This window comes from Rhodanobacter sp. AS-Z3 (assembly GCF_029224025.1).
In the GTDB taxonomy this organism is placed as follows: Bacteria; Pseudomonadota; Gammaproteobacteria; order Xanthomonadales; family Rhodanobacteraceae; genus Rhodanobacter.
On the sequence record NZ_CP119392.1, the window covers coordinates 1604888 to 1661342 of the forward strand.

The 56455-nt window shown below is 61.8% G+C and carries 59 protein-coding genes and 5 tRNA genes (1 of these 64 only partly in view); 60 read left to right on the plus strand and 4 right to left on the minus strand.

Annotated elements, in window-relative coordinates:
• Nucleotides 1-2 precede the first annotated feature (2 nt).
• The 56 genes from PY254_RS06850 (at nt 3) to PY254_RS07125 (ending at nt 44724) form a co-directional block, all read left to right on the plus strand.
• A complete protein-coding gene (locus PY254_RS06850) occupies nt 3-1685 on the plus strand; it encodes a tetratricopeptide repeat protein (protein WP_281015175.1) in 1683 nt (560 codons plus the stop codon).
• Complete coding sequence (gene lolB / locus PY254_RS06855; protein WP_281014729.1) at nt 1682-2293, plus strand: lipoprotein insertase outer membrane protein LolB; 612 nt, start codon at nt 1682-1684, stop codon at nt 2291-2293. The genes PY254_RS06850 and lolB overlap by 4 nt, the downstream gene beginning before the upstream one ends.
• Nucleotides 2294-2363: 70 nt before the next feature.
• The gene (ispE, locus tag PY254_RS06860; RefSeq protein ID WP_281014730.1) at nt 2364-3758 is read left to right on the plus strand and encodes a 4-(cytidine 5'-diphospho)-2-C-methyl-D-erythritol kinase; all 1395 of its coding nucleotides are present in this window, start codon (nt 2364-2366) and stop codon (nt 3756-3758) included.
• Between the two features lie 45 nt (nt 3759-3803).
• Nucleotides 3804-3880, plus strand: a tRNA-Gln gene (locus PY254_RS06865).
• A gap of 62 nt (nt 3881-3942) precedes the next feature.
• On the plus strand, nt 3943-4884 hold the full coding sequence (locus PY254_RS06870; protein ID WP_281015176.1) for a ribose-phosphate diphosphokinase: 942 nt from the start codon (nt 3943-3945) through the stop codon (nt 4882-4884).
• A 109-nt stretch (nt 4885-4993) separates the two neighbouring features.
• Complete coding sequence (locus PY254_RS06875; RefSeq protein ID WP_281014731.1) at nt 4994-5689, plus strand: 50S ribosomal protein L25/general stress protein Ctc; 696 nt, start codon at nt 4994-4996, stop codon at nt 5687-5689.
• Nucleotides 5690-5740: 51 nt separating this feature from the next.
• Nucleotides 5741-6358: an aminoacyl-tRNA hydrolase gene (gene pth, locus PY254_RS06880; protein WP_281014732.1), complete on the plus strand. Its 618-nt coding sequence runs from the start codon at nt 5741-5743 to the stop codon at nt 6356-6358.
• A 103-nt stretch (nt 6359-6461) separates the two neighbouring features.
• Nucleotides 6462-7550, plus strand: coding sequence for a redox-regulated ATPase YchF (ychF, locus tag PY254_RS06885; RefSeq protein WP_281014733.1), 1089 nt, complete (start codon nt 6462-6464; stop codon nt 7548-7550).
• Between the two features lie 162 nt (nt 7551-7712).
• Nucleotides 7713-8201: an acyl-CoA thioesterase gene (locus tag PY254_RS06890; RefSeq protein ID WP_281014734.1), complete on the plus strand. Its 489-nt coding sequence runs from the start codon at nt 7713-7715 to the stop codon at nt 8199-8201.
• Nucleotides 8202-8295: 94 nt separating this feature from the next.
• Nucleotides 8296-8381: transfer RNA gene (locus tag PY254_RS06895), tRNA-Tyr, on the plus strand.
• An 18-nt stretch (nt 8382-8399) separates the two neighbouring features.
• Nucleotides 8400-8473, plus strand: a tRNA-Gly gene (locus PY254_RS06900).
• Nucleotides 8474-8593: 120 nt separating this feature from the next.
• Nucleotides 8594-8669 (plus strand) — tRNA-Thr (locus tag PY254_RS06905).
• Nucleotides 8670-8743: 74 nt separating this feature from the next.
• Nucleotides 8744-9934 carry an elongation factor Tu gene (gene tuf / locus PY254_RS06910; RefSeq protein WP_281014735.1) on the plus strand — a complete coding sequence of 397 codons (1191 nt, stop codon included), beginning with the start codon at nt 8744-8746 and terminating at the stop codon, nt 9932-9934.
• Between the two features lie 135 nt (nt 9935-10069).
• Nucleotides 10070-10145 (plus strand) — tRNA-Trp (locus PY254_RS06915).
• Between the two features lie 81 nt (nt 10146-10226).
• A complete protein-coding gene (gene secE / locus PY254_RS06920) occupies nt 10227-10616 on the plus strand; it encodes a preprotein translocase subunit SecE (RefSeq protein ID WP_281014736.1) in 390 nt (129 codons plus the stop codon).
• A 13-nt stretch (nt 10617-10629) separates the two neighbouring features.
• Nucleotides 10630-11190: a transcription termination/antitermination protein NusG gene (gene nusG, locus PY254_RS06925; protein ID WP_099654282.1), complete on the plus strand. Its 561-nt coding sequence runs from the start codon at nt 10630-10632 to the stop codon at nt 11188-11190.
• A 222-nt stretch (nt 11191-11412) separates the two neighbouring features.
• Nucleotides 11413-11841 carry a 50S ribosomal protein L11 gene (gene rplK, locus PY254_RS06930; RefSeq protein WP_281014737.1) on the plus strand — a complete coding sequence of 143 codons (429 nt, stop codon included), beginning with the start codon at nt 11413-11415 and terminating at the stop codon, nt 11839-11841.
• Between the two features lie 3 nt (nt 11842-11844).
• On the plus strand, nt 11845-12552 hold the full coding sequence (gene rplA, locus PY254_RS06935) for a 50S ribosomal protein L1 (protein ID WP_281014738.1): 708 nt from the start codon (nt 11845-11847) through the stop codon (nt 12550-12552).
• A gap of 350 nt (nt 12553-12902) precedes the next feature.
• Nucleotides 12903-13436 carry a 50S ribosomal protein L10 gene (rplJ, locus tag PY254_RS06940; protein WP_281014739.1) on the plus strand — a complete coding sequence of 178 codons (534 nt, stop codon included), beginning with the start codon at nt 12903-12905 and terminating at the stop codon, nt 13434-13436.
• Nucleotides 13437-13480: 44 nt separating this feature from the next.
• Nucleotides 13481-13849, plus strand: a complete 369-nt coding sequence (gene rplL / locus PY254_RS06945) for a 50S ribosomal protein L7/L12 (RefSeq protein ID WP_281014740.1) — start codon at nt 13481-13483, stop codon at nt 13847-13849.
• A 236-nt stretch (nt 13850-14085) separates the two neighbouring features.
• Nucleotides 14086-18252, plus strand: a complete 4167-nt coding sequence (gene rpoB, locus PY254_RS06950) for a DNA-directed RNA polymerase subunit beta (protein ID WP_281015177.1) — start codon at nt 14086-14088, stop codon at nt 18250-18252.
• 122 nt (nt 18253-18374) lie between these two features.
• Entirely contained in the window at nt 18375-22589 is a 4215-nt protein-coding gene (gene rpoC / locus PY254_RS06955; protein WP_281014741.1) for a DNA-directed RNA polymerase subunit beta', read from the plus strand.
• Nucleotides 22590-22766: 177 nt separating this feature from the next.
• A complete protein-coding gene (rpsL, locus tag PY254_RS06960) occupies nt 22767-23141 on the plus strand; it encodes a 30S ribosomal protein S12 (protein ID WP_007810190.1) in 375 nt (124 codons plus the stop codon).
• A 69-nt stretch (nt 23142-23210) separates the two neighbouring features.
• A complete protein-coding gene (gene rpsG / locus PY254_RS06965; protein ID WP_007514548.1) occupies nt 23211-23678 on the plus strand; it encodes a 30S ribosomal protein S7 in 468 nt (155 codons plus the stop codon).
• A 172-nt stretch (nt 23679-23850) separates the two neighbouring features.
• Complete coding sequence (gene fusA, locus PY254_RS06970) at nt 23851-25980, plus strand: elongation factor G (RefSeq protein WP_281014742.1); 2130 nt, start codon at nt 23851-23853, stop codon at nt 25978-25980.
• Nucleotides 25981-26100: 120 nt separating this feature from the next.
• Entirely contained in the window at nt 26101-27291 is a 1191-nt protein-coding gene (gene tuf / locus PY254_RS06975; protein WP_281014743.1) for an elongation factor Tu, read from the plus strand.
• 443 nt (nt 27292-27734) lie between these two features.
• Entirely contained in the window at nt 27735-28046 is a 312-nt protein-coding gene (gene rpsJ, locus PY254_RS06980) for a 30S ribosomal protein S10 (protein WP_007082173.1), read from the plus strand.
• A 20-nt stretch (nt 28047-28066) separates the two neighbouring features.
• Nucleotides 28067-28708 (plus strand): 50S ribosomal protein L3, encoded by a 642-nt coding sequence (gene rplC / locus PY254_RS06985; RefSeq protein WP_281014744.1) that lies wholly within the window; start codon nt 28067-28069, stop codon nt 28706-28708.
• Between the two features lie 11 nt (nt 28709-28719).
• A complete protein-coding gene (gene rplD / locus PY254_RS06990) occupies nt 28720-29322 on the plus strand; it encodes a 50S ribosomal protein L4 (RefSeq protein ID WP_281014745.1) in 603 nt (200 codons plus the stop codon).
• On the plus strand, nt 29319-29612 hold the full coding sequence (gene rplW, locus PY254_RS06995) for a 50S ribosomal protein L23 (RefSeq protein ID WP_281014746.1): 294 nt from the start codon (nt 29319-29321) through the stop codon (nt 29610-29612). Before rplD ends, rplW begins: the two co-directional genes overlap by 4 nt.
• A 17-nt stretch (nt 29613-29629) precedes the next feature.
• Entirely contained in the window at nt 29630-30454 is an 825-nt protein-coding gene (gene rplB / locus PY254_RS07000; RefSeq protein WP_281014747.1) for a 50S ribosomal protein L2, read from the plus strand.
• 12 nt (nt 30455-30466) lie between these two features.
• Nucleotides 30467-30739, plus strand: coding sequence for a 30S ribosomal protein S19 (gene rpsS / locus PY254_RS07005; RefSeq protein ID WP_056386835.1), 273 nt, complete (start codon nt 30467-30469; stop codon nt 30737-30739).
• The gene (rplV, locus tag PY254_RS07010; protein WP_281014748.1) at nt 30739-31074 is read left to right on the plus strand and encodes a 50S ribosomal protein L22; all 336 of its coding nucleotides are present in this window, start codon (nt 30739-30741) and stop codon (nt 31072-31074) included. Before rpsS ends, rplV begins: the two co-directional genes overlap by 1 nt.
• 15 nt (nt 31075-31089) lie before the next feature.
• The gene (gene rpsC / locus PY254_RS07015) at nt 31090-31842 is read left to right on the plus strand and encodes a 30S ribosomal protein S3 (RefSeq protein WP_281014749.1); all 753 of its coding nucleotides are present in this window, start codon (nt 31090-31092) and stop codon (nt 31840-31842) included.
• Nucleotides 31843-31853: 11 nt separating this feature from the next.
• Nucleotides 31854-32267: a 50S ribosomal protein L16 gene (gene rplP, locus PY254_RS07020; RefSeq protein ID WP_056386829.1), complete on the plus strand. Its 414-nt coding sequence runs from the start codon at nt 31854-31856 to the stop codon at nt 32265-32267.
• Nucleotides 32267-32452, plus strand: coding sequence for a 50S ribosomal protein L29 (gene rpmC / locus PY254_RS07025; protein WP_007808194.1), 186 nt, complete (start codon nt 32267-32269; stop codon nt 32450-32452). Before rplP ends, rpmC begins: the two co-directional genes overlap by 1 nt.
• Nucleotides 32453-32464: 12 nt before the next feature.
• Nucleotides 32465-32725, plus strand: coding sequence for a 30S ribosomal protein S17 (gene rpsQ, locus PY254_RS07030; RefSeq protein ID WP_281014750.1), 261 nt, complete (start codon nt 32465-32467; stop codon nt 32723-32725).
• A 14-nt stretch (nt 32726-32739) separates the two neighbouring features.
• Nucleotides 32740-33108, plus strand: coding sequence for a 50S ribosomal protein L14 (gene rplN / locus PY254_RS07035; RefSeq protein ID WP_007513359.1), 369 nt, complete (start codon nt 32740-32742; stop codon nt 33106-33108).
• Nucleotides 33109-33121: 13 nt separating this feature from the next.
• Nucleotides 33122-33436 carry a 50S ribosomal protein L24 gene (rplX, locus tag PY254_RS07040; RefSeq protein WP_179479286.1) on the plus strand — a complete coding sequence of 105 codons (315 nt, stop codon included), beginning with the start codon at nt 33122-33124 and terminating at the stop codon, nt 33434-33436.
• 9 nt (nt 33437-33445) lie between these two features.
• Entirely contained in the window at nt 33446-33988 is a 543-nt protein-coding gene (rplE, locus tag PY254_RS07045) for a 50S ribosomal protein L5 (RefSeq protein WP_281015178.1), read from the plus strand.
• Nucleotides 33989-34000: 12 nt separating this feature from the next.
• Nucleotides 34001-34306, plus strand: coding sequence for a 30S ribosomal protein S14 (gene rpsN / locus PY254_RS07050; protein WP_281014751.1), 306 nt, complete (start codon nt 34001-34003; stop codon nt 34304-34306).
• Nucleotides 34307-34535: 229 nt separating this feature from the next.
• On the plus strand, nt 34536-34931 hold the full coding sequence (gene rpsH / locus PY254_RS07055) for a 30S ribosomal protein S8 (protein WP_281014752.1): 396 nt from the start codon (nt 34536-34538) through the stop codon (nt 34929-34931).
• Nucleotides 34932-34942: 11 nt separating this feature from the next.
• Entirely contained in the window at nt 34943-35470 is a 528-nt protein-coding gene (gene rplF, locus PY254_RS07060; protein WP_281014753.1) for a 50S ribosomal protein L6, read from the plus strand.
• Nucleotides 35471-35567: 97 nt separating this feature from the next.
• Nucleotides 35568-35921: a 50S ribosomal protein L18 gene (gene rplR, locus PY254_RS07065; protein WP_281014754.1), complete on the plus strand. Its 354-nt coding sequence runs from the start codon at nt 35568-35570 to the stop codon at nt 35919-35921.
• 104 nt (nt 35922-36025) lie between these two features.
• Nucleotides 36026-36535: a 30S ribosomal protein S5 gene (gene rpsE, locus PY254_RS07070; RefSeq protein WP_007808187.1), complete on the plus strand. Its 510-nt coding sequence runs from the start codon at nt 36026-36028 to the stop codon at nt 36533-36535.
• Nucleotides 36528-36728, plus strand: coding sequence for a 50S ribosomal protein L30 (rpmD, locus tag PY254_RS07075; protein ID WP_281014755.1), 201 nt, complete (start codon nt 36528-36530; stop codon nt 36726-36728). Before rpsE ends, rpmD begins: the two co-directional genes overlap by 8 nt.
• A gap of 5 nt (nt 36729-36733) precedes the next feature.
• Nucleotides 36734-37165: a 50S ribosomal protein L15 gene (gene rplO / locus PY254_RS07080; protein WP_345781830.1), complete on the plus strand. Its 432-nt coding sequence runs from the start codon at nt 36734-36736 to the stop codon at nt 37163-37165.
• A gap of 5 nt (nt 37166-37170) precedes the next feature.
• Nucleotides 37171-38493 carry a preprotein translocase subunit SecY gene (gene secY / locus PY254_RS07085; RefSeq protein ID WP_281014756.1) on the plus strand — a complete coding sequence of 441 codons (1323 nt, stop codon included), beginning with the start codon at nt 37171-37173 and terminating at the stop codon, nt 38491-38493.
• A gap of 136 nt (nt 38494-38629) precedes the next feature.
• The gene (gene rpsM / locus PY254_RS07090; RefSeq protein WP_056764196.1) at nt 38630-38986 is read left to right on the plus strand and encodes a 30S ribosomal protein S13; all 357 of its coding nucleotides are present in this window, start codon (nt 38630-38632) and stop codon (nt 38984-38986) included.
• A gap of 12 nt (nt 38987-38998) precedes the next feature.
• Nucleotides 38999-39385, plus strand: coding sequence for a 30S ribosomal protein S11 (rpsK, locus tag PY254_RS07095; RefSeq protein ID WP_007513384.1), 387 nt, complete (start codon nt 38999-39001; stop codon nt 39383-39385).
• Between the two features lie 10 nt (nt 39386-39395).
• A complete protein-coding gene (rpsD, locus tag PY254_RS07100) occupies nt 39396-40022 on the plus strand; it encodes a 30S ribosomal protein S4 (protein ID WP_281014757.1) in 627 nt (208 codons plus the stop codon).
• A 15-nt stretch (nt 40023-40037) separates the two neighbouring features.
• Nucleotides 40038-41036, plus strand: a complete 999-nt coding sequence (gene rpoA / locus PY254_RS07105; protein WP_281014758.1) for a DNA-directed RNA polymerase subunit alpha — start codon at nt 40038-40040, stop codon at nt 41034-41036.
• 316 nt (nt 41037-41352) lie between these two features.
• Entirely contained in the window at nt 41353-41736 is a 384-nt protein-coding gene (rplQ, locus tag PY254_RS07110; RefSeq protein ID WP_281014759.1) for a 50S ribosomal protein L17, read from the plus strand.
• Between the two features lie 170 nt (nt 41737-41906).
• On the plus strand, nt 41907-42410 hold the full coding sequence (locus PY254_RS07115; protein WP_281014760.1) for a disulfide bond formation protein B: 504 nt from the start codon (nt 41907-41909) through the stop codon (nt 42408-42410).
• Between the two features lie 28 nt (nt 42411-42438).
• A complete protein-coding gene (locus tag PY254_RS07120) occupies nt 42439-43812 on the plus strand; it encodes a class II 3-deoxy-7-phosphoheptulonate synthase (RefSeq protein ID WP_281014761.1) in 1374 nt (457 codons plus the stop codon).
• Nucleotides 43813-43944: 132 nt separating this feature from the next.
• On the plus strand, nt 43945-44724 hold the full coding sequence (locus tag PY254_RS07125; RefSeq protein ID WP_281014762.1) for a hypothetical protein: 780 nt from the start codon (nt 43945-43947) through the stop codon (nt 44722-44724).
• A gap of 18 nt (nt 44725-44742) precedes the next feature.
• On the opposite strand, the gene PY254_RS07130 is transcribed toward PY254_RS07125, so the two are convergent.
• A complete protein-coding gene (locus tag PY254_RS07130) occupies nt 44743-46362 on the minus strand; it encodes an amidase (protein ID WP_281014763.1) in 1620 nt (539 codons plus the stop codon).
• Nucleotides 46363-46461: 99 nt separating this feature from the next.
• Between PY254_RS07130 and PY254_RS07135 the strand changes: the two genes are divergently transcribed.
• Together PY254_RS07135 and PY254_RS07140 are read left to right on the plus strand one after the other, a co-directional pair.
• Nucleotides 46462-47211: a c-type cytochrome gene (locus PY254_RS07135; RefSeq protein WP_281014764.1), complete on the plus strand. Its 750-nt coding sequence runs from the start codon at nt 46462-46464 to the stop codon at nt 47209-47211.
• Nucleotides 47208-48497, plus strand: a complete 1290-nt coding sequence (locus tag PY254_RS07140) for a cytochrome c (protein WP_281014765.1) — start codon at nt 47208-47210, stop codon at nt 48495-48497. The genes PY254_RS07135 and PY254_RS07140 overlap by 4 nt, the downstream gene beginning before the upstream one ends.
• A gap of 86 nt (nt 48498-48583) precedes the next feature.
• Here PY254_RS07140 and PY254_RS07145 read toward each other — a convergent pair whose 3' ends face one another.
• The gene (locus PY254_RS07145) at nt 48584-49105 is read right to left on the minus strand and encodes a mismatch-specific DNA-glycosylase (protein WP_281014766.1); all 522 of its coding nucleotides are present in this window, start codon (nt 49103-49105) and stop codon (nt 48584-48586) included.
• Nucleotides 49089-49781, minus strand: a complete 693-nt coding sequence (locus tag PY254_RS07150) for a Dph6-related ATP pyrophosphatase (RefSeq protein ID WP_281014767.1) — start codon at nt 49779-49781, stop codon at nt 49089-49091. Before PY254_RS07150 ends, PY254_RS07145 begins: the two co-directional genes overlap by 17 nt.
• A gap of 139 nt (nt 49782-49920) precedes the next feature.
• Here PY254_RS07150 and rng point away from each other — a divergent pair, with 139 nt between their 5' ends.
• Together rng and PY254_RS07160 are read left to right on the plus strand one after the other, a co-directional pair.
• On the plus strand, nt 49921-51387 hold the full coding sequence (gene rng, locus PY254_RS07155; RefSeq protein WP_281014768.1) for a ribonuclease G: 1467 nt from the start codon (nt 49921-49923) through the stop codon (nt 51385-51387).
• 21 nt (nt 51388-51408) lie between these two features.
• The gene (locus PY254_RS07160; RefSeq protein ID WP_281014769.1) at nt 51409-55389 is read left to right on the plus strand and encodes a YhdP family protein; all 3981 of its coding nucleotides are present in this window, start codon (nt 51409-51411) and stop codon (nt 55387-55389) included.
• A 24-nt stretch (nt 55390-55413) separates the two neighbouring features.
• Here the strand turns inward: PY254_RS07160 and PY254_RS07165 are convergent, their stop codons facing one another.
• A protein-coding gene (locus tag PY254_RS07165; protein WP_281014770.1) for a sterol desaturase family protein crosses the window boundary here: on the minus strand, nt 55414-56455 show its 3' portion. It continues 161 nt past the right edge of the window; only the last 1042 of its 1203 coding nucleotides appear in the window; its start codon lies off the right edge, out of view; its stop codon occupies nt 55414-55416.

Consider the following 56455-nt stretch of genomic DNA (forward strand, 5'->3'; position numbering starts at 1 on the left):
CAATGGCGCTTGGTCTGGCGGCCTGTGCGGTGGCGCCGGTACGGACCACACCGAAGGCGATCACGCCGGCGCAGCCGTTGGCGCGGCTGGTGGTGGCTACGCCGGACGCCGACCACGACGTGCTGGCGCAACTGCTCGCCGGCGAAATGGCGTTGACCCGTACCGACCTCAAGGCGGCGGCCAGGCATTACGCCAAGGCCATGGCCTTGAGCAACGACCCGCACGTGGCGGAGCGGGCGGCCGGACTGGCGATTGCCGTGCATGACGACGCCACCGCTCAGGCCGCGTTGCAACGCTGGCAGGCGTTGGGCGCCAAGCCAGCGGCGATGGCTCAGGCGCGCGCGCAACTGGCGCTGGATGTGGGCGACACCGCCGAGGCACGACGCCAACTGGAACTGCTGCTTGGCAGTGATGAGCACGACGCATGGCGCCAGTTTGGTCGGGTGCTGGTGGGCGCACGTGATCAGGCCCAGGCTGCCGGCCTGCTGGAAACCCTGGCTACGCCGCAACGATTGCCAGCCGATGCCCAGGCGTGGCTGGCGATGAGCGAACTGGGTGATCGACTGGGCCGCCACGCCTATGCCGTGCAAATTGCCGAAGCGGCGATGCAGCGGTTCAAGACCGCCGAGACCTACGCGTGGACCGCGCAACTGAAGTTCAAGGACGGTGACCGTGCGGGCGCCGCCGTGTTGCTGCAGAAGGCGCTGACCCGGGAGCCGAACAACATCCAGCTGCGTCTGGCTTACGCCGGTGTGCTCGGCCAGTCCGGCGACTATGCCGGCGCCAGCAAGCTGCTGGAAAAGGGGCCGCAAAACGCTGACGTGTACGCGATGCGCGCCGGCATGGCCGCGCACCTGCATGACGACAAGGCGTTGGCCACGTTGTATCGCCAGTTGCAGAAAGCGCCCGCTGATGTGCGTGAGCACAGCGCCTACCTGCTCGGCCAGTTGGCAGAAATGCAGAAGCGCCCGGCCGAGGCCTTGGCCTGGTACGACCAGGTGGGCGATGAAGACGAGCATGCCTTCGATGCCGACTTGCGCAGTGCATTGATCCTGCACGGGCAGGGCAAGCGCAGTGATGCCCATGCCTTGCTGGAGCAGTTGCAGTTGGCTTATCTCGACCATCCCACGCAGTTGCGCCAGGCGTGGCAGGCCGATGCCGAGCTGTATCTCAACGAGTTGAATTACGCCAAGGCGGAAGCTGCTTTCAGCCGCGCATTGCAGGTGGTGCCGGATGATCCGGGCCTGTTGTATGGCCGTGGGCTGGCTTATGCCGAAGGTGGTCAGATTGATCAGGCGGTGCAGGATTTCGAACGCTTGCTGAAAATCAAGCCGGGCGATATTGATGCAAGCAATGCGCTCGGTTACACGCTGGCGGATGCGAACCGTGACCTGCCCGAAGCGGAGCGTCTGATCAGCAGCGCACGTGCGGCCAAGCCCGATGATCCGGCAATCGCCGACTCCTGGGGCTGGCTGCAATATCGGCTGGGTCATCTCGATCAGGCCGTGCAGACACTGCGTGGCGCGTGGCTGGCGCGCAAGGATGCGGACGTTGGCGTGCATCTGGGTGAAGTGCTGTGGCAGCAAGGTCACAAGCAGGATGCGCAGCAGGTCTTCGACGAAGTGCGCAAGCTGGATCCGCACAACGGCAATCTGCAGCAAGCGCTGAAGCGGCTGCATCCATGAGGCGCTGGCAGTGCGTTCTGGTCAGCCTGCCGCTGCTCCTGCTTGCGGCCTGCGTGCCGCCGCAGGCGGTACGGGTGAAGGGTGATGCCGGTCTGTTCAAGGCCCAGCTTGCGCGCGAGCAATTGCTTGCGCAGACCCGTCACTGGTCGTTGCAGGGACGCTTGGGGATTTCCAATGGCAAGGACGGTGGCAGCGGCAGCTTCAGCTGGAGCCAGAATGGTGAGCATTATGAGTTCACCTTGCGCGGACCGGCCATCAGCGGAATGAACTTTCGTCTCACTGGCGGTCCCGAGGGCGCGGTGCTGGAAGGCGTGGAGCACGGGCCGCTGCGTGGGCCGGACGCCGAGGCGCTGATGCGCAAGGCGCTGGGCTGGGAAGTGCCGCTGCGCGACCTGCGCGCCTGGGTGCTTGGCATGCGCGCGGACAGCGGTCCGGCCGAGTTGAGTTTTGGCGAAAACCATTTGCCTTCGCTGCTGCAGCAGGATGGCTGGGCGGTCGATTATCGGCAGTGGGATGAAACCCGCCAGCCCCCATTACCGACCAAGGTGTTTGCGGCGATGCCGCCGTACAAGGTGAAGCTGTCAATTGAATCCTGGCAGTTTCAGTAAGCCGCCCCGCTTGGGTTAGGCTTTGCGCCCCTGACGGCCACGGCCGATTCGCGAACTCTGGAACGCAAGCATGTCCTTCCCCATCCAGCGCGCCGAACCCGGTCAGGTTGAGGCCTTGTGCGCGATCGAGCGCAAGGCCGTGCAGTTGTTTCGCGGGCATCCGGCCTGGGCCAGCTATGCGGAGTTGTCGATTCCACCGGAACTGTTGCTGCAGGCGATCACTCGTGGGTTGGTGTGGGTTGCGCAGGGCGACTCAGCGGAGCCGGTGGGTTTTGTCTGGCTGGATGTAGAACTGGAATCCGGCGTGATTGGCATTGCCGAGATCGATGTACTGCCCGAGCACGGGCAGCGCGGTATCGGTGCGGCCTTGCTGGAACACGCCTGCGATTGGGCGCGTGCGGCAGGCTACCGGCGAATCGATCTGGGTACGCTGGCAGATGTGCGCTGGAATGCACCGTTCTATTCAAAACACGGCTTCGTCGTAGTCGACAAGAGCGACCCGACGTTTGCACTGGCGCGCCAGCGTGACCGCGAAAATGGCTTTCCCGACAGCTTGCGGGTGTTCATGAGCCGCCAGCTAGCGCCGCCGGAGCGCGGTGCGTGGACGCTGTGGCCAGCGCCGGCGAAGTTGAATCTTTTTCTGCGCATCATCGGGCGGCGTGCCGATGGCTATCATGAGTTGCAAACCGTATTCCGCCTGCTCGACTGGGGTGACGAAGTGCGTCTGCGGGTGCGCGAGGATGGCGAGATTCGGCGCGTGCGGGATATTCCCGGTGTGCCGGAGTCGGCTGACCTGGTTGTTCGTGCGGCGCGCCTGCTGCAGGAGCACGCATCAACCGGGCTGGGCGTCGACATCAAAGTGGACAAGCGCATTCCGATGGGCGGTGGCCTGGGTGGCGGCAGTTCGGATGCGGCGACCGTGCTGGTCGCATTGAACCATTTGTGGAGTGCGGGGCTGAATGAAGACGCGCTGGCCGAGCTGGGGCGCCAACTGGGCGCCGATGTGCCAGTGTTTGTGCGTGGACGCTCAGCCTGGGCGGAGGGAGTCGGCGAGCAATTGACCCCGCTGGCCCTGCCGCCGCGCCACTATGTGGTGCTGGACCCACGTGAAGCGGTGCCTACGGCAGCCCTGTTTCAAGCGCCTGAATTGACACGAAATGCGCCGCGGGCGACAATTTCATCCTTTGCTTCAGGCGAAACGACTGAAAACGCCTTCGCGCCGGTGGCGCGCACGCGGCACCCGCGGGTGGCTGCGGCGCTGGACTGGCTGGGTAGTTTTGGTTCCTCGCGACTTTCCGGCAGCGGCGGTTGCGTGTTCCTGGAGCTGCGTTCGCTGGAGCGGGCGCAGGCGCTGGCAAGGCAGTGTCCGGCGGCATTTACGGCGCATGTCGCCAGTGGTGTCGACGAGTCGCCCTTGCTGGAGTCGCTGCGACGACATGTTGGCGCAGCGGCAGTGCAGAGTTGAGAGGCGTTACGTACAAGAGCTGGTACAGACAGAACAAACAAATACTGGGGCGTCGCCAAGCTGGTTAAGGCACGGGATTTTGATTCCCGCATACGCAGGTTCGAATCCTGCCGCCCCAGCCATTTCATGATGGCCGGCCGTAAAGGCCGAGTTTCGAGGTAATACCGTGGACACGTCCGCACCGATGCTGCTGTTTACCGGAAACGCACATCGTCCCCTGGCTGAAGATGTCGCCCATCGCCTGAGTGTGCCGCTGGGCAAGGCGCTGGTTGGCACCTTCAGCGACGGCGAAGTGCAGATCGAGATCGAGGAAAACGTTCGCAAGCAGGAAGTGTTCGTGATCCAGCCGACGGGCGCGCCCAGCGCGGTCAACCTGTTCGAGCTGCTGGCACTGACCGATGCGCTGAAGCGCGCGTCGGCAGCCAGTGTCACCGCGGTGATCCCGTACTTCGGTTATGCCCGGCAGGATCGCCGGCCCCGTTCGGCGCGAGTGCCGATCACTGCCAAGCTGGCTGCCCGGATGATTGGCGCCGCGGGTGTGGACCGGGTGCTGACGGTGGATCTGCATGCCGACCAGATTCAGGGCTTCTTCGACATTCCGGTCGACAACGTGTATGCCTCGCCGGTGTTGCTGGCCGACATCTGGCGCAACTACAGCATGGAAGACCTGATCGTGGTCAGCCCGGACGTTGGTGGCGTGGTGCGTGCCCGTGCCATCGCCAAGCGGCTGGACGACGCGGACCTGGCGATCATCGACAAGCGCCGTCCGCGTGCGAATGTGTCAACCGTGATGAACATCATCGGTGACGTGCAAGGCAAAACCTGCGTGATGGTGGATGACATCGTCGACACCGCCGGTACCTTGTGCGCTGCCGCAGCTGCGCTGAAAGAGCGCGGCGCGCGCAAGGTCGTCGCTTACTGCGTGCACCCGGTGTTGTCGGGTGCGGCGATCGGCAATATCGAAAACTCCCAGCTCGACCAGTTGGTGGTGACCAATACCTTGCCGTTGCGTCCGGATGCCAAGGCCTGCGCCAAGATTCGACAGCTCTCGGTCGCCGAGCTGCTGGCAGAAACCATTCGCCGCATCGCCTTTGGCGAGTCGGTGAGTTCGCTGTACGTGGATTGATTGATTTCGCCGTGGCGGCCTGGCCGCCCGGTACCAACGGCTTTTCTGGTCGCGGAAAAGTCACGAAACCGCTGCGAAGCGGTTCTTCAAAAACCAAGGTAGTAACGAAATGGCCAAGACTCATGAAATCAAGGCGCAGAGCCGCAAAGACGAGGGGAAAGGTGCGAGCCGCCGCCTGCGTCATGCCGCTTTCGTGCCGGCAGTTGTCTATGGTGGCGATCAGCCGCCGGAAAGCATCCAGATCGAACACAACACCATCCTGCTCGCCGCCAAGAACGAGTGGTTCTTCTCTTCGGTGCTCGACCTGAACGTCGAGGGCAAGGTGCAGAAGGTGCTGGTGCGTGACTGGCAGAAGCACCCGTTCAAGCAGCTGATGATGCACATGGATTTCCTGCGCATCGACGAGAACGCGAAGCTGCGTGCGAACGTGCCGCTGCACTTCCTGAACCAGGAGAAGTCGACTGCCGGCAAGACCTCCGGTGTGGTGATCTCGCACAACCTGACCGAGGTGGAAGTCAGCTGCCTGCCGAAGGATCTGCCCGAGTTCATCGAGCTGGATCTGGGCACGCTGGAAGCCGGCGACATCATTCACCTGTCGCAGCTGAAGCTGCCGGCGAACGTGGAGCTGCCGGCGCTGCTGCTGGGCGATGCCCATGATGCTGCCGTGGTCACGGTCAACGTGGTCAAGGAAAGTGCTGCGGATGCGGCGGAAGACGCTGCTGCCGTGGCCGAAGCCGAGGCCAACAAGGCCGCTGCTGCCAAGCCTGCCAAGGCTGCAGCCAAGCCGGCTGGCGACAAGAAGTAAGTCGTGTGATCCCGCGCCTGCGAGGGCGCGGGATCATGTGGCTGGTCGCTCATGGCTGGGTTGCGACTCATTGTCGGGCTGGGCAATCCCGGTGCCGAATACCTCCGAACCCGGCACAACGCCGGGTTCTGGCTTGTTGACACCCTCGCCGGTGATCAGGGCGAGCGCTTCACTTTCGATGGCAAGCTGCATGGCGAAAGCTGTCGTGTGCGCGTCGCTGGCGAACCGGTCTGGCTGTTGAAGCCGGCCACCTTCATGAACAAAAGTGGCATCGCCTTGGTTTCGGCGCTGCGCTATTACAAAATCGAGCCGGACGAATGTCTGGTGGCGCATGACGATCTGGACCTGCCAGCCGGCACCGTGCGATTGAAATTCGACGGTGGCCACGGCGGTCAGAACGGCTTGCGCGACATCATGGGCCATCTGGGTCATGGCAAATTTCATCGGTTGCGTGTGGGCATCGGTCACCCTGGTCATCGTGACCAGGTCACGCCCTGGGTGCTGGGTCGTCCGTCGGCCCATGACGAGAATGCGATTATCGACGGCATCGGGCGCGCGCTGGACGTGCTGCCGCTGGCGGTGAATGGTCAGTTCGACAAGGCAATGCAGCAATTACATACAACAGCGGGAACGGAGAGCGGGGAACAGGGGACGGACAAGGCGCGTTGACTCCTCGTCGTATTCCTGGTTCTTGTTCCCCGTTCCCCGTTCCCCGTTCCCCGTTCCCCGTTCCCCGTTCCCCGTTCCCCAAGCTTTCCCCCGGAGTTCCACCATGGGCATCAAATGCGGCATCGTCGGTCTGCCCAATGTCGGCAAGTCCACCCTGTTCAATGCGCTGACCAAGGCGGGGATCGCCGCGGCGAATTTCCCGTTCTGCACGATCGAGCCGAATGTCGGCGTCGTACCGGTGCCGGATCTTCGCCTCAACGCGCTGGCGGCCATCGTCAACCCGCAGAAGGTGATTCCAACGGCCGTTGAATTCGTCGACATCGCCGGGCTCGTGGCCGGTGCGTCGAAGGGCGAAGGGCTGGGTAACAAGTTTCTGGCGCATATCCGCGAAGTCGATGCGATCGCCCACGTGGTGCGCTGCTTCGAGGGCGACGTGATCCATGTCGCCGGCAAGGTCGATCCGATTGCCGACATCGAGACCATTGATACCGAGCTGGCCCTGGCCGACCTGGAATCGGTTGACAAGGCGCTGAACCGCGCCGAGCGTGCGGCCAAGGCGAACGACAAGGAAGCGCTGGCGCGCAAACCGGTGCTGCAGAAGCTGTCCACCGGCCTCAATGACGGTCGTTCGGCGCGCAGTCTGGGACTGGACGAGGAAGAGAAGGCGCTGGTGCGTGATCTGTTCCTGCTCACCTTGAAGCCGCTGATGTACATCGCCAACGTCGCCGATGATGGCTTCGAGAACAACCCGTTGCTGGACGCCGTGCGCGAGCGCGCGCTTACCGAAGGCGCCGAAGTGGTGCCGGTGTGTGCCTCCATCGAAGAAGAGATGGCGCAGCTTGATGACGCCGACCGCGATGAATTTCTCAAGGACATGGGCCTGGACGAGCCAGGCCTGAACCGGGTGATCCGCGCCGGTTACAAGCTGCTCGACCTGCAAACCTATTTCACCGCCGGGGTGAAGGAAGTGCGCGCCTGGCAGCTGCGTCGCGGCTCCAGTGCACCGCAGGCCGCCGGCGTGATCCACACCGATTTCGAGCGCGGCTTCATTCGTGCCGAGACGATCGGCTACGACGACTTCATCCAGTACAAGGGCGAATCAGGCGCGGCAGCGGCAGGTCGGTTGCGCAAGGAAGGCAAGGAATACATCGTCAAGGACGGCGACGTGCTGCACTTCCTGTTCAACGTCTGAGTCGTTCCATTCGACACAAATAAGGGCTCACTCTTATTTGTGTTATTTCGGAAGTCAGATGCGGTCTGCGGGGTGGGTCGTCGCGGTCTGGTCGGCGACGGGCAAGGTCTCCGGTCGTGCATAATCCGTGCTTCACCAACCCACCAGCGGGACGACTCTGTCATGCCTGGAAAGCAACACGAAGTCACCTTCCGTTTTCTTGCCCAGCCGACTGATGTGAATTTCGGCGGCAAGGTACATGGCGGCATGGCCATGAAATGGATCGATCAGGCGGGCTATGCCTGCGCGGTGGCCTGGAGTGGCGCCTACTGCGTCACCGTATCGGTCAGTGGCATCCAGTTTGTGGCGCCAATCCTCATCGGTGACTTGGTCACGGTTCGCGCGCGGCTGATCCATACCGGTCGATCGAGCATGCATCTCGCGGTGGATGTGCTGGCCAGCGACCTGCGCAAGGATGAGCAGCGCCTGGCAACCAGTTGCGTGATGGTCTTCGTAGCGCTGGACAGCCCCGATGGCAAGCCCACTCCGGTGCCACATTGGGAGCCGCGTGATGACGGCGAACGGCGATTGCAGGAACAGGCGAAGCGATTGCTCGAAGCGTCCAAGGACATGGAGCAACTGGTCTGCCTCCAGCCAACCGCGCAGGACTGAACGCAGCGGCGAAAAAATCGTACCTGCAGGCAAAAATGATGCCTGCAGGTGTTGACAGTTCGGGGTCCGATCCACACAATACGCGTTCTTTGTTGGAGGGATACCCAAGCGGCCAACGGGGGCAGACTGTAAATCTGCTGGCTTACGCCTTCGGTGGTTCGAATCCACCTCCCTCCACCAGCAAGAGTTCCGCGCCGGGCGGGAGTAGTTCAATGGTAGAACATCAGTTTTCCAAACTGATTACACGGGTTCGATTCCCGTCTTCCGCTCCATTGCGCTGCAAGTGTCAGGTGCTGTTGATCAACGCAGTTGCTGTCTAGATCGACGTTTTTACAAATAGTCCGACAGGATGTCGGTTTGTCTTTGCCATCATGGAAGATGGCTAAAGTTAAGCTCATGTAGCTCAGTCGGTAGAGCACTTCCTTGGTAAGGAAGAGGTCACAGGTTCGATTCCTGTTATGAGCACCATTACAAGGCCGGTCTGGCCAGTCCCGAAAGGGCAGTTTTCCTCAATTGATTGACTCCATCGGGGTGTAGCGCGCATGGCAAAGGGTAAATTCGAACGCACCAAGCCGCACGTCAACGTCGGCACGATTGGTCACGTGGATCACGGCAAGACGACGCTGACGGCAGCGCTGACGAAGGTCGGTGCAGAACGTTTCGGTGGCGAGTTCAAGGACTACAGCTCGATCGACGCGGCGCCGGAAGAGAAGGCGCGCGGCATCACGATCTCGACCGCTCACGTGGAATACGAGTCGCCGAAGCGCCACTACGCGCACGTCGACTGCCCGGGCCATGCTGACTATGTGAAGAACATGATCACCGGTGCGGCGCAGATGGACGGCGCGATCCTGGTGTGCTCGGCCGCTGACGGCCCGATGCCGCAGACCCGCGAGCACATCCTGCTGTCGCGTCAGGTCGGCGTGCCGTTCATCGTGGTCTACCTGAACAAGGCAGACATGGTCGATGACGCCGAACTGCTTGAGCTGGTCGAGATGGAAGTGCGCGAGCTGCTTTCCAAGTACGACTTCCCGGGCGACGACACCCCGATGATCCACGGTTCGGCCAAGCTGGCGCTGGAAGGCGACCAGAGCGAGATCGGCGTGCCGTCGATCATCAAGCTGGTCGATGCGCTGGACAGCTACATCCCGGAGCCGGTGCGCGTGATTGACCGCCCGTTCCTGATGCCGGTGGAAGACGTGTTCTCGATCTCCGGACGCGGCACCGTGGTGACCGGTCGTATCGAGCGCGGCATCATCAAGGTCGGCGACGAAATCGAAGTGGTCGGCATCCGCGACACGCAGAAGACCACCGTCACCGGCGTGGAAATGTTCCGCAAGCTGCTGGATCAGGGCCAGGCGGGCGACAACGCCGGTCTGCTGCTGCGCGGCCTGAAGCGTGACGACGTCGAGCGCGGCCAGGTGTTGGCCAAGCCGGGCACGATCACCCCGCATACCGACTTCGAGGCTGAGGTCTATGTGCTGTCGAAGGACGAGGGTGGCCGTCATACGCCGTTCTTCAAGGGCTACCGTCCGCAGTTCTACTTCCGCACGACCGACGTGACCGGCGCCTGCCAGTTGCCGGAAGGCGTGGAGATGGTGATGCCGGGCGACAACGTGAAGATGGTGGTGAGCCTGATCCACCCGATCGCGATGGACGAAGGCCTGCGTTTCGCCATTCGCGAAGGTGGCCGTACCGTCGGCGCCGGCGTGGTCGCGAAGGTCATCAAGTAATACGCTCTCATGAATAGTCCGGCATGGATGCCGGTGTTTTGATCCAGCCATCAGGGACGATGGCAAAAAACTACTCTTCACGGGGCGAGCGGACTCAAATGCCGCTCGCCGTCGTGTTTAAAGTTCAAGTCATGTACGCCAGTAGCTCAATTGGCAGAGCAGCGGTCTCCAAAACCGCAGGTTGGGGGTTCAAGTCCCTCCTGGCGTGCCACTTTCCCGAGGATCAAGACGGGTGACGGTGGCAATGTCGGCCGCAAGGCGTGACATGCTGCTGGCACTTGGTCGCTAGTGCATGAATACCAAGGTAGAACAGCCCAAGGGCACGAACGCCGCCGACATCGGCAAGCTGGTACTGGCGGGTCTGGTGCTGGCTGGCGGTGTTTTTGCGTATTCCTGGTTTGGTCGCGACGGCAGCATTCCTTCTTCGGTGCGCCTGCTTGGCGTGCTGGCTGCGCTGGTTGTGGCGCTGGCCATTGCTGCATTCACTGCGCTGGGACGCCGCGTTCGGAATTTCATCGCCGAGTCGCAGTTCGAGATGCGCAAGGTGGTGTGGCCGACTCGCGACGAGACGATCAAGACGACCGGTATCATCATCGTGGTGGTGATCGTGTTGTCGTTGCTGCTCGGTCTGATCGACCTGATCCTGAAGTCGGTCATTCTCGACTGGCTGCTGAAGCTGTAAGCCTGAGGTGAGCATGAGCAAGCGCTGGTATGTGGTACACGCCTATTCGGGCTTTGAGAACCAGGTAAAAAGGTCCCTCGAGGAGCGCATCAAGCGCGCCGAGATGGAAGAGCGGTTCGGCGAAGTGCTGGTGCCGACCGAGGAAGTGATCGAGATGCGCGGTGGCCAGAAGCGTCGCAGCGATCGCAAGTTCTTTCCGGGCTATGTGCTGGTTCAGATCGAGACCAATACCGAGGGCAAGTCGCCGCGCATCGATGACGAGTGCTGGCATCTGATCAAGGAAACCCCGAAGGTGATGGGTTTCATCGGTGGTACTGCCGATCGCCCGCTGCCGATCAAGGACAGCGAGGCGGACGCCATTCTGAGTCGAGTGCGTGAAGGTGTAGAGAAGCCCCGTCCCAAGGTGCTGTTCGAGCCGGGCGAAATGGTTCGCGTCACCGAAGGCCCGTTCAACGATTTCAATGGCGTCGTCGAGGAAGTCAACTACGAGAAGAGTCGCCTGCGCGTTGCGGTGCTGATCTTCGGTCGTTCGACCCCGGTGGAGCTTGAGTTCGGTCAGGTCGAGAAGGCCTGATCTGATTGATCCGGCCGGGCTATCCCGGCCATCCCGTTCGGCGACCTTGGCACGGGGATTGCTGACAACCCAATAAATCCCTATACTGCGCGGTTCACGCGGGGTCTTTTTGGCCCGGCGTGTCCGCGTTTTCGGATCCGCACGAGGCGGATCTTCCTTCCATCCACGGAACGGTGAACAGCGAGGAGCCGCAAGGCGCCTGGACTCGCGAGGAAAATCATCATGGCAAAGAAAGTTGTCGGTTACATCAAGCTGCAGGTCAAGGCCGGTCAGGCCAACCCCTCACCGCCGGTTGGTCCTGCACTGGGTCAGCGCGGCCTGAACATCATGGAATTCTGCAAGGCGTTCAATGCCGCCACGCAGAAGCTGGAGCCGGGTCTGCCGATTCCCTGCATCATCACGGCCTATTCCGACCGTAGCTTTACCTTCATCACCAAGACCCCGCCGGCCACGATTCTTCTGAAGAAGATCACCGGTTCGGCCAAGGGTTCGCCGAAGCCGAACACCGACAAGGTGGGCAAGGTCACCCGCAAGCAGCTGGAAGACGTTGCGAAGCAGAAGGAGCCGGATCTGACGGCTGCTGATCTCGACGCCGCGGTGCGCACCATTGCTGGTAGCGCCCGCAGCATGGGCCTTGTGGTGGAGGGTTAAGACATGGCAAAGCTCACGAAGCGTATGAAGGCGGCTCAGGCCGCAGTGCAGCCGGGCAAGTTCTATGGCCTGGAAGAGGCACTGAAGATCGTCAAGGACAACGCCAAGGCTAAGTTTGCCGAATCGGTGGACGTGGCTGTGCGTCTGGGTATCGACGCGAAGAAGTCGGATCAGGGCGTGCGCGGCTCCTCGCTGTTGCCGCACGGCACCGGCAAGACCGTCAAGGTTGCGGTGTTCTGTCCGCCGGGTGAGAAGGCCGAGGCCGCCAAGGCCGCCGGTGCTGACGCCGTCGGCATGGACGACCTGGCCGAGCGCATGCAGGCTGGTGATCTCGACTTCGGTCGCGTGATCGCCACGCCCGACGCGATGCGCGTCGTCGGCAAGCTGGGTCAGCTGCTTGGCCCGCGTGGCTTGATGCCGAACCCGAAGGATGGCTCGGTCACCGCCGACGTCGCCACCGCCGTGATCAACGCCAAGGCCGGCCAGGTGAAGTTCCGCAACGACAAGGCGGGCATCATCCACGCCACCATCGGCAAGGCGAGCTTCGATCCGGCGCAGCTGGCAGATAACCTGAACACGCTGATCGCTGACGTGATCAAGGCCAAGCCGTCTTCGGCGAAGGGCGTGTTCCTGCAGAAAGTGGCGCTGTCCAGCACGATGGGCGTCGGCGTAGCCGTCGATACCTCGTCGCTGACCTTGTCCGCGAAGTAAGACTCAAGTCTCTGATCGGCCAAATACCGGTCAGAGCAAGTTTTTGAGGGCAGTTCCGGGGCTTTGTTCAAGACCCGGAACGGCTGTCAAAGACCGCAGGCGCAGTCAACGCGCGACGACGACGGGCAGGGAGCTCGGTACTGGCAGGGAATCGCCGGCGTGGCCAACGAGATTGCTTAATCGGGTTCTCACGAATCCGGCCCGCGCAGATGGTGCTGCCCGATCTGGAATTGTTTGACTTCTGGAAAGGCCAACACCCGGGACACCGCAGTGTCCCCGACGTCAAGGATGGCGTCGCCCAGGACCGCAAGCGGCAGGAGCCGTGAGCGGAGTTCATTTGGAGGAGTGCAATGGCTCTCAATCTGTCACAGAAGAAAGAAGTAGTCGCCGAACTGGCAGACGTTGCTTCGAAGGCTCACTCCCTGGTCGCTGCCGAGTATGCGGGCACCACGGTCGCTCAGATGACCGCGATGCGCAAAAAGGCTCGTGAATCCGGTGTGTACTTGCGAGTTGTCAAGAACACGCTGGCGTCGCGCGCCGTGGCCGGTACCGAATTCGAGGTCGTCAAGGACGTTCTCGTCGGTCCGCTGCTGTACGCATTCTCGACGGAAGAACCCGGTGCTGCCGGGCGTCTGATCCAGGAATTTGCCAAGGGCAACGACAAGCTGAAGGCGAAGCTCGTCTCGGTGGAAGGCAAGCTGCTGCCGGCGTCACACGTCGACGTGCTGGCTGCGTTGCCGACCCGTGAACAGGCGCTGGCCATGCTGGCCCGCGTGCTGGCCGAACCGGCCACCATGTTTGCGCGCGTCGTCAAGGCTGTTGCCGATCAGCAGGGTGGTGGCGAAGTCGCTGCCGAAGTCCCCGCTGAAGCCGAACCCGCCTAAGTTCATCGTCTATCAATCCGAATCTATTTCCAGAGGTAAATGCAATGTCCCTGACCAACGAACAGATCGTTGAAGCCGTCGCCGCCAAGTCGCTGATGGAAGTGATGGACCTGGTGAAGGCCATCGAAGAAAAGTTTGGCGTGACCGCCGCCGCTCCGGTTGCTGTTGCCGGCCCGGCTGCTGCTGCCCCGGCTGCTGAAGCGCAGACCGAGTTCGACGTGATCCTGAAGAACGCCGGCGCCAAGAAGGTTGACGTGATCAAGGCTGTCCGCGCGATCACCGGCCTGGGCCTGAAGGAAGCCAAGGACCTCACCGAGGCCGGCGGCGTCCTGAAGGAAGCCGTGTCGAAGGAAGATGCCGAGAAGTTCAAGAAGGACCTCGAAGCTGCTGGCGCCACCGTCGAATTGAAGTAATCGGCGTTTGCACGCCGCCGCTTCGACTTGATGTCAAGCAAGCCTGGGAGCGAAAGCTCCCGGGCTTTGCCCGTTGAGCGGGGAAGGGGCATGGAGAATAGCGAATCGCTGCAATGATTCCCGATTCTCGATTCCCGCATCCTCAACCGGATGGTTTGGCTGTCCGGTAAAGACAAATTTTTTTCCTTTAGCCGGTGTGTGCACCACCGGCGTCACTGCGAACCGAGGCGCTACCGATCATGGCCTACTCGTTTACCGAGAAGAAACGCATCCGCAAGGATTTTGGCAAGCGTCCGCCCGTACTGGGCGTGCCAAACCTGCTGACCATCCAGACTGATTCCTACCGGGAGTTCCTGCAGGAGCATGTCGCGCCAAAACAGCGCGGCGAGAAGGGTCTGCATGCCGCGTTGAAGTCGGTGTTCCCGATCTCCAGCTATTCGGGCAACGCTGCACTCGAATACGTCGACTACCGCCTCGGCGAGCCGGCGTTTGACGAGCGTGAGTGCCGCAATCGCGGCATGACCTACGGTGCGCCGCTGCGTACCACCGTGCGCCTGGTCATTTATGACAAGGACAGTCCGGCTTCGAAGAAGGTGGTCAAGTACATCAAGGAGCAGGAAGTCTACATGGGCGAAATTCCGCTCATGACGGACACTGGCACCTTCATCATCAACGGCACCGAGCGCGTGATCGTCTCGCAGCTGCATCGTTCGCCGGGCGTGTTCTTCGACCACGACCGCGGCAAGACGCACAGCTCGGGCAAGCTGTTGTTCTCGGCTCGCGTGATCCCTTACCGCGGCTCCTGGCTGGACTTCGAGTTTGACCCGAAGGACGCGTTGTTTACGCGTATCGACCGTCGCCGCAAGTTGCCGGTGACCGTGTTGCTGCGCGCGCTCGGCTACAACAATGAAGAAATGCTGGCTACGTTCTTCGAGCACAACGTGTTCCACCTGGGCAAGAAGGGTACGACGACGCTGGAGCTGGTTGCCGAGCGTTTGCGCGGCGAGACGCTGAGTTTCGATCTGGCCATTGGCGGCAAGGTGTTGGTGGAGGCGGGCAAGCGCATCACCGCACGTCATGTGCGTCAGCTGGCTGCGGAAAACATCACCGCGCTGGAAGTGCCGGATGACTACCCGGTCGGTCGCATCGTGGCTACCGACATTGTCGATTCCAGCACGGGTGAATTGTTGGCTTCGGCCAACGACGAGATTACGGCCGAGCAGATGGAAGCGTTCCGCAAGGCCGGCATCGAAACCGTGCCGACGCTGTACGTCAACGACCTGGACCGTGGCGCCTACATCTCGCACACCTTGCGCATCGACAACACCAAGACGCCGCTGGAGGCGTTGGTGGAAATCTATCGCATGATGCGTCCGGGCGAGCCGCCGACCAAGGATGCCGCGCAGAACCTGTTCTTCAATCTGTTCTTCACCTTCGATCGCTACGACCTCTCGGGCGTGGGTCGGATGAAGTTCAACCGCCGCGTGGGTCGCAAGGAAATTCTTGGCCCGGGCGTGCTGTACGACCACAAGTTCTTCAGTGAGCGCAAGGAAGAAGAGTCGCAGCGTCTGGTTGCCGAGCAGGGTGAAACCTCCGACATCCTCGACGTGCTGAAAGTGCTGATCGACATCAAGAACGGTCATGGCACCGTCGACGACATCGACCATCTGGGCAACCGTCGCGTGCGTTCGGTCGGCGAAATGGCCGAAAACACTTTCCGCATCGGCCTGGTCCGCGTGGAACGTGCGGTGCGCGAGCGTCTGTCGTTGGCCGAGGCCGATGGCCTGACCCCGCAGGACCTGATCAACGCCAAGCCGGTGGCAGCGGCAGTGAAGGAGTTCTTTGGCTCCTCGCAGCTGTCCCAGTTCATGGATCAAAATAATCCGCTGTCGGAAGTGACCCACAAGCGCCGCGTGTCGGCTCTTGGACCAGGCGGTTTGACGCGTGAGCGTGCCGGCTTCGAAGTGCGCGACGTGCATCCGACGCATTACGGTCGTGTCTGCACCATCGAAACACCGGAAGGCCCGAACATCGGCCTGATCAACTCGCTGGCTGTGTACGCCCGCACCAACTCGTACGGATTCCTCGAGACGCCGTACCGCAAGGTGGCCGGCGGCAAGGTCACTGATACGGTCGACTACCTGTCGGCAATTGAGGAAGGCGATCACGTGATCGCGCAGGCGAACTCGCCGCTGGACAAGCACGGCTCGTTCATCGAGGACTTCGTGTCCTGCCGCTTCCGCGGTGAATCCGAGCTGCGTCCGGCGTCCGAAGTGGATTACATGGACGTCTCGCCGATGCAGACCGTGTCGGTCGCGGCGGCATTGGTTCCGTTCCTGGAACACGACGATGCCAACCGCGCTCTGATGGGCGCGAACATGCAGCGTCAGGCCGTGCCGACCTTGCGTTCGCAGACCCCGCTGGTGGGTACCGGTATCGAGCGCGCCGTGGCGCGTGACTCCGGCGTTATCGTTTCCGCCAAGCGCGGCGGCGTGATCGACCAGGTCGATGCGGCCCGTATCGTGGTGCGCGTCAATGAAGACGAAGTGGGCGACAACGATGCCGGCGTCGATATCTACACGCTGACCAAGTACACCCGCTCCAATCAGAACACCAACCTCAACCAGCGTCCGCTGGTGAATGTGGGTGACGTGGTGGCCGTGGGCGACACGTTGGCCGATGGTTCGTCGACCGATCTGGGCGAGCTTGCGCTCGGCCAGAACATGCTGATCGCGTTCATGCCGTGGAACGGTTACAACTTCGAAGACTCGATCCTGCTCTCCGAGCGCGTCGTGCAGGAAGACCGCTACACCTCGATCCACATCGAGGAGCTGTCGTGCATCGCGCGTGACACCAAGCTGGGTGCCGAGGAAATCACCGCCGACATCCCGAACGTGGGCGAGCAGGCGCTGGCGCGTCTGGACGAATCCGGCATCGTGTATATCGGTGCGGAAGTGAAGGCGGGCGACATCATGGTCGGCAAGGTCACGCCGAAGGGCGAGAGCCAGCTGACCCCGGAAGAGAAGCTGCTGCGCGCGATCTTTGGCGAGAAGGCTTCTGACGTGAAGGACTCGTCCTTGCGCGTGCCGCCGGGCATGGATGGCACCGTTATCGACGTGCAGGTCTTTACCCGCGACGGCATCGAGAAGGACAAGCGCGCCAAGCAGATCGAGGAAACCGAGGTCAAGCGGGTCCGCAAGGATCTGGACGACCAGTTCCGTATTCTCGAAGGCGCGATCTACAGCCGCATGCGCACCCAGTTGCTCGGCAAGTCCGCGATGAGCGGCCCGGGTGGTCTGAAGCGTGGCACCGAGATCACCGACGCCTACCTCGACGGGCTGAAGAAGGACGACTGGTTCAAGATCAACGTCAAGGAAGAGGACGTCACCGAGTTCCTCGAGCGTGCGGCCGATCAGATCAAGCGTCACAAGGAAGAGTTCGACAAGCGCTTCAAGGAAAAGCAGGGCAAGATCACCCAGGGCGACGACCTCGCACCGGGCGTGCTGAAGATGGTCAAGGTATTCCTGGCCGTGAAGCGTCGCATCCAGCCAGGCGACAAGATGGCTGGTCGCCACGGCAACAAGGGCGTGGTGTCGAACGTGGTGCCGGTGGAAGACATGCCGTACTCTGCTGATGGCGTGCCGGTCGACATCGTGTTGAACCCGCTGGGCGTGCCGTCGCGCATGAACATCGGGCAGATTCTGGAAGTCCATCTGGGCTGGGCCGCGAAGGGCCTGGGCAAGAAGATCCAGAAGATGCTTGAAGCGCAGGAGAAGGTCGGCGAGATTCGCAAGTTCCTCGACCAGATCTACAACACCCATGTGGCCGGTGCCGTGCAGTACGTCGATCTGAAGTCGCTCACCGACAAGGAGATCTTCACACTCGCCACCAATCTGCAGGAAGGCGTGCCGATGGCGACGCCGGTGTTCGACGGTGCCGAAGAAACCGAGATCAAGGCGATGCTGAAGCTGGCGGACCTGCCGGAATCCGGTCAGACCACGCTGTTCGATGGCCGCACCGGCGAAGCGTTCGATCGCCCGGTCACCGTGGGCTACATGCATTACCTGAAGCTCAACCACCTGGTTGACGACAAGATGCATGCGCGCTCCACCGGTCCGTACTCGCTGGTCACTCAGCAGCCGCTGGGCGGCAAGGCGCAGTTCGGTGGTCAACGCTTCGGCGAAATGGAAGTCTGGGCGCTGGAAGCCTACGGCGCGGCGTACACACTGCAGGAAATGCTGACGGTGAAGTCCGACGACGTGCAGGGTCGCAACCAGATGTACAAGAACATCGTCGACGGCAACCACGAGATGACGGCAGGCATGCCGGAGTCCTTCAACGTGCTGGTGAAGGAAATCCGCTCGCTCGCCATCAACATCGATCTGGAAGAGGTCAAGGGATAAACGGGAGCAGGGAGGTGGAAGTCAGGATGTGCAACTCCTGACTTTCCCTTTCTGGCCTCGCAAGCCTGACTTGCTCGTAACGTGGACCTCGACCCAAGTATTTGCTCCGACCGGAGATTCAAATGAAAGACCTGCTCAATCTGTTCAACCAACAGCGCGCCACGCCGGACTTCGACGCGATCAAGATCGCGTTGGCGTCACCCGAGCTGATCCGCTCGTGGTCGTTCGGCGAAGTGAAGAAGCCGGAAACCATCAACTACCGCACCTTCAAGCCGGAACGTGACGGCTTGTTCTGCGCCGCGATCTTCGGACCGGTGAAGGACTATGAGTGCCTGTGCGGCAAGTACAAGCGCATGAAGCATCGTGGCGTCGTGTGCGAGAAGTGCGGCACGGAAGTGACGCTGGCCAAGGTGCGCCGCGAGCGCATGGGCCACATCGAGCTGGCCAGCCCGACCGCGCATATCTGGTTCCTCAAGTCGCTGCCCTCGCGCATCGGCCTGATGCTGGACATGACCCTGCGCGACATCGAGCGCATCCTGTACTTCGAGGCCTTCGTGGTGATCGATCCGGGCATGACGGCGCTGGAGCGCGGTCAGTTGCTCAGCGAAGACCAGTACCTGGAAGCGACCGAAGAACACGGTGACGAGTTCGACGCCCGCATGGGTGCCGAGGCGGTGTTCCACCTGCTGAAGTCGCTCGACCTGCCGGGCGAAGTCATCCGCCTGAAGGAAGAGATCACCTCCACCAATTCCGAGACCAAGCTGAAGCGGCTGACCAAGCGCGTAAAGCTGATCGAGGCGTTCCTGGAATCCGGCAACAAGCCGGAATGGATGGTGCTGACCGTGCTGCCCGTGCTGCCGCCGGACCTGCGTCCGCTGGTGCCGCTGGACGGTGGCCGCTTTGCGACCTCCGATCTGAACGATCTGTATCGTCGCGTGATCAACCGCAACAACCGCCTGAAGCGTCTGCTTGAACTCAATGCGCCGGACATCATCGTGCGCAACGAAAAGCGCATGCTGCAGGAATCGGTCGATGCGCTGCTCGACAACGGTCGCCGCGGCCGTGCCATCACCGGCACCAACAAGCGCGCGCTGAAGTCGCTTGCCGACATGATCAAGGGCAAGCAGGGCCGCTTCCGCCAGAACCTGCTCGGCAAGCGTGTGGACTACTCCGGTCGTTCGGTGATCGTGGTCGGCCCGACCCTGCGTCTGCACCAGTGCGGTCTGCCCAAGAAGATGGCGCTTGAGTTGTTCAAGCCGTTCATCTTCGCCAAGCTGCAGGCGCGTGGCGAAGCCACCACCATCAAGGCGGCGAAGAAGCTGGTCGAGCGCGAGGAGGCCCAGGTCTGGGACATCCTCGAAGAAGTGATCCGCGAACATCCGGTCATGCTCAATCGTGCGCCGACCCTGCATCGCCTCGGCATCCAGGCGTTCGAGCCGAAGCTGATCGAAGGCAAGGCGATCCAGCTGCATCCGCTCGTGTGTACGGCATTCAACGCCGACTTCGACGGTGACCAGATGGCCGTCCATGTGCCGCTGTCGATCGAGGCGCAGCTGGAAGCGCGTACCTTGATGATGTCGACCAACAACATCCTGTCGCCGGCGAACGGCGAGCCGATCATCGTGCCGACACAGGACGTGGTGCTGGGTTTGTATTACCTGACCCGCGAACTGATCAACGTCAAGGGCACCGGCATGGTGTTCTCCGGCATTGGTGAAGCGCGTCGCGCGTATGACAATCGTGCGGTGGAATTGCACGCCAAGGTCAAGGTGCGCATGAAGCTGGTGCACATCGCCGAAGACGGCACGCGCACCAACGAGACCAAGATTGTCGACACGACCGTCGGTCGCGCCCTGCTGGCCGAGATCCTGCCCGAGGGCCTCCCGTTCGAGCTCGCCAACACCGAGCTGACCAAGAAGAACATCTCGCGTCTGATCAACTCCAGCTATCGTCTGCTGGGTTTGAAGGACACGGTCGTCTTCGCCGATCAGCTGATGTACGCCGGCTATCGCTATGCGACCCGTTCGGGTATCTCGATCGGTATCGACGACATGCTGATTCCGGATGAGAAGAAGCCGATTCTGGAAGAAGCCGAGAAGGAAGTCGTCGAGATCCAGCAGCAGTATCAGTCAGGTCTGGTCACCGCCGGTGAGCGCTACAACAAGGTGGTCGACATCTGGTCGCGTACCAGCGAGCTGGTGGCCAAGGCGATGATTGACGGCATCGGCACCGAGAAGGTGAAAGATGCCGACGGCAAGATGGTCAATCAGAAGTCGATGAATTCGCTGTACATCATGGCGGACTCCGGCGCGCGTGGTTCCGTGGCGCAGATTCGTCAGCTGGCCGGTATGCGTGGCTTGATGGCACGTCCGGACGGCTCGATCATCGAGACCCCGATCAAGGCCAACTTCCGCGAAGGCCTGAACGTGCTGCAGTACTTCAACTCGACCCACGGTGCTCGTAAGGGCCTGGCCGATACCGCATTGAAGACTGCCAACTCCGGTTACCTGACCCGTCGCCTGGTCGACGTGGCGCAGGACGTGGTCATCACGATGGACGACTGCGGTACCGAAAACGGCGTCATGATGCAGCCGATCGTCGAAGGTGGCGATGTGGTCGAGCCGTTGCGTGAGCGCGTGCTCGGTCGCGTGGTGGTGGAAGACGTCTACGCCCCTGGCGACGACGATCAGGCCATTGTCACTCGCGATACGCTGCTCAACGAGGCGCTGGTCGAGAAGCTCGACAAGGCTGGCGTGCAGCTGATCAAGGTGCGTTCGCCGATTACCTGCGAAGCCGAACATGGCGTGTGCAAGCTCTGCTACGGTCGCGATCTGGCGCGTGGTCATCTGGTCAACATGGGTGAGGCTGTCGGTGTGGTTGCCGCGCAGTCGATCGGTGAGCCGGGTACCCAGCTGACCATGCGTACGTTCCATATCGGTGGTGCCGCTTCGCGTGCTGCTGCGGTGGACAACGTGACGGTGAAGACCACCGGCGCACTGAAGTACAACAACCTGAAGTCGGTGCAGCACAAGGCGGGCCACATGGTTGCGGTGTCACGTTCCGGCGAACTGAGCGTGATCGACGCCAGCGGCCGCGAGCGCGAGCGCTACAAGGTGCCGTACGGTGCCACCATTGCGGTCAAGGATGGTGCGCCGGTCAAGCCGGGCCAGACCGTGGCCAACTGGGACCCGCATACCCATCCGATCGTCACTGAAGTGGCCGGTGTGGTGCGCTTCATCGACTTCCTCGATGGCGTCACCGTGCAGAGCCAGACCGACGAACTGACCGGTCTGGAGTCGGCGGTGGTCACCGATCCGAAGCGCCGCGGTGCACAGGCGAAGGACCTGCGCCCGATCGTGCGTCTGGAAGATGCCAAGGGTCGCGAACTGAAGCTGCCGGGTACCGACATTGCCGCGCAGTACTTCCTGCCGGCCGGTGCGATCGTGTCGATCCAGAACGGTGCCGAAGTGGGCGTGGGCGACGTGGTTGCCCGTATCCCGCAGGAATCGTCGAAGACCCGCGACATCACCGGTGGTCTGCCGCGCGTGGCCGACTTGTTTGAAGCACGCAAGCCGAAAGAGCCGGCGATCCTCGCCGAGCGTTCGGGCATCATCAGCTTCGGCAAGGACACCAAGGGCAAGCAGCGCCTGGTGATCAAGGACGTCGACGGCAACGAGCACGAAGAGCTGATTCCGAAGTGGCGTCAGGTCATCGTGTTCGAAGGCGAACATGTCGAGAAGGGCGAAACCGTCGTCGACGGCGAGCCGAGCCCGCATGACATCCTGCGCCTGCTGGGTGTGGAGCCGCTGGCTTCCTATCTGGTCAAGGAAATTCAGGACGTCTATCGCCTGCAGGGCGTGAAGATCAACGACAAGCACATCGAAGCGATCATTCGCCAGATGTTGCGCAAGGTCGAGATCGTTGAGCCGGGTGACAGTCATTACCTGCGCGGCGAGCAGATTGAACGCGTGCGGATCAATGGTGAAAACGCGCGTGCAGAAGCCAAGGGCGAGCGACCGGCCGAGTATCAGTCGATCCTGCTGGGCATCACCAAGGCGTCGCTGGCCACCGAGTCGTTCATCTCGGCAGCCTCGTTCCAGGAAACCACTCGCGTCCTTACCGAGGCGGCGGTTCGTGGTACGCGCGACACCTTGCGCGGCTTGAAGGAAAATGTTATTGTCGGCCGTCTAATTCCGGCAGGTACAGGCTTGGCGTACCACGCATCGCGTCGTCGCCAGGGCGGTTTGTCCGCTTCGGATCTGGAAACTCTCTCCAGTTCCACGCCTGCAGCTTCGTTCTCCGAAGCTCTGGTCGGTAGTGAAAACGGTGTCGAGTAAGCCCGTTCAGGGTATTGCTCGCTGACATACGAAATGAGGTGCAAGGACGCACCTCGTGTTCGGGTCCAGGACGGCTGAGCGTTGGCTTGCCTATGGCAAGCTGCTCATGTTAAATTCCCGCTTCTTGGCAGACCGAGCTTGATCGGGCTGCCTTTATGTTTTCAGGAACAGCTACGCATGACGACAGTCAATCAGTTGGTGCGCAAATCGCGCAGCCCCAAGACCTACAAGAGCGGGTCGCCGGCCCTGCAGTCCAGCCCGCAGCGTCGTGGTGTCTGCACCCGCGTGTACACGACCACCCCGAAAAAGCCGAACTCGGCCCTGCGCAAGGTTGCCAAGGTGCGCCTGACGAATGGTTTCGAGGTCATCAGCTACATCGGTGGCGAAGGTCACAACCTGCAAGAGCATTCGGTGGTGCTGATCCGTGGCGGTCGCGTCAAGGACCTGCCCGGTGTGCGTTACCACACCGTGCGCGGCAGCCTCGACTGCGCCGGTGTGACCAAGCGCCGTCAGTCACGTTCGAAGTACGGCGCCAAGCGCCCGAAGAAGTAATGTCGCGCGGCCCTCGCTGGCCGCTTTACAGGCGGGCAGGAATGTCCGCGAAAATAACGGACAACAAACATGTCGCGTAAAGGTTCACATCCCGCCCGTCTGGTTCTGCCGGATCCCAAGCACGGTAGCCAGCTGATCGCTCGATTCATCAACATGGTGATGAAGAGCGGCAAGAAGTCGGTTGCTGAAAGCATCGTCTACGGTGCCTTGCAGCACATCGGCGAAAAGAATGCCGAGCCGGTGGCTCTGGTCGAGAAGGCACTGAACAACATCGCTCCGGCGGTCGAAGTAAAGTCCCGTCGCGTCGGCGGTGCCACCTATCAGGTGCCGGTTGAAGTGCGTCCAGGTCGCCGCATGGCGTTGGCGATGCGTTGGGTGATCGACGCGGCGCGCAAGCGCGGCGAGACCTCGATGCCGCGCAAGCTGGCTGCCGAGTTGCTGGAGGCCTCCGAGAGCCGCGGCGGCGCTGCCAAGAAGCGCGAAGAAACACACCGCATGGCCGAGGCCAACAAGGCCTTCTCGCACTACCGCTGGTAAGTGCGTCGTCCGCGCCGTCTTCAGTGGCGGTGCGGGCTGGTCGTAGGCGCTCGTGCCTCGACCTTGACGGTGAAAGAAGATCCGGCGCTCATGCCGGACTTTTCATACAAGCTGCAGCCCGGACGGCTGCGTGAATCCTGGGCTGGATCGCCCGATACAGGTAGAGATATCCATGGCACGTACCACTCCCATCGCGCGCTACCGCAATTTTGGCATCATGGCGCACATCGATGCTGGCAAGACCACCACGACCGAGCGCATCCTGTTCTATACCGGCGTCAGCCACAAGATTGGCGAAGTGCACGATGGTGCGGCCACGATGGACTGGATGGAGCAGGAGCAGGAGCGCGGTATCACCATTACGTCGGCGGCAACGACGGCGTTCTGGAAGGGTATGGATGGCTCCATGGAGCAGCATCGCTTCAACATCATTGATACCCCCGGACACGTCGACTTCACCATCGAAGTCGAGCGTTCGCTGCGCGTGCTTGATGGTGCGGTGTTCGTGTTGTGTGCGGTCGGTGGCGTGCAGCCGCAGTCCGAAACCGTGTGGCGTCAGGCCAACAAGTACAAGGTGCCGCGTCTTGCGTTCGTCAACAAGATGGATCGCACCGGCGCCAACTTCAACAAGGTGGTTGGCCAGCTGAAGTCCCGTCTGGGCGGCAACGCCGTGCCGATGCAGGTGCCGATTGGCGCCGAGGACGGCTTCGAGGGCGTGGTTGATCTGCTGAAGATGAAGGCGATCATCTGGGACATGGAATCCCAGGGCATGAAGTTTGAATATCGCGAGATTCCGGCTGAGCTTGCCGATGAGGCTGCCGAAGCTCACGCGTTCATGGTTGAGTCGGCGGCGGAAGCCACCGAAGAGCTGATGAACAAGTATCTGGAAGAGGGTGACCTGACCGAGGCGGAAATCATCGCTGGTCTGCGTCAACGCACCCTCGCCAACGAAATCATCCCGATGTTCTGCGGCACGGCGTTCAAGAACAAGGGCGTGCAGGCGATGCTCGACGCCGTTGTGCAGCTGCTGCCGTCGCCTTCGGATCGTCCGCCGGTTGCCGGCATCGACGAAGACGAAAAGGAAGCTAGTCGTCCTGCGGACGACAAGGCTCCGTTCTCGGCGTTGGCATTCAAGATCATGACTGACCCGTTCGTGGGTTCGCTGACCTTCTTCCGTGTCTATTCGGGCACGTTGAATTCCGGCGATGCGGTGTACAACCCGGTCAAGAGCAAGAAAGAGCGCGTCGGTCGTATCCTGCAGATGCACGCGAACGAGCGGCACGAGTTGAAGGAAGTGTGCGCTGGCGATATCGCCGCCGCCGTTGGCTTGAAGGATGTGACGACCGGCGACACCTTGTGCTCGCAGGAACACATCATCACGCTTGAGCGCATGGTTTTCCCGGAGCCAGTGATTTCGATGGCGGTCGAGCCGAAGACCAAGTCCGACCAGGAAAAGATGGGTATTGCGTTGGGTCGTCTGGCTGCAGAAGATCCGTCGTTCCGCGTGCGTACGGATGAAGAGTCGGGTCAGACCATCATCTCCGGCATGGGCGAGTTGCATCTGGATATTCTGGTCGATCGCATGCGCCGCGAATTCAATGTCGAGGCGAACGTCGGCAAGCCGCAGGTGGCTTACCGCGAGACGATCCGCACCAGCGACGTCAAGTCGGATTACAAGCACGCCAAGCAGTCGGGCGGCAAGGGTCAGTACGGTCACGTGGTGATCGAGATGTCGCCAATCAGTGCTGCCGATCGGGCTGACGAGAAGATCGCGGCTGGCATCAAGGACGACTTCCTGTTCATCAACGACATCACTGGTGGCGTGATTCCGAAGGAATTCATTCCTTCAATCGAGAAGGGTTTGCGCGAGACGATCACCAGTGGTCCGCTGGCCGGCTTCCCGGTGGTGAACGTCAAGGCCAAGTTGGTCTTCGGTTCCTACCATGACGTCGATTCGTCGGAAATGGCGTTCAAGCTGGCTGCGTCGATGGCGTTCAAGCAGGGCTTCGCGAAAGCCAGTCCGGTGTTGCTGGAACCGATCATGAAGGTTGAAATCGTGACGCCTGAGGATTACATGGGCGACGTGATGGGCGACATCAGCAAGCGTCGTGGCATGCTCACCGGCCAGGAAGATACGCCCTCGGGCAAGACCATCAATGCCGAGGTTCCGCTGGGTGAAATGTTCGGTTATGCGACCACGATTCGTTCGCTGACGCAGGGCCGGGCCACCTTCACGATGGAATTCGATCACTATGCCGAAGCGCCGACCAACGTCGCCGAGCAGGTGATGAAGAAGGCGTAAGCCGTGCGATCTTTTTGATCGCGGCAGCAAGGATCAAGACGCGGCTGTTGTTGGCTGCCGTCTCCAACGGCGCCCCTCGTGGACGCATTATCAAATTCAAGTTCTCTAGAGGTATGGGTCATGGCAAAGGGTAAATTCGAACGCACCAAGCCGCACGTCAACGTCGGCACGATTGGTCACGTGGATCACGGCAAGACGACGCTGACGGCAGCGCTGACGAAGGTCGGTGCAGAACGTTTCGGTGGCGAGTTCAAGGACTACAGCGCGATCGACGCGGCGCCGGAAGAGAAGGCGCGCGGCATCACGATCTCGACCGCTCACGTGGAATACGAGTCGCCGAAGCGCCACTACGCGCACGTCGACTGCCCGGGCCATGCTGACTATGTGAAGAACATGATCACCGGTGCGGCGCAGATGGACGGCGCGATCCTGGTGTGCTCGGCCGCAGACGGCCCGATGCCGCAGACCCGCGAGCACATCCTGCTGTCGCGTCAGGTTGGCGTGCCGTTCATCGTGGTCTACCTGAACAAGGCAGACATGGTCGATGACGCCGAGCTGCTTGAGCTGGTCGAGATGGAAGTGCGCGAGCTGCTTTCCAAGTACGACTTCCCGGGCGACGACACCCCGATGATCCACGGTTCGGCCAAGCTGGCGCTGGAAGGCGACCAGAGCGAGATTGGCGTGCCGTCGATCATCAAGCTGGTCGATGCGCTGGACAGCTACATCCCGGAGCCGGTGCGCGTGATTGACCGCCCGTTCCTGATGCCGGTGGAAGACGTGTTCTCGATCTCCGGCCGCGGCACCGTGGTGACCGGTCGTATCGAGCGCGGCATCATCAAGGTCGGCGACGAAATCGAAGTGGTCGGTATCCGCGACACGCAGAAGACCACCGTCACCGGCGTGGAAATGTTCCGCAAGCTGCTGGATCAGGGTCAGGCGGGCGACAACGCCGGTCTGCTGCTGCGCGGCCTGAAGCGTGACGACGTCGAGCGCGGCCAGGTGTTGGCCAAGCCGGGCACGATCACCCCGCATACCGACTTCGAGGCTGAGGTCTATGTGCTGTCGAAGGACGAGGGTGGCCGTCATACGCCGTTCTTCAAGGGCTACCGTCCGCAGTTCTACTTCCGCACCACCGACGTGACCGGCGCCTGCCAGTTGCCGGAAGGCGTGGAGATGGTGATGCCGGGCGACAACGTGAAGATGGTGGTGAGCCTGATCCACCCGATCGCGATGGACGAAGGCCTGCGTTTCGCCATTCGCGAAGGTGGCCGTACCGTCGGCGCCGGCGTGGTGGCGAAGGTCATCAAGTAAGTTCTGTTATCCCGGCAGCTTGCTGCCGGGATAACCCTTGTCGTTGATCCGGTCTACGGTCGGATGGCGTCAAGGCAGTGAGATGCATCACATTGCTTCGTACCCCTTCACTAATCGAAGATTAGTCGGTATACTTGGCAGCTCACTCGTTGATCAATCGCGTTTTTGATCAACTCACCGCGAAATGAGGTGCAGGATGCGCTTCGAGTTCGCTGGCCGTGGATCGGCCCTCGCAAGTTGACGTGATCGCAGGAGAAGTCCTGTTGATACGTCTTTTTGCGCGAGATTCGAATTGCACCAGGCGAGCTGATCCATGCTCGCCTGGTGTTTTTCAAAGAAGTCGCACGAAACATGCGCGACTTGGTCAAGTGGCAAAAGGTTGTGCGGGGCGGTGAGAAGCCGTTTCGTTTCACATTACGTTCTTTAGACAACAGGACACGGTTATGGCGAACCAGAAGATTCGGATTCGGCTGAAGGCATACGATCATCGACTGATCGACCGCTCGGCCAGCGAGATCGTCGAGACGGCTAAGCGCACGGGTGCCACGGTACTCGGCCCGATTCCGCTCCCGACCAAGATCGAGCGTTACACCATTCTGACGTCGCCGCACGTCGACAAGGATGCACGCGACCAGTACGAGACTCGTACCCACAAGCGTGTACTCGACATCGTCGACCCGAACGACAAAACCGTGGACGCGCTCATGAAGCTTGATCTCGCCGCTGGCGTCGATGTTCAGATCAAGCTCGGTTGAGCGACAGACAGGATACGAATATGAGTATCGGATTGGTTGGCCGCAAATGCGGCATGAGCCGACTCTTCACTGAAGATGGCCGCTCGATTCCGGTGACGCTGATTGAAGCGACGCCGAACCGGGTGACCCAGTTGAAGACGGACGATAACGATGGCTACAGCGCCGTCCAGGTTTCCGCTGGCACCAAGCGCGCGAATCTGTTGACGCAGCCGCTGAAGGGCCACTACGCGAAGGCCAAGGTTGAGCCGGGTCGTGGCTTGTGGGAATTCCGCGTTTCTGCCGATGACCTTGGCAAGTACGCCGTGGGCGCCGAGATCAAGGCTGACGACGTGTTCACCGTCGGCCAGATCGTTGACGTTGCCGGCGTTTCGAAAGGCAAGGGTTTCCAGGGCACGATCAAGCGCTGGAACTTCAAGATGGGTGACGCGACCCACGGTAACTCGCTGTCGCATCGCGCGCCGGGTTCCATCGGTCAGCGCCAGACTCCGGGTCGCGTTTTCCCCGGTAAAAAGATGTCCGGCCACATGGGTGCGGTGAATCGCACGCAGCAGGGTCTGGAAGTGGTCAAGGTCGACGTCGAGCGTCACCTGATTGCGGTGAAGGGCGCGGTACCGGGTGCAACCGGTGGCGACGTCATCATCGTGCCGACGACCAAGGGTTGAGGAGAGACGCCATGGAACTCAATGTTATTGGCGCCAAGCCGCTCAGCGTGTCGGACGAAGTGTTCGGCGGTGAGTACAAAAAGGCCCTGGTCCACCAAGTCGTGATCGCCTATCAGGCGGCCGGTCGTGCAGGTACGCAGTCGCAGCTCTCACGCGGCGAGATGTCCGGCACCACCAAGAAGTTCAAGAAGCAGAAGGGCGGCGGTGCCCGCCACGGTGACTATCGCGCTCCGATCTTCGTCGGTGGCGGTCGTACCTTCGCGGCGAAGCCGCGCAGCTACGAGCAGAAGGTCAACCGCAAGGCTTACCGTGTCGCTATTCGTTCGATCTTCTCCGAGCTGATTCGTCAGGATCGTCTGAAGGTCGTTGAGACTTTCGGCATCGAAGCGCCGAAGACCTCGTCGATGGTTGCCAAGCTGGCTGAGCTGGAAGTGTCCGGTCGCGTGCTGCTGGTGTCGGAAGATGCCTCCGAGTCCGTGTTCCTGGCCGCCCGCAACATCCCTTATATCCACGTGCTGGATGTGATGGGTCTGAACCCGGTCAGCCTGGTCGGTTCCGACCATGTGGTGATGACGGTCGACGCCGTGAAGAAAGTCCAGGAGTGGCTGGCATGAACAACGAACGCATTCTCGATACGCTGCGCGCGCCGCATATTTCCGAGAAATCGGCGCGTCTCGCCGAGCACAATCAGTACGTATTCGTGGTCGCCCCGACGGCGACCAAGGCCGATGTCCGTGCTGCCGTGGAAGGTTTGTTCGACGTCAAGGTCGAGCAGGTCAACCTCGTCAACACCAAGGGCAAGGTCAAAGCCTTTCGTCAACGCGCTGGCAGCCGCCAGGGCAAGCGTAAGGCCTACGTGCGTCTTGCCGATGGCCAGACCATCGACGTCGCCGCCAAGGCCTGAGCCAGGAGTTCTTTGAAATGGCACTAATTCACCACAAGCCGACCTCGCCGGGTCGTCGCGACGCAGTCAGCGTCAAGACGGAAGGGCTGTACAAGGGCGCGCCGTACGCGGCGTTGACCGAGTCGCAGTCCCGCACTGGCGGCCGCAACCACCACGGTCGCATCACCGTGCGTCATCGCGGCGGCGGTCACAAGCAGCATTACCGCATCATCGATTTCAAGCGCGACAAGGAAGGCATTGCCGCCCGCGTCGAGCGTATCGAATACGATCCGAACCGCACCGCGCACATCGCGTTGCTGTGCTACGCCGATGGCGAGCGTCGTTACATCATCGCGCCGAAGGGCGTGCAGGTGGATGACCGTCTGGTGTCGGGTCGTGATGCGCCGATCAAGGCTGGCAACTGCCTGCAGCTGCGCAACATCCCGATGGGTAGCACCATTCACTGCATCGAACTGCGTCCCGGCAAGGGCGCGCAGATTGCGCGCAGTGCCGGCGCCTCGGTGCAGCTGGTTGCCCGTGAGTCTGGTTATGCCACGCTGCGTCTTCGCTCCGGCGAAATGCGTCGCGTCTCGGTCGATTGCCGCGCCACCATTGGTGAAGTCGGCAACGGCGAGCACAGCCTGAAGAAGCTCGGCAAGGCTGGCGCGAAGCGCTGGCTGGGTATTCGCCCGACCGTTCGCGGTGTGGTGATGAACCCGGTCGACCATCCGCACGGTGGTGGTGAAGGCAAGACCTCCGGCGGTCGTCATCCGGTCAGCCCGTGGGGCACGCCGGCCAAGGGTTACAAGACCCGTAACAACAAGCGCACGCAGCAGTTCATCGTGCGTCGTCGTACCAAGTAACAGGAAGCCGACATGCCTCGCTCTTTGAAGAAAGGTCCGTTCGTCGACCTTCACCTCGTAAAGAAGGTGGAAGCTGCGGTTTCCGCCCACAACAAGCGCCCGATCAAGACCTGGTCGCGTCGCTCGATGATCCTGCCGGAAATGGTCGGCTTGACCATTGCCATCCACAACGGCCGTCAGCACGTGCCCGTTCTGATCAACGAGAACATGGTCGGGCACAAGCTCGGCGAGTTCGCGGTGACCCGCACGTTCAAAGGCCATGTCGGCGACAAGAAGGGCAAGTGATGAGCACTGAAGCCAAAGCGATCCTGCGCGGCGCCCGCATTTCGGCGCAAAAGGCACGCCTGGTGGCTGATCTGGTCCGCGGGCTTCCCGTGGGCCGAGCCAGCGACGTGCTCACCTTTACCAACAAGAAAGCCGCGCTCCTTGTCCGCAAGGTGCTGCTGTCGGCCGTCGCCAACGCCGAGAACAATCTCGGTGCCGACGTCGATGAGCTGAAAGTGGCCAGCATCTTCGTGGACGAAGGTCCGGCGATGAAGCGTATGTATGCCCGCGCCAAAGGCCGCGGTTCGCGCATTCTCAAGCGCACCAGCCACATCACTGTGGTTGTTGGCAACTAACCGAGGATAGAGACGATGGGTCATAAAGTTCATCCCACCGGTATCCGCCTCGGCATTGCCAAGGACTGGAACTCGAAGTGGTTCGCCAACAAGCGTGATTACGCGAAGTATCTCGTGGCCGATATCAAGGTCCGCGATATGCTGAAGAAGAAGCTGGCCGCTGCCGGCATCTCGAAAATCCAGATCGAGCGTCCGGCCAAAACCGCACGCGTGACGATCCACACCGCCCGTCCGGGCGTGGTGATCGGCAAGAAGGGCGAGGATATCGAGAAGCTGCGCAAGGAAGTCAGCGACATGATGGGCGTTCCGACGCACATCAACGTCAACGAAGTGCGCAAGCCCGAGCTCGACGCACAGCTGGTTGCCGAGTCGATCGCGCAACAGCTTGAGCGCCGCATCATGTTCCGTCGGGCAATGAAGCGCTCGGTCGGCAACGCGATGCGCCTGGGCGCACTGGGCATCAAGATCAACGTCTCCGGTCGTCTGAACGGTGCCGAGATCGCTCGTTCCGAGTGGGCTCGTGAGGGTCGCGTGCCGCTGCATACGTTGCGCGCAGACATTGACTACGGTACGGCCGAGGCGAAAACCACCTACGGCATCATCGGTATCAAGGTCTGGGTCTACAAGGGTGAGATCTTCGATTTGGCTGCTGCCAGCCAGGAAACGAAGGACGAACCGTCGCAGCCGCGCCGCGAAGGTGGCGAAGGTCGTCGTAACGATTCGCGTCGCGAGGCCGGTGACGGCCGCCGCGAGCGGTCTGCGAAGTAAGGAGAGTTGCCATGTTGCAACCTAAGCGAACCAAATACCGCAAGCAGTTCAAGGGCCGTAATGACGGTCTGGCGCAATGCTCCAACCTCGTCAGCTTTGGCGAGTACGGCCTGAAGGCGACGACTCACGGTGCGCTTACCGCGCGTCAGATCGAAGCCGCACGTCGTTGCATCACCCGCTTCGTCAAGCGTGGCGGCAAGTTGTGGATTCGTGTGTTCCCCGACAAGCCGATCACCAAGAAGCCCATCGAAGTCCGTATGGGTGCCGGCAAGGGCAGCGTCGAGTTCTGGGTCGCTCCGATCCAGCCTGGTCGCATGCTTTACGAGATCGAGGGCGTTGACGAGTTGACTGCGCGCGAGGCGTTCCGCCTCGCCGCTGCCAAGCTCTCGGTGCAGACTCAGTTTGTGACACGGGCGGTGATGTGATGGCCAGCAAAGATATCAATAACCAGTCGGCCGACGAGCTGAAGCAGCATCTGCTGGACCTGCGCAAGGAGCAGTTCAATCTGCGCATGCAAAAGGGTTCCGGCCAGCTCACCCAGCCGCACCAGCTGCGCCGCGTTCGGCGCGACATCGCCCGCACGAAGTTCGTGCTCGGCAGCAAGAAGTAAGGGACGGCCGACATGAGCGACAACAAGAAGCAGACGCGTACCCTTGAGGGCCGCGTCACCAGCAACAAGATGGACAAGACGGTTACCGTCCTGATCGAGCGTCAGGAGCAGCATTGGTTGCTCGGCAAGATCATTCGCCGGTCAACCAAGTTGCACGCGCAGGACGACCTGGGTGCGAACGAGGGTGACCTCGTGCGTATCGCCGAGTGCCGTCCATTGTCCAAGACCAAACATCACCGCGTGGTTGAGATCATCACGCGCGCCAACGTCTAAGGGAGGGTGCAGACATGATCCAGATGCAGAGCACGCTTTCCGCAGCGGACAATAGCGGCGCGAAGGAATTGATGTGCATCAAGGTGCTCGGCGGCTCCAAGCGCCGTTACGCCGCGATCGGTGACGTGATCAAAGTCACCGTGAAAGATGCGATTCCGCGCGGCAAGGTCAAGAAGGGCGAAGTTTACAACGCCGTGGTGGTTCGTACCGCCAAGGGTGTGCGTCGTCCCGATGGTTCGCTGATCCGTTTTGACGGCAACGCAGCGGTCCTCCTCAACAACAAGCTCGAGCCTATCGGCACCCGTATTTTCGGACCGGTTACCCGCGAGCTGCGCAGCGAGAAGTTCATGAAGATCGTCTCGCTTGCTCCCGAAGTGCTCTGAGCGGAGTCAAGATATGAACCGTATCCGCAAGGGTGATCAGGTCCTCGTGATCACCGGCAAAAACAAGGGTCAGCGCGGCGATGTGCTGCGTGTTGCAGACGATCGTGTATTCGTCTCCAACGTGAACCTGGTCAAGCGTCACACCAAGCCGAATCCGCAGGCCAATCAGGCCGGTGGCATCGTCGAGCGTGAGGCTTCGATCCATCTCTCCAATGTGCAGCTGTTCAACCCCGCCACGAACAAGGGTGAACGCGTCGGCACCAAAACGCTCGAAGATGGGCGCAAGGTCCGCGTGTTCCGTTCGAATGGCGAGGTCGTGGACGCGTAAGGAATCACGATCATGACCCGCCTCGAAAATTTCTACAAAGAACAGGTAGTCGCCAAGCTCACCGAGCAGTTCGGCTACCAGAACGTGATGCAGGTTCCCCGCATCACCAAGATCACGCTGAACATGGGCGTGGGCGAAGCTGCCGGCAACAAGAAGATTCTTGAAAACGCCGTGGCCGACATGGCCAAGCTTTCCGGCCAGAAGCCGATCACGACCAAGGCCCGCGTTTCAGTGGCTTCGTTCAAGATTCGTGACGGCTGGCCGATTGGTTGCAAGGTCACTCTGCGCCGTGCCCAGATGTGGGAGTTCATGGACCGCCTGATCAACATCTCGCTGCCGCGCGTGCGCGACTTCCGTGGTGTGTCGGCAAAAGCGTTTGACGGTCGTGGCAACTACAACTTCGGTATCAAGGAACAGATCATCTTTCCTGAAATCGACTTCGACCAGGTTGATGCGTTGCGCGGCATGGATATCTCCATCGCCACCACCGCCAAGACTGACGAAGAGGCGAAAGCCCTGCTGACCGCGTTCAGCTTCCCGTTCCGCAACTGATAGGCGTTATCCATGGCCAAGACATCAATGGTGAACCGCGATATCAAGCGGACCAAACTCGTGCAGAAGTTCGCCGCCAAGCGCGCTGAGCTCAAGGCGATCGTGCAGAGCCCCAAGGCCTCTTACGAGGAGAAGATGGAAGCTCAGACGAAGCTGCAGAAGCAGCCGCGCGACGCATGCCCAGCACGTCAGCGTACGCGTTGCGCCCTGACGGGTCGCCCGCGTGCCGTCTATGCGAAGTTTGGGCTGGGTCGCAACAAGCTGCGCGAAGCAACCATGCGCGGCGACGTGCCGGGTCTGCGCAAGGCCAGCTGGTAATCAAACAACGTTCCTCGCCGGTTTGACGGGTCGTGTTCCCGTCAGCCGGTTGCTCGACCGCAGCCATTGCTGCAGTCGTTGGATGCGACTACCGCGTCGTTATTCGCCAAAACCTGAAATAGCTGTTATAGTCGGCGGTCTGCGCAAAGCAGACTGGCGCTTTTGCCAGCTCACAATTTGATTGATTTCCGGTTTTCTCGGATATCGGTGCACTCTGAAGGATGTTTTCATGAGCATGACTGATCCCATCGCCGATCTGTTCACGCGCGTTCGCAATGCCCAGGCTATGGGCAAGCCCGTCGTGCGTATGCCGTCGTCGAAAATGAAGGTGGCGATTGCCGACCTTCTCAAGAACGAGGGCTACATCCTCGACGCCAAGACTTCCGCTGAGGAAGGCAAGCCGGTGCTCGAGATCAAGCTCAAGTATTTCGAGGGCCAGCCGGCCATCGAGAAGATTTCCCGTGTCAGCCGGTCCGGCCTGCGTGTGTATCGCGGCAAGGATGAGCTGCCGAAGGTCCTCGGTGGCCTGGGTATCTCGATCATTTCGACTTCTGCCGGTCTGCTGACCGATGCGCAGGCCCGTGCCAAGGGTCTGGGCGGCGAAGTCATCGGCCAAGTGGCATAAGGAGTCTTTCGATGTCACGTGTTGCCAAACTACCAATTTCCCTGCCCAAGGGCGTCGAGATGACTGTCGGTAACGACAATATCTCCGTCAAGGGTCCGAAGGGCACGCTGTCCGTGCATCACTTGCCGGGCGTCAGCATCGTTGTGGACAACGGCGTTGCCAACATCAGCCTCAACGAAGGCGCCGACGATAAATTCGGTGGCACCGCGCGTGCCTTGCTGGCGAACATGGTTACCGGTGTCTCCACTGGCTACGAGCGCAAGCTGGAGCTGGTTGGCGTCGGTTACCGCGTCTCCATGACCGGCACCACGTTGAACCTGAGTCTGGGTTTCTCGCATCCGGTGACGTTTGAGGCGCCGGCAGGCGTCAGCATCGAAACGCCGACGCAGACCGAAGTCCTGATCAAGGGTGCGGACAAGCAGGTTGTGGGTCAGGTTGCCGCCAAGATCCGTGGGTTCCGTCCGCCTGAGCCGTACAAGGGCAAGGGTGTGCGTTACTCCGGCGAGAAGATCACCCTGAAGGAAGCCAAGAAGGCTTGAGTACGCTTTCCCTGCGTGTGGAGGCGGCCATCCATGGCCGCACTACTCACAAGAGCGCTACTTAGTTTTTGCCGATCCGCTTTCGAGGAATACAGAAATGAACAAGAACGAAAATCGCCTGCGCCGCGCCAAGTCAACGCGCTCGCACATCCGCAAGCTGGCTGTAGCTCGCTTGTCGGTGCATCGCACTGGCCAGCATATCTATGCGCAGGTGTTCGACGCCTCCGGCACCAACGTGGTGGCTGCGGCCTCCACCGTGCAGAAGTCGGTCGCCGAAGGTCTGAAGGGCACCAAGAACCTTACGGCCGCAGCGGCAGTGGGCAAGGCCATCGCCGAGCGCGCCATGGCTGCGGGTATCGAGTCGGTTGCATTTGACCGTTCGGGCTTCCGCTACCACGGTCGCATCAAGGCGTTGGCCGAAGCGGCTCGTGAGGCTGGTCTGAAGTTCTAAGGGTTACTGGGTCGGGCATCTCCCGATTTCCACTGCGTCATCTACAACTCCAAGCGGCTCAGCCGCAAGCAAAGTCCCGGTTCGCTGGGCACATGGAAAAGAACATGTCTTCTACCGATCGCGAAAATTCCGACGGCCTGCTGGAAAAGTTGATTGCCGTCAACCGTGTGGCCAAGACCGTCAAGGGCGGCCGCCAGATGAGCTTCACCGCACTGACTGTTGTTGGTGATGGCGAGGGCAAAGTGGGTTTTGGTTATGGCAAGGCGCGTGAAGTGCCGGTGGCCATTTCGAAAGCCATGGAGCGCGCCCGTCGCCAGATGGTCGATATCGAACTGAACAACGGTACGTTGTGGTACGCCGTCAAGGCGAATCATGGCGCGGCCCGCGTCTACATGCAGCCGGCCTCCGAGGGTACTGGCGTGATCGCCGGTGGCGCCATGCGCGCCGTGCTGGAAGTGGTCGGTGTGAAGAACGTGCTGGCCAAGGCCGTCGGTTCGCGCAACCCGATCAACCTGGTGCGCGCGACCATCAAGGGCCTGCAGGCGGTTGCCTCGCCCAAGAAGATCGCCGCCAAGCGTGGCAAGACTCTGGATGAGGTGTTGGGCAATGGCTAATAAGAACGAAACCGCTGCCGCCACGGTGCGTGTGCGCCTGGTCAAGGGTCTGCGCGGTGTACAGGCTCGTCATCGCCTGAGCATCAAGGCGTTGGGCCTGGGCAAGATCAACGACGTCCGTGAGTTGAAGGACAGCCCGCAGGTTCGTGGCCTGATCAACACGGTCTACTACCTGGTCCGGGTCGAGGAGTAATCATCATGCGTTTGAATGAACTTAAGCCGGCCGCCGGTTCCCACAAGACGCGCCTGCGCGTTGGTCGTGGTATCGGTTCGGGCATGGGCAAGACTGCGGGTCGCGGTCACAAGGGTCAGCACGCTCGCGCGGGCGGCACCCACAAGTTTGGTTTCGAAGGCGGCCAGATGCCGCTGAACCGCCGGATGCCGAAGGTTGGTTTCCGTTCGAAGAAGCTGGTTGCGAGCCAGGAAGTGTTTCTGTATCAGTTGGCAGCCCTGAAGGCCGACGTGATCGACGCTGTCGTGCTGCATCAGGCTGGCCTGATCAACAGCCGCGCGAAGCGGGTCAAGGTCGTGCTCAAGGGTGAAATCGGTCGTGCGGTGAAGTTGTCCGGTCTGCTGGCTACCGCCGGCGCCAAGGCAGCCATCGAGGCGGCCGGCGGCAGCGTGGAGTAAGGCCGGTGGCAGCAGCCAAGGGCAACGCACTCGGCAAGCTCGGAAAACTCACCGAGCTTCGCCAGCGCATCTTCTTCGTGATTGGTGCGTTGGTGGTGTTCCGGCTTGGTTCGTTCATTCCGGTACCTGGCGTCAACCCGGAAGCGATGACCAGTCTGGTCAGTGGCAACGGCCTGATGGACATGTTCAACATGTTCTCGGGTGGTGCTTTGGCGCGGTTTTCGGTATTTGCGCTCGGCGTGATTCCGTACATCTCGGCGTCCATCGTGTTTCAGATGATGGGTTCGGTTGTGCCCAGCCTGCAAAGCCTCCGCAAGGAAGGCGAGTCAGGCAAGCGCAAGATGACCATGTATACGCGGTATGCCACGGTGGCGCTGGCGGCTTTCCAGTCGTTCGGTATCGCGGTGGCACTGCAGGGACAGGTCGCGGCGGGTGGTGCTCCAGTCGTGTATACGCCTGGCTTCGGTTTCGTCATGTCATCGGTGGTAGGTCTGACCGCTGGCACGATGTTCCTGATGTGGCTGGGTGAGCAGATGACTGAGCGTGGTGTCGGCAACGGCATTTCGCTGCTTATCTTCGCTGGTATTGTGGCCGGTCTGCCTGGCGCGGTGGTGCATACGCTCGGCATGGCCAGCAACGGCGAGTTGACGTTGATCAAGCTGTTGATGGTGTTCGGTCTGGCTTTGGCGGTGACCGCTTTCGTGGTCTTCATGGAGCGGGCGCAGCGTCGAATCACGGTGAACTACGCGCGACGGTCCGGTGGGCAGAAGGCCTACATGAACCAGAGCTCCAACCTGCCGCTGAAGATCAATATGGCGGGTGTGATTCCGCCGATCTTTGCCTCGAGTCTGCTGATGTTTCCGGCGACCGCGGTGAGTTGGTTCAGTACCGGGCAGCAGTCGCGCTGGGTGCAGGATCTGGTGCAGGCGCTCAGCCCCGGCAATCCGTTGTATGAAATTGTGTTTTCGGTACTGGTGATCGGTTTTGCGTTCTTCTACACCGCAATCGTGTTCAACGCGGATGAGACGGCCGACAACCTCAAGCGTTCGGGCGCCCTGATTCCGGGCATTCGTCCGGGCAAGGGAACGGCCAACTACATTGATGCGGTGATGACTCGTCTGACCGGTGTCGGTGCGTTGTATCTGGTACTGGTGTGTCTGGTGCCGTCGTTCATGCAGAACGCCTGGCATGTACCGTTCTATTTCGGTGGCACGTCGCTGCTGATCGTGGTGGTGGTGGTGATGGACTTTACCTCTCAGGTGCAGGCGCATCTGGTCAGTCACCAGTACGAAAGTCTGCTCAAGAAGGCCAATCTTCGTCGCAACTAGTGGCTGCTGGTGTGGGCGTGGTTGGTCAAACGTAGGAAGCTCGCGTCGCCTCGGTGTCGCAGGGCTTTCCAGTCAGGGTAATTCAGGTTAAAATTGCGCGTTTATCGCGCACGAAACGCATCGGAGAAAGTACATCATGGCGCGCATCGCGGGTGTCAATTTGCCGGTCCAGAAGCATGTCTGGGTTGGTCTGCAGAGCATTTTCGGTATCGGCCGTAGCCGAGCCAAGCAAGTCTGCGTGGATGCTGGCGTGGTTCCGACCACCCAGATCAAATCCCTCAGTGAAGGCGAGGTGGAGAAGATCCGCCACGAGATCGCCAAGTACACCGTCGAGGGCGATCTTCGCCGCGAGGTGGGCATGGCGATCAAGCGTCTGATGGATCTCGGTTGCTACCGTGGCTTGCGCCACCGTCGCGGCCTGCCGGTGCGCGGCCAGCGCACGCGTACCAACGCACGTACCCGCAAGGGTCCCCGTCGCGCGATCAAGAAGTAACGGATTCCGAATATGGCTAAGCCGGTTAAAACCAAGAAGAAGATCAAGCGCGTTGTCACGGATGCCGTGGCCCACGTGCAGGCCTCCTTCAACAACACCATCGTCACCATCACCGATCGCCAGGGCAATGCCTTGTCGTGGGCTACTGCCGGCGGCGCCGGTTTCCGTGGCTCGCGCAAGTCGACCCCGTTCGCTGCGCAGGTTGCCGCCGAAAAGGCTGGCCGTGCTGCAGGCGACTACGGCGTGAAGACGGTCGAAGTTCGCATCAAGGGCCCAGGTCCGGGTCGCGAATCGGCTGTGCGCTCGCTGAACGCGCTCGGTTACAAGGTGCTGAACATCATTGACGTTACGCCGATTCCGCATAACGGCTGCCGTCCCCCCAAGAAGCGTCGAGTCTAAGGAGTAACCCATGGCCCGTTATCGTGGAGCTACCTGCAAACTCGCCCGTCGCGAGGGTGCGGATCTCAGCCTGAAGAGCCCGGCGCGTGCGCTGGATTCCAAGTGCAAGATGGAAAACAAGCCCGGTCAGCATGGCGCCAACAAGCGCATGCGCATGTCCGACTACGCCGTGCAGTTGCGTGAGAAGCAGAAGGTCAAGCGCATCTACGGTGTGCTTGAGCGTCAGTTCAGCAACTACTACACCAAGGCAACGACCCTCAAGGGCAATACGGGTGAAAACCTGTTGCGCCTGCTCGAGAGCCGCCTGGACAACGTCGTCTATCGCATGGGTTTCGCGGTTACCCGCGCCCAGGCCCGCCAGTTGGTCGCCCACAAGGCGATCCTGGTGAACGGCAAGAAGGTGAACATCCCGTCTTACCAGGTTCGCCCGGGTGACGCGATCGCATTGACCGAGAAGGGCCGCAGCCAGCTGCGCGTCCAAGAGGCGGCGACCGTGTTTGACACGATGGACCTGCGTCCGATCTGGGTCGAAGTCGACGCCAAGAAGTTCGAAGGCACATTCAAGGCGGTGCCGGATCGCGGTGATCTGCCGTCCGATATCAATGAAGCATTGATCGTCGAGCTTTACTCGAAGTAATTACCGGAGTTCTGCATGGCAGTTTCGTCAACTAGTGTGCTGCGGCCGCGTGGCCTCAGCGTCGAACAGCTCGGAGCCAACCGCGCCAAGGTGGTGGTCGAGCCGCTCGAGCGTGGCTTTGGCCATACCCTGGGCAACGCGCTGCGTCGCGTGCTGCTCTCTTCGATCCCCGGCAGCGCCATCGTCGAGGTCGAGATCGATGGCGTGCTGCATGAATACACCACCCTGGAAGGCCTGCAGGAGGACGTGATTGAAGTCCTGCTCAACCTGAAAGACGTGGCGATTCGTCAGCATACCGGCGATGAAGTCACCCTGACCTTGTCCAAGAAGGGCAAGGGCGTGGTCACGGCCGGCGACATTGTCGTCGACCACTCGGTGGAAATCATCAACCCCGAGCACGTGATCTGCCATCTGACCAAGGACATCGTCCTCAACATGCGTCTGAAGGTGCGTCGCGGCGTCGGCTACCAGCCGGCCAGCACGCGCCAGCATCCGGATGATGAAGCACGTCCGATCGGTCGCCTGCAGCTGGATGCGTCGTTCGCACCGGTGTTGCGCGTGGCTTACGAAGTGGACGCCGCTCGTGTCGAGCAGCGCACCAACCTCGACAAGCTGGTGCTGGACATCGAGACGAACGGTACGATCGGTGCTGAAGATGCAGTCCGCAAGGCTGCTGAAATCATCAACGACCAGCTGTCCGTGTTTGGTGACTTCTCGCGTCGCGAGAGTGCTACCGACAAGGCCGAGAAGAGCGGTTTCGATCCGCTGTTGCTGCGTCCGATCGATGATCTGGAGCTCACCGTGCGTTCGGCTAACTGCCTGAAGGCCGAGAGTATCTACTACATCGGCGACCTGGTGCAGAAGACCGAAGTCGAACTGCTGAAAACGCCGAACCTGGGCAAGAAGTCGCTGACGGAAATCAAGGACGTGTTGGGTGGCCGCGGTTTGGCTCTCGGCATGAAGCTTGAGAACTGGCCGCCGGCGGGTTTGTCACACGGCATGCAGTTGGGTTGATTGGCGGTTTGCGATCATTCGTGATCGCAAGCGGCAACGGTGAACTGGCGAGTTCGAGTTTCGGCTCTCTCGCCAGGCACCACCAGCGGCCCACGTGGCCGCATTGTTTCTTTTGGCGATCCCCTTTGATCGCCGTGTCACCGCGGTTTGGCGAGTATGGGTCTACCTGCTCCGTCAGCCGTCAAAGTCGGTCATTCATGGCTGCGCTTTCAAACAAGAGCCCGTTCCAGAAAGGCTCCTCATAGCGGGTAACCGCGGGAATCCGGACCTACGTGCCGGCTTTTCATAACAACAGACATCCACAGAGAATCCAGTCATGCGCCATCAAAAATCCGGACGCAAATTCAACCGCACCAGTTCGCATCGTGAAGCGATGTTCAAGAACATGGCTGCGTCGCTGATCAAGCACGAACTGATCCGCACCACCTTGCCCAAGGCGAAGGAACTTCGTCGCGTGGCTGAGCCGCTGATCACGCTGGGTAAGGTCGATGGCGTTGCCAATCGTCGTCTGGCCTTTGCGCGTCTGCGCGATAGCGAGGCGGTGGGCAAGCTGTTCGTCGAGCTGGGGCCGCGCTACAAAGAGCGTCCCGGTGGTTACCTGCGCATCCTGAAGTGCGGCTTCCGCGTCGGTGACAATGCGCCGATGGCGTATGTCGAGCTGGTCGGTCGCCCGCAGGTCGAGGCTGTCGACGCCGAGTAATCCACTCGCGTTGCAAAGCTCTGCAGTATCGAAACCCGGCCGGGCAACCCGCCGGGTTTTTCGTTTCATTTCGCCGGGCCTGCCGCGCATTTTTTACGAAATGTCGCAGGCAGGCTGACAGCGTCCCGGCGAACCGCTATGGTCACGGTTCCGCAACGCAGCAATTCGCCATGAATCCCTTTCGCTGGTCCTATCGTGTCACCTTCCTCGTCGGTTTTCTGATCTGTGCAGCGCTGCTCGCGTTTGCGCTGTACGCCGAATACGGGTTGGGTATGACGCCTTGTCCGTTGTGCGTTTTTCAGCGCATCGCGTTCCTGGTGATGGCGCTGTTCTTCCTGCTCGGCGCCATTCACGCACCGCGTGGCAACGGGCGTTGGGTCTATACCGGTCTGGTGCTTGCAGGTGCCGTGGGCGGGGTGATCAGCGCGAGTCGCCATCTGTGGCTGCAGAGTTTGCCGGCCGACCAGGTACCGTCCTGCGGCCCCGGGCTCGGCTACATGCTCGATGCCTTTCCGTTCGCGAAGATGTTGAAGCTGGTGTTCACTGGCTCTGGCGAATGCGCCAAGGTCGAACCCATTCTTGGTTTGCCGATGCCACTGTGGAGCCTGCTGTGGTTTATCGCGTTGGCCGTGTTGGCCGTGCTGGTAACGCGCCGTCGCACGGTTTTGAAGTGACTGATCCAACTCCTTTCGGGAATTCGAAATGATTCACGCTGTACCCAATGTTTTCGCGCCCAGGGATTGGGAGCCTGCTTCCTGGCAACAGCGCGAGGCATTGCAACAGCCGCGCTATGACGACCCCGTTGAACTGGCCGAAGCCACCACGCAACTGGCGCGCCTGCCGCCCTTGGTGACCTCGTGGGAAGTATTGGCGTTGAAACAGTCGCTGGCCGAAGCCCAGGAAGGCACGCGGTTCCTGCTGCAGGGCGGTGACTGTGCCGAGAGCTTTGCCGACTGCAGCAGCCCGATCATTTCCAACCGCCTGAAGGTGCTGTTGCAGATGAGCTTGGTGCTGGTGCACGGACTGAAGAAACCGGTATTGCGCGTCGGTCGTTTTGCCGGGCAATACGCCAAGCCGCGTTCAACCGATGAGGAGACCCGCGATGGCGTGAGCCTGCCGAGTTTTCGCGGCGATCTGGTCAACGGGCCGGAGTTCACGGCCGTTGCGCGTCGCCCCGATCCGCAGCGGATGATTCGCGCCCACGCGCATTCGGCGTTGACGATGAACTTCGTGCGCGCGCTGATTGATGGTGGCTTCGCCGATTTGCGTCACCCGGAATATTGGGATCTGGCCTGGGTTGAGCATTCGCCGCTGGCGGCGGAATACCGCCAGATGGTCTCGGCCATCGGCGATTCGCTGCGCTTCATGGAAACGCTGGCCGGTCCGATTGGTGGCTTCTCCAAGGTGGATTTCTTCACCTCGCACGAGGCTTTGCTGCTGCACTACGAGGAAGCGTTGACGCGTGAAGTGCCGCGCAATCCCGGCTGGTTCAACCTGTCCACCCATTTTCCGTGGATCGGCATGCGCACCGCGGCGCTCGATGGTGCGCACGTCGAGTACTTCCGGGGCATCCGCAATCCGATCGCGGTCAAGGTCGGGCCCACGGTCACGCCCGAGCAGTTGTTGCCGCTGATCGAAGCACTGAACCCGCACGATGAACCGGGTCGGTTGACCCTGATTCATCGCATGGGCAACGGCAAGATCGCGGCGGCGCTGCCGCCGCTGCTCGACGCAGTGAAGCGCGAAGGGCGGCGCGTGCTGTGGGTGGCTGATCCGATGCATGGCAACACCGAGAGCACTTCGAATGGCTACAAGACCCGCCGCTTCGACAATATTCGCGGCGAGCTCGACCAGGCGTTCGATATCCATGCGGCGGCCGGTACCCGGCTGGGTGGCGTGCATCTGGAGTTGACTGGCGAAGATGTCACCGAATGCATGGGTGGCGCCCGTGATTTGTCCGAAACCGACCTTGACCGGGCCTACAAGTCGATGGTCGATCCCCGCTTGAACTACGAGCAGTCGCTGGAGCTTGCGATGCTGATCGTGCGCAAATCGGTGGGACATTCCGACCGCTGAGCGGGTGACAGCTGTCATCGGCGGTGGCTGGCACGACGCACTGAAGTTTCACGGCCAGATGCGTGAAAGTGGTGAATGCCAACCATTGCCGAGTTAACCAAGATGCCGCTGAGCAGCCCCGTTTCCCCGCGCGTGAACCCCTGGACCCTTGCCGGACTGGCGTTGCTGTTGCTGCCGCTGCTGACCATGGCGCATGAAGTGGCGGGCCATGCACTGGCGTGCGTCGCCACCGGCCATATGCCCAGCGAGATCGGTGCGTATTACGTGGAGTGTCCGAATACCGGCCCATGGGCCCGGCGCATCGTGGCGATGGCTGGTACCGGCATGGACGTCCTCCTTGCCGTGCTGGCGCTGATTGGCTGGCATCGCGTGCGCCGACCGCTACCGCGGCTGGTGCTGTGGCTGGTGTTCACGGTGAAGGGCATGGTGGCTGCGGGCTACTGGATGTTCTCCGGTGTTTCCAATCTGGGTGATTGGGGGCCGGACGTGGGTGGTGGTATCGGCCCGTTGCCGTGGCCCTGGCTATGGCGGGTGGTTCTGTTCGCGGTCGGTTTGTTCTTTTACATCGTGGTGACCCGGCGAGCGATCCGCATGCTGGGCGCGATGCTCGGCGGCGGCGAGCCAGCACGGCAGGCGCAAAGGCGCATCGCCATGACGATCTACCTGATTGGCGGCGTATCGGCGGTACTGGTCAGCATGGTCAATCCCCTGGGCATCGTGATCACCCTGATCTCGGCGGTGGCGTCGACCTTTGGCGGCACCGCCGGCTTGTTCAACGTGGCCTACGCGAAACCGCGCGACGAGTCGCCGCGGGATTTCGTGATCGGCCGTCACCAGGCGATCATCGTGGCTGGCGTGTTGATGATGCTGGCCTTTGCCACGGTGCTGGGACCTACGTTGTACCTGCACTAGCGGAGGGTGATATCCCGATCAGGGCGAGGCCAGCGGCTTGCCGCCGATGGTGTCGAGGAACTGCGGCGCCTGCCATGCCCTGGCATGCTGCTCGAAACCGTAGGCGATGGTGATCAGCGTCGGCTCGCTCCACTTTGCGCCAAACAGCACGATGCCGACCGGCAGTCCGTGCGCGAACCCGGCCGGTACGGTCATCGATGGATAGCCGGCGACGGCCGCCGGCTGCGAGGCACCACCGACCGTCGGATCACCGCTGACGATGTGGTCGCCGAGTAGCGGATCGGTCATGAACGCCGGACCCCACGAGGGCGCCAGCAACGCATCCAGATGCTGCGCTTTCAGCGCCGCGTCGATGCCTTGCGGACCGGACAGCCGTTTCGCCTTCGCCAATGCCTCGGTATACGCCTTGTCGCTGAGCGGGCCCTTCTGCTCGGCCTGCTCAAACAATTCCTGGCCGAACCACGGCATCTCTTCGCTGGCATGCGCGCGGTTGAAGGCGATCAGGTCGGCCAGCGTTTTCACGCCCAGTCCTTGGCGCGTGGCCAGGTAGGCGTTGATGTCGTGCTTGAAGTCGTACAGCAGCACGGTCATTTGCGGTGCGCCCAATTCAGCCAGATGCGGCACAGTGACCGGATCGATGATGATCGCGCCCTGTGCCTTCATCACGGCGATCGACTGATCGAGCACGCGATCGGCATTCGGCTCGGCGCCGGCGAACTGGCGCACCACGCCGATGCGCTTGCCCTTCAGTCCATTCGGATCAAGGAAGCGGCTGTAGTCGGTGGCATGACGATCGGCCTCGGCGGTTGCCGGGTCGCGCGGGTCGCTGCCGGCAATCACGCTGAGCAACGCAGCCGCATCGGCCACGTTGCGAGCCATCGGGCCGGCGGTGTCCTGGCTGTGGCTGATCGGCACGATGCCGGCGCGGCTGACCAGGCCAAGGGTGGGCTTGATGCCGACAATCCCGTTCATCGAGGCGGGGCAGATGATCGAACCGTCGGTTTCGCTACCTATGGCCACGGTGGCCAGCCCGGCGGCTACGGCGGCCGCCGAGCCGGCACTGGAGCCGCAGGGGTTGCGATCGAGCACGTAGGGATTGCGGGTCTGGCCGCCACGCGCGCTCCAGCCGCTGCTGGCATGGCTGGAGCGGAAGTTCGCCCATTCGCTGAGATTGGTCTTGCCGAGGATCAGCGCACCGGCGTTGCGCAGGCGTTCGACCAGGCCAGCATCACGCGGAGCCGGCGCGCCCGCCAGTCCGAGCGAACCGGCGGTGGTGAGCATGTGGTCACCGGTGTCGACATTGTCCTTGAGCAGCACGGGAATGCCGTATAGCCGACCGCGCTTGCTGTCGCTGGCGCGTGCCTCGTCGAGCTGGCGAGCCAGCGCCAAGGCGTCGGGATTGGTCTCGATCACCGCACGCAGGGTCGGACCGGAGCGGTCGAGCTGGTCGATCCGCTTCAGCAATTGTGTGGTCAGTTGCTGACTGTCGAGCGTGCCGGCGTCCATGCGCTGCTGCAGCTGGGCGATCGATGCATAGGCGACCTCGGGAGGCGGCGAGGTGGAGGCGTCGGTGGCTGCGGCGGACGTGACGAGCAGGGCGGTGGCCAGTGCGGCGAGATGGACGGCTGAACGATTCACGGTAACCCCCGTTTGAGATGAGGCGGCATAGTTTCGCCTGCTTGCAGCTTAGCGCCGCTTCGTGGCGAATGAGGCGGTAGGCATGCGTACAATGCCCGGATGACCATCCTCCTCCGTCCGTTTGTTGCCAGGTCCTTCGCTGTTGCCACGCTGTTCGTGCTGGCCATGGTTTGCGGATCGGCCAGCCGTGCCGCCGACGCCCCGGTGGTTCCCGATACCTTGCAGCAGCGGATCGCCGCCTGTACCACCTGCCACGGCGTGCATGGCGAAGGTACGCCAGGCAGCGGGTATTTCCCGCGACTGGCCGGCAAGCCGGCCGCTTATTTGACGCGGCAGCTGCAGGATTTCCAGAACGGTTTGCGCAAATACGCGCCGATGCAATACACCGTGCGTCAATTACCGCCGGCGTACATGCGCGAGATCGCCGAATACTTCGCAGCGCAGCAAGTACCGTACAGCCGATCACCCTTGCCGGCGGTTTCAGTGGCAACACTGCAGCGCGGTGAGGAGTTGCTCGGCAAGGGTGATCCTGCGCGAAAGATTCTTGCCTGCAGCGCTTGCCACGGAACCCAGTTGACCGGGGTGGAGCCGTCCACACCGGGTCTGGTCGGTCTGCCGTATGACTACATCAGCGCGCAGCTCGGGTCATGGCGCACACATACGCGTTCCACGGTGGCGCCGGATTGCATGGCTACCGTGGCGAGTCGGTTGAGCGCTTCGGATATCACAGCGGTGGCTGCTGCGCTGGCCAGTCGCGAGTTGCCGGGCGATACCCATGCACAACCTGCCGGTTCGGTGACGCCGCCGTTGTCGTGCGGCGTGCTCGGCGCCGCCGGGGACAACTCATGAGAGCGCTGCGCTGGCTGCTGCTGGCGGCGGTAGTGCTGATCGCCTTATTGCTGGCGTGGCTGGGGTTGGCGGGTGGTCATGCGCCCACGCCACGTTCGGCGAGCAAGGTTTCGGAAGCCACGCTGGCCGATCCGGCGTTGATTGCGAAAGGGCAGTATCTGGCTACCGTCGGCGACTGCGCCGGCTGTCATACCGCGCAAGGCGGCGCGCGGTTAGCCGGTGGCCGGGTCATGGTCACGCCGTTCGGTGATATCCCGGTGCCGAATATCACGCCTGATCGCGAGACCGGTCTGGGTGAATGGAGTTTCGAGGATTTCTGGCAGGCGCTGCATGCCGGCAAGGGACGTCATGGCGAGCTGTTGTATCCGGCGTTTTCGTATACCTCCTACACCAAGGTAAGTCACGACGATGCGCTGGCCATGTTTGCCTGGCTGCAGTCGCTGCCGCCGGTGCACCAGCCTGCTCGTGCGCCATCGCTGGCGTTTCCGTACAGTGTGCGCAACAGCCTGAAAGCGTGGCGCGCACTGTATTTCAACGAGGGTGAATTCAAGCCCGATCCGGCGCAATCGGCCGAATGGAATCGCGGTGCGTATCTGGTGCAGGGCCTCGGCCATTGCAACGAATGTCATGCGGCGCGCGATTCGCTGGGTGGTACGGCGAACAACGCGCTTCTCAGCGGCGGAAAGATCCCGGTGCAGGATTGGTACGCGCCCGATCTGAGCACGCGCGAGCACGGCGGCCTCGAGGGCTGGAGTGCACAGGACATCGTCGACCTGCTGAAGACGGGGCAATCCTCCAGGGGTGTGGCATTCGGGCCGATGGCGGCGGTGATCTCCGACAGCACCCAGCACATGACCGAGGCCGACCTGCACGCGGTGGCCAACTATCTGCAGTCGCTGCCGCCGCGCGCTCCGGCGACGGTAGCGACGACACCGTTCGACGCGAAGGCACTGACCGAGCAAGGCAGCAAAGTCTATGCACAGCATTGCGTTGATTGCCATGGCAAGCAGGGCGAGGGTGTAGCCGGTGTCTATCCGCCACTGGACGGCAATTCCTCGGTGACGGAACCGACCGGCATCAATGCGACGCGAATGGTTTTGCTGGGCGGTTTTGCTCCGGTCACCGCCGCCAACCAGCGGCCGTATTCGATGCCGCCGTTTGCCCAGCAATTGAGTGATGCCGACGTGGCGGCGGTGGTGACTTACCTGCGTCGCAGCTGGAGCAACCACGGTTCGATCGTGCGTTCCGAGCAGGTCCGCGCCTCGCGGCATACACCGGTCGATTGAGTCGGCTTCGTGTGACGCCGCTGTCGTAGGGCGGGCACTGCCCGCCGGCTCTTCGCTCATTCAAAAGCCGGCGGGCAGTGCCCGCCCTACCGTGGCTTGCCGATGGCGTGGTACCGCTCGCTCAAGGCCAGCCACGGCTTGATGTCCCAGTGACCACGTGCCTGTCCGGAAGGTGACGGCAGCACGAACAGTTGGGTGCTGCCGATCGTCTCGTCTTGCAGGCCATAGCCGACCGCATGCCCGAGCGCAGCGCGTGCCGCGTTCTTGCTGGTGAAGGCGAGCAGGCGTGGCGAATAGCGTTCGATCTTGCTGCGCAACGCGGGTGCGTCGAACGCATCATGCGGCAGTTCGTCGTCATTGCCTGAGTGGCGTTTGGCCAGATCGGTGAGGCCGATGCCGTAGTCGGGCAGCAGCGGAAATTCCGCCGGAGCCAGCAGGCGCCGCGTCAGGCCAGCTTCGAACAGCGCACGCCAGAACAGGTTGCCGGGGTGGGCGTAGTAGGCGTGTTCTGCGGCGGAGCGCTTGCCGGCGGCGGTGCCGCAGAACACCAGCGCGAGGCCTGCTTGCAGCAGGTCGGGCAGCACGTGGTCGTCAGTCGGCCGCGACATGTTCGTCCAGCAGGAAGTCGGTGAACTGGAAGCGGTCATCGCGCAGCACCGATTCGCCGCGACGCAGCTTCAATGGCTGGCGGAACAACGGGCCGGCGTAGCTCAGCGTGTGGAATTCGCCGCGCTCGCCGCAAGGATCAACCCCGGCGGGCAGCGCGTCGAGCAGGGCCGCATCGTAGGGGCGTCCACAATAGCTGGCGTCGAGTTGCTGGGTGTCCACACAGCACAGCATCGCGCGGTGGCCTGCGCGGAGGAAGTGGCGTGACAGGCTGGCGGTGTCTTCGCCCCACAGCGGAAATACCGCGCGCCAGTTTTCGCGACCCAGTTGGCGGACACGGTAGTCGCGCACGTCTTCCAGAAACAGATCGCCGAACGCGCAATGACGGATCCCCGGCCAGCGCATGCGTGCCTCCACCAGCGCCTGTGCGTGTGCTGCCTCGTACGCTTCGTTGCTACCCGGCCAGTCCAGCATCACTTCGACCAGCGGCAGCCCCAGTGAGCTGGCCTGGGCCAGCAGCACGTCGCGCTGCGTGCCATGCATGGCCACTCGCTGGTAATTGCGATTGACCGTGGTCAACAGCCCGACCACCTGCCATTGCGGATCGGCCAACAGTCGCTGCAGGGCGAGCAGGCAGTCCTTGCCGCCGCTCCAGGCCAGCAGGATGGGCGTAGTCATGGCTTGGGCTCCAGGGTGGCTCGTCCGGCGATCGTGTTCATTTGGCGTAATTCGGTATGTGAATGCAGATTCCATGCCGCAGTTCATCGACAGTCTACGGCTGCACCGCTATAAAGATGGTCTGTCCGGGGAGTATGCAGTGAGCGAAGAAATTCTGATCAACGTGACCCCACGCGAAACCAGGGTCGGGGTGGTCGAGAACGGCATGTTGCAGGAGGTGCATGTCGAGCGTGCGTCAAAGCGCGGTTACGTGGGCAACATCTACAAGGGACGCGTGCAACGGGTGATGCCGGGCATGCAGGCGGTGTTCGTGGAGATCGGGCTGGAGCGCGCGGCGTTCCTGCATGCCTCGGACATCGTGCGACCCACGCCGGTCGAAGGCAGCGAAGGCAATGGCCACGTGCCGTCGATCAGTGAGCTGGTGCACGAAGGCCAGGAGATCGTGGTGCAGGTGGTCAAGGACCCGATCAGCACCAAGGGTGCGCGACTGTCGACACATCTGTCGATTCCTTCCCGCTATCTGGTGCTGCTGCCGTATGCGCGCACGCTGGGCATCTCGGCGCGGATCGAGGATGAGGAAGAGCGCCAGCGCCTGCGTGATGTGTTGAATCCGCTGATCGGCGAAACGCCGCTGGGCTATATCGTGCGTACCAATGCCGAGGGGCAGAGTGCCGAGTCGCTCGCGTTCGACGTGACCTATCTGGGCAAGGTCTGGCGTGTGGTGCAGGAAAACATCGCCAAGGCGAAGATGGGCGAGCGCGTTTACGAGGAGTTGTCGCTGCCGCTGCGAAGTCTGCGCGACATGCTCAACGAGGATATCGAAAAGGTGCGCGTGGACTCGCGCCTCACCTTCGAGAATGTGGTCAAGTTCGTGCACAAATTCATGCCGAATCTGGACGACCGCATCGAGCATTACGACGGCGAGCGGCCAATCTTCGACCTGTACGGTGTCGAGGACGAAATGCAGCGCGCGCTGAAGAAGGAAGTGCCGCTGAAGTCCGGTGGTTATCTGGTGGTCGACCAGACCGAGGCGATGACCACGATCGACGTCAACACCGGCGCCTACCTCGGCACGCGCAACCTGGAAGAGACGGTCTACCGCACCAATCTGGAAGCGGCCCAGGCGGCGGCGCGTCAGCTGCGCCTGCGCAACCTGGGCGGCATCATCATCATCGACTTCATCGACATGAGCGATGAAGAACACAAGCGCCAGGTACTGCGCATGCTGGCCAAGGGCCTGGCACGCGATCACGCCAAGACCACCGTGTATCCGATGTCGGCGCTGGGCCTGGTCGAGATGACCCGCAAGCGCACCACCGAAAGCCTGGCCCGCCAGCTGTGCGAGCCGTGCCCGGCCTGCAACGGTCGTGGCCTGTTGAAAACCGCCGAGACGGTGACTTACGAGATCTTCCGCGAGATCACCCGCGCCGTGCGCCAATTCAATGCACAGAAGCTGCTGGTGATGGCGAATCCGGCGGTGGTCAACCGGATTCTTGAGGAAGAATCCAGCGCGGTGGCCGAGTTGGAGGAGTTCATCTCCAAAAGCATACGCTTCCAGGCGGAAGAGCATTATTCGCAGGAACAGTTTGATGTTGTCTTGCTGTAAATGGATCGTGGATTGCCGCGCGTGAACGTGCTGTGGCAGCGCCGGTTGCACCGTTGCGCGCGCGCCTCGGGTTGGTTGGCCGGCATTGCGCTGATTCTGCTGGCCGTCGTGGCGGCGTTGTCGCAGCTGCTGCTGCCCTTGCTGGCACAGCATCCGGAGTGGGTGGCAGCGCAACTCAGTGCACGCCTGCAACGACCGGTGAGCTTCGAGTCGATGGAGGGGCGCTGGACGCCGTCCGGTCCTGAGTTCGTGATGCGTGGCGTGACCGTAGGCGCTGCTGCGGGCCAGGCTGGTGCGGTGGTGAAGCTGCCCGAAGCCGATTTGCGGTTCGATTTTGGTGGCTGGCTGCTGCCGTCACGGCATCTGATCAATCTGCATGTTCGCGGCCTGCAACTCGACCTGTTGCATCAGGTTGATGGCTGGCACGTCAACGGCATCGGTGCGGCCGGCGGCAATGCACGACAGCCGCTCTCCCTGGGGCATTTGTCAGCCGACCTGTGGCTGGAAGATCTGCGTGTCTCGGTGACCGACGCTGTGCTGGACAAGCATTACATCGTGTTGTCAAAACAGCTGCGGCTGAGTCGTCAGGGTGATCAGTTGCGTTTTGCCGGCGCGCTTCGACGCGAAGGCGTCGCCGCCACCGTGCATAGCGTTGGTCGCTTTCAGCTCGATGGCAGCGCCGGTCAGGTCTGGGCCAGTGTTGACGGCGCCGAATTGAAACCCTTGCTTGATGGCGTCGATCTGTCCGGCTATGCGGTGCAGGACGGTCACGGCAAGATCAGCGCGTGGCTTGACTGGCGCGACGGTCGACTTGATCGCAGCCTGCTCCAGCTGAACCTGGACAGCTTGAGCGTCAGCGCGACGGGCGGCGACACCGTCCATGTCACCTCGCTCCACGCCCTGGCTGGCGTCCAGCGCGCTGATGACGGTTACCAATTGCGTTGGGCGGGCAGCGATGGCAGTGCGCTGGTGCTGAATCTGCATCAGCCGGGTACCGAACAGGTGGCGGTGGATGCGGTGGCGCGCCAGCTGCAGCTGGCTCCGTTGTTGCCATGGCTGGCATTGAAGCCGGGCCTGTCGCCGGCGCTGTCGCAATGGCTGGGCAGTGGCCATCCGCGCGGCGAAGTGAAACAGCTTCGGCTGCAGTGGAATCACCACGATGGCCTGCGCGCGCTGGAGCTGGCCTTCAGTGGCGTAGGCATCGATGCGGTGGGCACGTTGCCCGGGCTGGACAGCCTTGACGGCGAGTTGCGCGGCGATGCCGGGGCGTTGTCGGTGACCTTGCCCAGTCAGCCCGCCACGGTAGATCTTCCACAGTTCCGTCAGCCGTTTGTCTTGTCCAGATTCGGCGGCACCTTGGCATTCTGGTCGCAGGATGGCCAGTCGCACCTGGGCATCGATACGCTGGATTTCAGCGGTGCCGGTTATGCCGGCGAAGCACGCGGCGAAGTGGTGTTGCCCACGCAAGGTGGTGCGCCGTTCGTCGAACTGTATGCACAGCTGGATCACGCCGACCTTGCCGCAGCCAAGCTGTTCTGGCCGCGGTCGATGTCGCCCGCCAGCGTCGCATGGCTCGATCGTGGCCTGCAGGCCGGCCAGCTGGACGATGCCCAGGTAGTGCTGCGCGGCAACCTGCAAGACTGGCCGTTTCCTCACAACGAGGGGCGCTTTGAAGCCCACGCAGCGATCAGTGGTCTGAGCCTCGACTACGGCAAGGATTGGCCGCGGGCCGAGGACATCACCGCGGTGGCCAGCTTCGTCAACAACGGCATGCTGGTCGAGGCCAGTGGCGGCCACGCGCTGGGTGTGAAAACCGACAAGGTGGTGGCGTTGATTCCTGATTTTGCCGACCCGCTGCTCGATCTCAATGCACAGGGCAGCGGCAGTGGCAGCAGCTTGATGGAATTCGTGCGCAAGAGTCCAGTCGGCAGCCACGTGGCCGATACGCTGGCCAAGTTGAAGCTTGGTGGCAGTGGCAGCTTCGCCTTCCACCTGATCTTGCCGATGAAGCATGATGATGTTTCGGCGCAACTTGATGGCGTGGCCCAGCTGAAGGATGCCGACCTCAGCGCGCCGGAGTGGAACCTCAAGCTGGACAAGCTCAACGGCCCGCTGAAGTTTGATCTGCACGGCATGCAGGCCGGCCCGCTGGATGCAGGCTTCCGTGGCCAGCCATCGAAGCTGCAACTGACCGTGGCCGGTGCGAACACCGATCCGGCTACCGTGCTGTCAGCGCAGTTGCAAGGCGACTATCGCGTGGATGAACTGGTGCGCGACTACCCCACACTGGACTGGCTCGGCAAGCTGTCCGATGGGCGCGGTCCGTTCGATATCGGTTTCACCATCGCGCATGTCGCCGGCAGCGACGCGCTCAGCCAGACGCTCAGCGTCGACTCACCCATGCAGGGCGTCGCGCTGAGTCTGCCGGCGCCGTTGCACAAGGTCGCTGAAGAAAATCTGCCGTTGCACCTGAGCATGAGTTTGCCCATCAGCGGCAGCGAATTGCGCTTCGGTCTCGGCGATGCGTTGCGCGGCTATCTGCGGCTTGCCGATGGCGAGCAGCGTCCGCTGGTGGGCACGTTGGCGCTGGGTGCACAGATGCCGACAACGCTTCCCGATCACGACCTGCGCGTTCGCGGTCATGCCAGCAAGCTCGATGTCACCGGCTGGGTGCAGCAGGTAGCCGGTGGCAGCGGCAGCGGTGGGCCTGGGCTGGAAAGTCTGGACATCAGCACCGATCAGGCACAGTGGTTCGGCAATCAATTGGGTCCGTTGAAACTGCAGGCGCAGCCGCAGCCGGATGTACTCAGTGTGGAGGTGGAAGGGCCGGCCATGCTCGGCAATTACAGCGTGCCCACGCGCGAGCTGGACAAGCGCGGAGTCACCGCGCGCCTGAAGCGCATGTACTGGCCCAAGGCTGCCCCGGCTGAAGCTTCCAGCCCGCTGCACAAGGCCGCGGACAAAGCGCCCGCGTCGCTCGCGACGGCGCCCGCGCTAGCGCTGCAAGACCCGGCCAATACCGGCATCAATCCGGCGGCCTTGCCGCCGTTCCATCTATGGGTGGGCGACCTGCGCCTGGGTGATGCGAAGCTTGGTGAGGCGCGACTGGAAACCTGGCCGACGCCCGATGGTTTGCACATTGAACAGTTGCGTGCCCTGTCCAGTCGCGTACAGATCAATGGCAGCGGCGACTGGAACGGCGATGCGCGTTCCAGTCATACCCACATGCGGATCAACTTCGCCGCCGAGGATCTCGGTGGCATGCTCGGTGCGCTGGGTTTCGATGGGCTGGTCAACGGCGGCAAGACGCATGACCAGCTTGATGCGCGCTGGCCCGGTTCACCCAGCGGGCTGTCGCTGGCGACCATGGATGGCACGCTGAGCATCCAGGTCAATGACGGTCGTATTCCCGAGGCGACATCACCCGGTGTGGGTCGCCTGCTCGGGCTGGTTTCGCTGGCGGAACTGCCGCGCCGGCTCACCCTGGATTTCGGCGACGTGTTCGGCAAAGGGCTGGCGTTCGATTCGATCAGTGGCGATTTCAAACTGGCCAACGGCAATGCGACCACCACCAACCTGGTGATCGATGGGCCGGCTGCCAACATCAAGGTGACTGGCCGCACCGGTCTGCGCGCCAAGGATTACGACCAGCAGATGCTGGTGATTCCACACGTTGGCAACAGCCTGCCGCTGGTTGGCGCGGTGGTCGGTGGGCCGATTGGTGCAGCGGCGGGCTTTGCGGTGCAGGGCATTCTCGGCAAGGGCTTGAACCAGGCCGCCAGCGCGCGTTACCAGATCACCGGCAGCTGGGAAAATCCCGTCATTACCCTGCTCGAAAAACACGCCGCACCGCTGCCTGTTGCACCGTTGCTCAGTCCCGACGGCAACTCGCCCGCGGCTGCGGCAAGCGCAGGCACGCCGGCGCCGCCAACATCCCTGCGGGTTCCAGTGGCCGCAGCCAGCAGCGTCGCGCCGGCCTCGTCGAGTTCGGTCCGGCACTGAATTCGTGCACGAGCTACCGGCGGATCACTCCGTCGGTTTGCCGTCGGTCTTGTGCCCGCGGAATGGAAACAGCTGCTGTTTCACGAAGCCGTCCGGCATGTAGTCACCGACCACACCATAGCTTTCGGGAAACTGGTTCTTCGACTTCACTGCGGTGCCGAACAGGTAGTCGAGAAACGCGTAATGTGCGGCGTAGTTCTTGTCGATCGCTTCGTCATCCGACGCGTGATGCCAGTGATGGAAGTCCGGGGTCACCAGCACGTATTTCAACGGTCCCCACGGCAAGTGCACGTTCGCGTGGTTGAACACCGCCTGGAAACCCACAATCAGGATGTAACCGTTCATGGCCGCCTCGGAAAAACCGAGGATGTACAGCGGCGCCAGCACGCAGACGCGAGTGAAGATCAGCTCCAGCATGTGCTGGCGTGAACCGGCCAGCCAGTCCATCGTCTTCACGCTGTGATGCACCGAATGGAAGCGCCACAGGAACGGTATCTCGTGGTACGCGCGATGCGTCCAGTACTGGGCGAGGTCCGCCACCAGCACGCACAGCAGCAACTGCGGCAGGAACGGAATGTGCTGCACGCCCTGCTGGAAGTTGCTGCTGACCAGCCAGCCGAACATGTGGTGCAACAGGAAGTTCACCGACAGCAGGGCCAGCCCCACGATGAAATGATTCACCGCGAAATGTTTCAGGTCCGTCTGCCATTCCTTGCGGAAAATCGCCTGGCCCTTGTACAGCGGAAACAGCTTCTCGATCACCACGAAAATCAGCGTGGAGCCGAGCAGGTCGAGGATGAACCAGTCCAGCCCGATGTACGGCGTGTGGTCGGGGAATGCGCCTACCGGCACGCGCGAACCGCCCAGTGCTACCGCGGCGATCACCAGCACGAAGGCCATCACGTTGAGGTTGCGCTGGCGATTGAGAATGACATTGGCCAGCGACATGCCACCGGCCACCAGCAGGCCGACCAGCAACACCTGGCGCAGCACGTCCACCGAATACTTGTGGCGCAGGTCCGGTGTGGTCAGGTATTGCGGAAAATGGAACGCGATCACCGCCAGC

Coding starts and splice junctions, on each gene's coding strand:
- PY254_RS06850 (WP_281015175.1), top strand. CDS start 3: ATGGCGCTTGGTCTGGCGGCCTGTGCGGTGGCGCCGGTACGGACCACA.
- lolB (WP_281014729.1), top strand. CDS start 1,682: ATGAGGCGCTGGCAGTGCGTTCTGGTCAGCCTGCCGCTGCTCCTGCTT.
- ispE (WP_281014730.1), top strand. CDS start 2,364: ATGTCCTTCCCCATCCAGCGCGCCGAACCCGGTCAGGTTGAGGCCTTG.
- PY254_RS06870 (WP_281015176.1), top strand. CDS start 3,943: ATGCTGCTGTTTACCGGAAACGCACATCGTCCCCTGGCTGAAGATGTC.
- PY254_RS06875 (WP_281014731.1), top strand. CDS start 4,994: ATGGCCAAGACTCATGAAATCAAGGCGCAGAGCCGCAAAGACGAGGGG.
- pth (WP_281014732.1), top strand. CDS start 5,741: ATGGCTGGGTTGCGACTCATTGTCGGGCTGGGCAATCCCGGTGCCGAA.
- ychF (WP_281014733.1), top strand. CDS start 6,462: ATGGGCATCAAATGCGGCATCGTCGGTCTGCCCAATGTCGGCAAGTCC.
- PY254_RS06890 (WP_281014734.1), top strand. CDS start 7,713: ATGCCTGGAAAGCAACACGAAGTCACCTTCCGTTTTCTTGCCCAGCCG.
- tuf (WP_281014735.1), top strand. CDS start 8,744: ATGGCAAAGGGTAAATTCGAACGCACCAAGCCGCACGTCAACGTCGGC.
- secE (WP_281014736.1), top strand. CDS start 10,227: ATGAATACCAAGGTAGAACAGCCCAAGGGCACGAACGCCGCCGACATC.
- nusG (WP_099654282.1), top strand. CDS start 10,630: ATGAGCAAGCGCTGGTATGTGGTACACGCCTATTCGGGCTTTGAGAAC.
- rplK (WP_281014737.1), top strand. CDS start 11,413: ATGGCAAAGAAAGTTGTCGGTTACATCAAGCTGCAGGTCAAGGCCGGT.
- rplA (WP_281014738.1), top strand. CDS start 11,845: ATGGCAAAGCTCACGAAGCGTATGAAGGCGGCTCAGGCCGCAGTGCAG.
- rplJ (WP_281014739.1), top strand. CDS start 12,903: ATGGCTCTCAATCTGTCACAGAAGAAAGAAGTAGTCGCCGAACTGGCA.
- rplL (WP_281014740.1), top strand. CDS start 13,481: ATGTCCCTGACCAACGAACAGATCGTTGAAGCCGTCGCCGCCAAGTCG.
- rpoC (WP_281014741.1), top strand. CDS start 18,375: ATGAAAGACCTGCTCAATCTGTTCAACCAACAGCGCGCCACGCCGGAC.
- rpsL (WP_007810190.1), top strand. CDS start 22,767: ATGACGACAGTCAATCAGTTGGTGCGCAAATCGCGCAGCCCCAAGACC.
- rpsG (WP_007514548.1), top strand. CDS start 23,211: ATGTCGCGTAAAGGTTCACATCCCGCCCGTCTGGTTCTGCCGGATCCC.
- fusA (WP_281014742.1), top strand. CDS start 23,851: ATGGCACGTACCACTCCCATCGCGCGCTACCGCAATTTTGGCATCATG.
- tuf (WP_281014743.1), top strand. CDS start 26,101: ATGGCAAAGGGTAAATTCGAACGCACCAAGCCGCACGTCAACGTCGGC.
- rpsJ (WP_007082173.1), top strand. CDS start 27,735: ATGGCGAACCAGAAGATTCGGATTCGGCTGAAGGCATACGATCATCGA.
- rplC (WP_281014744.1), top strand. CDS start 28,067: ATGAGTATCGGATTGGTTGGCCGCAAATGCGGCATGAGCCGACTCTTC.
- rplD (WP_281014745.1), top strand. CDS start 28,720: ATGGAACTCAATGTTATTGGCGCCAAGCCGCTCAGCGTGTCGGACGAA.
- rplW (WP_281014746.1), top strand. CDS start 29,319: ATGAACAACGAACGCATTCTCGATACGCTGCGCGCGCCGCATATTTCC.
- rplB (WP_281014747.1), top strand. CDS start 29,630: ATGGCACTAATTCACCACAAGCCGACCTCGCCGGGTCGTCGCGACGCA.
- rpsS (WP_056386835.1), top strand. CDS start 30,467: ATGCCTCGCTCTTTGAAGAAAGGTCCGTTCGTCGACCTTCACCTCGTA.
- rplV (WP_281014748.1), top strand. CDS start 30,739: ATGAGCACTGAAGCCAAAGCGATCCTGCGCGGCGCCCGCATTTCGGCG.
- rpsC (WP_281014749.1), top strand. CDS start 31,090: ATGGGTCATAAAGTTCATCCCACCGGTATCCGCCTCGGCATTGCCAAG.
- rplP (WP_056386829.1), top strand. CDS start 31,854: ATGTTGCAACCTAAGCGAACCAAATACCGCAAGCAGTTCAAGGGCCGT.
- rpmC (WP_007808194.1), top strand. CDS start 32,267: ATGGCCAGCAAAGATATCAATAACCAGTCGGCCGACGAGCTGAAGCAG.
- rpsQ (WP_281014750.1), top strand. CDS start 32,465: ATGAGCGACAACAAGAAGCAGACGCGTACCCTTGAGGGCCGCGTCACC.
- rplN (WP_007513359.1), top strand. CDS start 32,740: ATGATCCAGATGCAGAGCACGCTTTCCGCAGCGGACAATAGCGGCGCG.
- rplX (WP_179479286.1), top strand. CDS start 33,122: ATGAACCGTATCCGCAAGGGTGATCAGGTCCTCGTGATCACCGGCAAA.
- rpsN (WP_281014751.1), top strand. CDS start 34,001: ATGGCCAAGACATCAATGGTGAACCGCGATATCAAGCGGACCAAACTC.
- rpsH (WP_281014752.1), top strand. CDS start 34,536: ATGAGCATGACTGATCCCATCGCCGATCTGTTCACGCGCGTTCGCAAT.
- rplF (WP_281014753.1), top strand. CDS start 34,943: ATGTCACGTGTTGCCAAACTACCAATTTCCCTGCCCAAGGGCGTCGAG.
- rplR (WP_281014754.1), top strand. CDS start 35,568: ATGAACAAGAACGAAAATCGCCTGCGCCGCGCCAAGTCAACGCGCTCG.
- rpsE (WP_007808187.1), top strand. CDS start 36,026: ATGTCTTCTACCGATCGCGAAAATTCCGACGGCCTGCTGGAAAAGTTG.
- rpmD (WP_281014755.1), top strand. CDS start 36,528: ATGGCTAATAAGAACGAAACCGCTGCCGCCACGGTGCGTGTGCGCCTG.
- rplO (WP_345781830.1), top strand. CDS start 36,734: ATGCGTTTGAATGAACTTAAGCCGGCCGCCGGTTCCCACAAGACGCGC.
- rpsM (WP_056764196.1), top strand. CDS start 38,630: ATGGCGCGCATCGCGGGTGTCAATTTGCCGGTCCAGAAGCATGTCTGG.
- rpsK (WP_007513384.1), top strand. CDS start 38,999: ATGGCTAAGCCGGTTAAAACCAAGAAGAAGATCAAGCGCGTTGTCACG.
- rpsD (WP_281014757.1), top strand. CDS start 39,396: ATGGCCCGTTATCGTGGAGCTACCTGCAAACTCGCCCGTCGCGAGGGT.
- rpoA (WP_281014758.1), top strand. CDS start 40,038: ATGGCAGTTTCGTCAACTAGTGTGCTGCGGCCGCGTGGCCTCAGCGTC.
- rplQ (WP_281014759.1), top strand. CDS start 41,353: ATGCGCCATCAAAAATCCGGACGCAAATTCAACCGCACCAGTTCGCAT.
- PY254_RS07115 (WP_281014760.1), top strand. CDS start 41,907: ATGAATCCCTTTCGCTGGTCCTATCGTGTCACCTTCCTCGTCGGTTTT.
- PY254_RS07120 (WP_281014761.1), top strand. CDS start 42,439: ATGATTCACGCTGTACCCAATGTTTTCGCGCCCAGGGATTGGGAGCCT.
- PY254_RS07135 (WP_281014764.1), top strand. CDS start 46,462: ATGACCATCCTCCTCCGTCCGTTTGTTGCCAGGTCCTTCGCTGTTGCC.
- PY254_RS07140 (WP_281014765.1), top strand. CDS start 47,208: ATGAGAGCGCTGCGCTGGCTGCTGCTGGCGGCGGTAGTGCTGATCGCC.
- PY254_RS07145 (WP_281014766.1), bottom strand. CDS start 49,105: ATGTCGCGGCCGACTGACGACCACGTGCTGCCCGACCTGCTGCAAGCA.
- PY254_RS07150 (WP_281014767.1), bottom strand. CDS start 49,781: ATGACTACGCCCATCCTGCTGGCCTGGAGCGGCGGCAAGGACTGCCTG.